Genomic DNA, 57,671 nt, shown 5'->3' with positions numbered 1-57,671 from the left:
TGGGAAGCTTTCCCAGCACGAGATGGCAGAACGACTTATCTATTTACTTACCTGGATGCTCACCCCAGTCGTCCCAGTTTAGAGTTCTTCTTTGAAGAATACCTGCGCCTGTTGCCCGAATATCAAGGCGTAGAAGTGTCCCAACTGCAATTTCAACGGGTGCTATTTGGCTTCTTTCCCTCTTACCGCAACTCATTAAAGATGCCTTGGAGTCGCATTCTGCCCGTAGGAGATAGCAGTGGCAACCAATCTCCCGTCAGCTTTGGCGGGTTTGGGGCGATGGTGCGACACCTGAAACGGTTAACAGAAGGCATTCATGAGGCTTTAGAAGTAGATGCTCTCGACAAGAATGCTTTGGCACTTTTGCAGCCTTATCAGCCGAATATTGCCGTAACCTGGCTGTTTCAAAGAACAATGGGCGTGGAAATCGAGCAAAAAGTTGACCCAAATCAAATCAACCAGTTGCTTTCTAGCGTATTTCAAGCGATGGAACAGCTAGGAGATGAGGTATTACGCCCATTTTTACAAGATGTCGTCCAGTTTCCCGCCTTATCAAAAACCCTGTTAAAAACAGCCGTCACTTACCCCGGATTAGTGGCTCGAATTATTCCCTTAGTGGGAATCCCGATGCTGCTAGATTGGATGGTTCACTACCTAAACTTGGGAATTTACACGGCTTTATATCCTCTAGCAACCGCCCTGCAACCGTGGACGAAGACGTTACCGCCACTGCCTCGATACTACTGCGATCGCTTCCTCCAAGCTTGGAAATATGGCTCCGGAGGCGATTACAGAAGCCTGAAGAATCTAGGGTGAAGCCCTTCGCTAAGGGTAAAAGAAACCATAGAGGCAAGCATGATGAAGCCTAAAAGAGGAAATTTTACACTTGATACTTCACGCTTGAGACTTCATCCTTTATCCTTAGGTAAACTCTGGCATCGCTTGAGCATTACCAGCAAGTTTACTTGGGCAGTTGTGGCGCTGCTGCTGCTGATTACACAAGTCGCGATGACGAGCTGGCTGTCGCTGAATGCAGTGGTGCGAGAGACAGAAGCGGCGATTCTCACCAGCATTGAGGTGCAGGCAAAAGTATTTCAGATGGATGCCGCCTTACAGGACGCCCGCCAACTGGAAAAAGACTTTTTTTTGAGCTGGCCTTCTATGGGATTTTCCAGCGCTAGCCAGGATTATGTCCAGGCGCATCGGGAGCAAATTGACAAAGCCCTAGATATTAGCAGCCAGTTGCAGGAGTTACTCAATGGTGGGAAGGTTAGCGATGCTTTGCGTCGGAGCAATCCGGACTTGGTGGCTTATGTAGAGCTTGTTGAGCGCTATGCTAGCAGCTTTAAAGAAGCTGTGGCGTTGGTGGGGACGCTGGGAATCGATGATGTGGGAGTGCTGGCGCGGTTAGAGCAAAATTCGCGGCTGTTGCACGACACGCTACAACTCTCTGCCAGTTCGGAGTTGATGATTTTATATCGGGAAATGCAGTCGGTAGAGAAAGAGTATCTCTCTAACCATCAGGAGGACAAAACCCAGGCGGTGTATGAGGCGGTGGAACGTTTGCGCCAGGGAATTCAACAATCACCCCAATTCAATGGAACTCAAAAGGCGGCGGCGTGGGAGTATCTGAATGCTTACGAGTTAGCGATCCGCGAAATTATCAACCTCGACGCCCAAATTAGAAGCAAAATCAGCACTTTTGAAGAGCAAGCGGCAAGTGTTTCCACTAAAGTGATTGGGTTGGCAAATGCTGACGTACAGCGATCGCGCCTTGAAATCGCCCGAACCAGCACGCTAGCTACGGTACTGCAAGCGATGACAGTATTGACGGCGGTGTTGCTATCTGGGGTGATTGCGAATATCTTCGCCACTGCTTTAAAAAATTTGCAAGCAGAACAGGAAAAATCTGAGCGTCTGCTGCTAAATATCTTTCCAGAAGCGATCGCTCATCGATTAAAACAGGAACAGCGCACGATTGCGGAAAACTTTGCCGATGTGACGGTATTGTTTGCTGACATTGTTGGTTTTACTGAGCTTTCGGCTCGGATTTCCCCAACTGATGTGGTTGAGTTGCTCAATCAGATTTTCTCAGCCTTCGATCGACTGGCAGATCGCCACGGTTTGGAGAAAATTAAGACAATTGGAGATGCTTATATGGTGGTAGGAGGACTGCCAATGCCTTCAGAAGATCACGCGGAAGCGATCGCGGAAATGGCACTGGATATGCTGGAGGAAATGACTTGCTTAAGTACCAAGATTGGCGAAGCGTTGTCTACCTCTCGCCCTCAACACTACACCATCCGAATTGGGATTAATACGGGTCCCGTCGTTGCAGGCGTTATTGGCACGAAAAAGTTTATCTATGACTTGTGGGGCGATACGGTGAATATTGCTAGCCGTATGGAATCCCAAGGCATTGCGGGTTGCATTCAAGTGACCGGAGCAACTTATGAACGCTTACGGCATAAGTACCAGTTTCAGGAACGGGGAACTATCCAGGTAAAAGGTAAAGGGGAGATGAAAAGCTTTCTCCTCAAAGGCAGACATCAAGACGATTCACGATAGATGAATGGTACTGATATATAAGAGCCTTGAGATAAATCTCTCACCTTAAAGCTAAAGCTTAAAACAGGTTGAAAGCCTTTGTTTCCCCAGTATTTGGGCCAATTTCAACTGATTTTAGCTCTTATCCCTAACTTTAGTTCAGGGCTGAAGTCAGCGCGATTCCACTATAGATTTTTGTAGAAGACTTGCGATTCTCACGTTTTTCAGGACTGCGAACAAGCCAATCTCTAAATATTTCCGGCTCAACTCGAAAAAGCGAGGTTAAGGAATGTAGATCATCCCCAGTTTATTATTGAACCTCTCTTGGCTCTGAGTCAAAAGATCGCACCATGATTAAACAAGAATTTCAAACCACCCACTACTTTACCGTTTTAATGGGGCTGCTACGCGATCGCCAAGGATTTATGGAAGAAATTCGTCAAGGCGTAAGACTTCCCAGTAAAATCACCTCTCTACTCGTTTGTAGTTCCCTCTTTTTTGCCGCCTATGGCGCAATTATCGGTTCATCTCATAGCCTTTTACAAGCATTGTCCTCTGCTGTTAAACTTCCCTGCTTCTACTTAATCACGCTGATTCTTTGCTTGCCAACTTTATATTTTTTCAGCATTCTTTTTGGCTCAAGCAAAAGTATTGGACAGTATTTTGCCATGCTTCTAACTTCTGTCGCCGTGATTAGCGTTCTAGAATTTAGCTTGGCACCCGTAGCGCTAGTTTTTCTGTTGACCGCCCACAACTACCAATTTTTTGTATTGTTAAATGTGGGTATTTTTGCTCTCACCGGATTGACTGGCGTCACTTTCCTCTATCAGGGAATACAGTTTATGTCCGTACAAGATAGCGAAGCAGCACAAGAAACTCGTACCAGAGTTCTGAAATTTTGGTTAATTCTTTATGCTTTAGTTGGCTGTCAATTAGGCTGGACACTCAGACCCTTTTTTGGAACTCCTGGACAATTTGTATTGTTTCGACCGATGGAAGGGAATTTTTATCTGAGTATTTTCAAAGCAATTGGACACCTTCTAGGTTTTAATTAAAGCTGCACTCAAATAGCACTTGTCTACGTTCAGGATTGTCCATCCTACTTAGCTCGGTCTTAGCTAAAATATCGGAATTCTTGTTTGGAAGCAGTACATAAACCCACCCCGGCTCCTCCTCACTTTCAGAGAAGAGGTCAGGGGTGAGGTTACGAGTAGATATCGAAACAAAGTGAGAACTGCTATATATATCGATAGATAGTTGATAGTTGTAATTTCTGTAGTAAATCGTTACTGTTTTTAAGGAAAAAACTTCGGCTAGATAATATTAACAAGTGATTCTGGCTCACGATTAATATCAGAAAATGATGCGATCGCTTGCAGGATCGCGCTTAATTCACAAAAACTTCATTTAAAGCCTCTAAATTATGAATTTAGGGTAAAGGATTCTTTCATCGGTGATAATACGGATAGCAATATCCTCAGATCAGCGGTGAAATCTACTCATTTCAGTGGCGAAGCTACAGTTCGTTGAATTTGGATATTTGAGTGTAGGGTAGGGAACACGGACATTTTGCACCTTACTCTGGGAACTGGGAAGGCAACAATCCATCTACCCCTCGTTTCTAAGCGTCAGCCTAGAGAACGAGAGGAATCAAGGCAGAGCTTTGATTTGGTAGGTGCAAGATGTAAAGTATCTGGAATCAGGATTGATTAGGAATTCAAGAGTTCCTAGCGTTATGCATCGACTTTATGAGATGTATGAGAGCGATCGCTTCCAGTTATGAAGTTTTTAGAAGCTTTGTCTCGCCCCTGTAAGGTGTTGCAGGTTTGTTAAGCGATGAACGTTTTTGGAAGTGGTAGGTAGGAGAAACAGGTAGCAATGACAATTAAAAATCCCGCAACTACTAATTTTTTCTGTCTTCTGTCTTAAGTACCATCCAAAATCTCCAGAGCCAATTTTGGCGTTAAAGCTCAAAGACAACCTGCATTCTCATGCTAGTCCAACCCGCAAAAAAATTATAAACATCGGCTTTTTACTTACGAGATGGTCATCAAAGGAAACAAACTCATGAAAAAAACTCTAGCCGCCCTTACTGTTGGCTTTACCTTAGCGATGGGAGCCACTTCTGCTAACGCCGTTCCTCTTTACGACGGCGTATCGCAGCCAAATCAAACGCCCGCTCAACAGGGATGGGAATATAAAGAAAATGCTTTTAAGTCTCCTGTACCGACCGCAACGCCTTCCACTGAAGGCACTATTTTGAATACGGGTAATACCAGTAATCAAGCAGGCTACTTCAAAGTATCGCCAGTGCTGCTTGACCGCAGTACCGGATATAGCATCAGTTTCAGCGTCAAGGTGAGTTCAGAAACTCACCTCAACAACAATCGTGCAGGCTTCAGTCTGATTGTGATGAGCAATGGCGTCTCTGGTGAAACGCAACCTTATGGGCTGGAATTAGGTTTCTGGCAAAATAGCATCTGGGCGCAAAACGTTGGTTTTACTCAAGGCGAGAAAGTAACTTTCAACGTCCAGAAAACGATGAATAACTATGTATTGTATGTAAAAGACAACCAGTATCAACTGTTTATGAACGGTTCTACCTTTCCTGTTTTGCAAGGCAATCTGCGTCAATATACCGGATTTACACCGCCTCCCGGATATCTCAACCCTTACACAACTTCCAACCTGATTTTCTTAGGCGACAACACGACATCCGCCACGGCGAACGTTACCATAAAAAGCCTCTCCGCATCCTCTGCCAGCAATGTTAACCTCACCAATGCCTCTGTAAAATAATCATTTCACTTTAGGGAATCAAAAAGTCCAAATGAGCGCCAGCTTGGGCTTGTAGATCCTCCAGAGAACCTTGCAATTTCAAGTGACCTTGCTCCAGAAAAACAATCCAATCAGCTCGATTAATTACTCTGGGGCGGTGGCTAATTAAAATGGTGGTTCTGCCTTGGCGGTGAGACAGCAACTGCTCTAAAACTTGCGCTTCGCTCACCGGATCGAGTCCCCCCGTGGATTCATCTAAAATCAGAACTGGCGGCTCGTTTACAATCGCTCTGGCAATTGCTAATCGTTGCCGCTGTCCGCCAGAAATATTTGCCCCGAATTCACCCAAAACGGTTTGATATTTGTCGGGTAGCTTGCTGATAAATTCATCTGCACCCGCAATCTGGCAAGCTCTCACAATGTGTTCAAATGCAACGTGAGGGGAACCTAAGCGGAAGTTTTCCACAATTGAGCGACTCCAAAAGTGAGGCTCTTGAGGAACGAGAATCACCTGTTGTCGCAAGCAATCAAGTGATAAATCTTGCAAATTATACATGCCAATGCGGAGATTTCCAGAATGTGGTGAATATAATCCAGCGATTAACTTCGCCAGGGTGCTTTTACCGCAGCCAGATTTACCAATGAGTGCAATAACTTTTCCTCCAGGAATTGTTAGCGAAAAATCTTCTAAAAGGTCAGTTCTGCCAGCGTGGTGGAAGTTAAGATTTGTGGAAATAATATCTGCATCTCCCGGAATTTTAGCAAAGGGTCTTTTGTCATCAACTGGATTTTCTGGTGTAGAGTCAATTACTTCCGTAAGACGTTGGGTGGCGGTTTGAACGCGAGTGAGTTCATCGACAAATCCCACGACTGCCCCAATAAACGCTAGAAAGTTTCCATTCATGCCGTTAAAAGCTAACAGTTGCCCAATAGTTAATTCTTTACTAATCACCAGGCTACTGCCAAACCAAAGTAAGATGACGCTACCGATACTAGAAACTAATCCAGAAAAGCTACTGTTAATAATAACAATCTGAATCGTGCGGAAGGTGATGTTGGCAAGGCGACCGAAGCGACTCTGAAATTCTTCCCAAAATTGCGGTGCAGATGTAGTCGTTTTGAGCGTCAGTGCCCCTTTAAAAGTCTCAACTAAAATGCCTTGATTTTCTGCTTCTAAGACTAATAAGCTCCGAGTTTTTTGTTGCAGTGTCGGTAGGAAAATAATTGTGGAAATTGTCATAACAACAGCAATGCACACAGCAACACTTGTTAGTTTGATGCTGTAGAACAACATCAAACTAAAAGAAACGATGGCAATAAATAGCTGACTCGGCAAGCTGACAACGACTTGAGAAACTAACTGATTAATTTCTTGAATATCTCGCAAGCGGCTGACAATTTCGCCACTGCGACGAGCTTCATAATAGGAAAGCGGCAAACGCAAAATTGCTCTGCCAAATTCTAAAACTAAGCCTAATTGGAGCCGTTGAGAAAAATGGGCGATTAGGTTAGATTGCACCAGTCTGAGGCTACTGGATACAACGTTCATCACCATAACAGCAGTCACGACACCCGTTAGTAGCTGGGTATCCCCCCGAACCAGCACATCATCGGTGAGGATTTGGATGAGGAAGGGGGATGTCAGAGAAAGCAACCCCAAGACAAGGTTAATGATAAATGCCTCAGCCAGAATCCCTCGGTAAGCCCAGACGGGTTTAAAGAAACGCCCAAAACCGCCAACTTTATCATCAACTTGGGCAAAAAAGCGGGCGGAGTCTGGCTCTAGTAACAGCATGATGCCATTTGTCCAGCCTGCCGCTAGCTCGTTTTTAGTGAGGTAACGGATGCCGACGGCGGGATCGGCGATCGCATATTTTTTGCGGTGTTGCCCGTATAAAACAACCCAGTGGTATCCCTTCCAGTGAATGACGGCTGGTAGTGGTGCTTGCTTCAATTTGTCAAGAATCTGTGGTGAAGCTTTTACTGCTCTGGCATTAAAACCGAGTGCTTCTGCACCCCGCCGGAGTCCTAGCAATGTGGTTCCTAGCTGTCCAGTGCCTACGGCTTCACGGATGCGGTTGAGCGTAAACGTCCGCCCGTGGTGTTTTGCGATCGCAGCAAGACACGCCGCTCCGCAGTCTTCTTCACTGTGTTGTAAGACATGCTCGTACTTCATGCTTAACTCATGCCATAGTGTCAGGATTTATGCGGTTCGGTAACTAACACACTATAGGCGCACTATAGACAAAATCTAATGGTCAACTTGAACGGTTGATAGAGTTAGGAGGCGCTCAAAAGCAGTCACTACAAGAATATCGTGGCTGCTTCCCTTTGACATTCGTGACCGCCTCAGTCAGTTTTCGCAACGAGCATCAATCACAAAGCAGTAGATGCATACTTGGGTTTTCATCAACCCAGCTCAACGATGGGAGCGATCGCTCCAAAGCGAAAATCTCAATCAAGACGCAAGTAACCACATTTACATAACTTGTCATGAATGTTTGATAACCCCTTAGTCAAACATTTCTGCAATTATGGCGTTTGGATCTAATATGAGGCGTCTGAGCAATACCAGCTTTTTTAAAAGTTTCCTGTCTAGTTACCTTAAATCAGATACTTTAAAGCAAAAAATTATTAATTATTTACAAGCCGATATTGCCTAGCTATAACTACTTTAGTCTACTATTAAGAATTTAACAAATAATCCCAATAATTTTTATCAGAATTAATACACAAAACTCAATGAAATTGCTTGTTTTAAATGTCTTGCCTCTATCTTGAGATTGATGCTAACTCAGTATTTAAGTCGCAATATATACAATATCGTGAGTTCAATAGAAGAAGACTCTGCAAGCCTTTAAACAAAACCTTTAGTGGCTTTTGCTAAAAAGTTTTCTCTAGCTTTGAAACCCTAGAATGCTTACACAAATTTTAATACTTTTTAGGAAAAACTAACTCTTCTTAAGAGGAAATAAGGAGGGTATTCCTGAAGATTTTTCTTTAAATAAGCCTTCTACCAAGCGGATCGAGAAAATTTTACTAGCAAAAAAGAAAAAAATGGTCTAACCCTAGACTTGGAGAGCTTTTTGCCTAAAACGTTAGGGATTAAAGCTTAGATCCGACAAGGATTGCTGTTGGGTTTGCAGGCTATTATTCGCGCGACTCTTTCCAAATGAGCATTCATTGGAGTTTAAGGTGAAACGAGTAGCGATCGCATTGAGTCTTTTTAGTCTAGCTAGTAGCGCTCTTGTGAGTTGCACGTCAGCTCCCCAGAACACTCAAAACAGCCAACAAAACAGTTCAGAACTTTCATCGGTTGCTGTCACAGTCCGCGATCTCGGCAACCCCTTCTTTGTACAAGTTGGTAAGGGTGCAGAGGCGGCAGCTAAGAGAATTGGCGGTGCGGACGTTAGCACAACCCTCGTCTCCAGCGGGGACGATTTAAATCAGCAATTTAATCAAATTGAAAATTTCATTGCCTCAGATGTCAGCATGATTATACTTAATGCTGCTGACAGTAAAGGAATTTTTGCAGCAGTTGAAAAAGCTAAACAAGCAGGAATTCCAATTATTGCAGTTGATACTGCCGCTGAAGGAGGTGTTGATGCCACTGTTACCTCCAATAACGTGCAAGCAGGTGAAGTAAGTTGTCAATACATTGCCGATCGATTGAAGGGTCAAGGCAATGTTGTAATTATCAACGGACCTCCTGTTGCTTCAGTTGTTGAGCGAGTCCAAGGATGTCTGAGCGTATTTTCCAAATATCCCAATATCAAGATCCTTTCAAAAGATCAGAATGCAGAAGGTAGCCGTGATGGTGGGTTGAGAGTCATGAGCGATTTGCTCACATCCTTCCCAAAAATTGATGCCGTTTTTGCAATTAATGACCCTTGTGGGATTGGTGCGGAGCTAGCTGCTACCCAAGCACAACGGAAAGAGTTCTTTATTGTTGGCGTCGATGGCGCACCCGAAGCTCTAGATGCGCTCAAGCAGGAAAATAGCTTATTTGTTGCGACTGCGGCTCAAGATCCCTTTCGCATGGCAGCCAAGGCAGTAGAGGTCGGGAATGACATTATCAAAGGGAACAAGCCTGCCAATCCAGACATTCTCATTCCAGTCACGTTGGTTACTCGTGAAAACGTGAATCAGCATAAAGGCTGGACAAGTGAATAACGAAATTTTTGTCGTTAATTGCACCAATTTATGACTTGATAATCCATCCATTTGAATCGTATTTTCACAAACATTACAGGGATTTCTGATGGCAGGTAGCACTCAACCCGCAATAAAAACTAAACCAGTACTCGAAATGCAAGGAATTACAAAAACCTTTAATGGTTTCACCGCCTTGCATGATGTAAATCTCACTATTTATCCTGGGGAAGTTCATGCCCTTATGGGTGAAAATGGTGCAGGCAAGAGTACGCTGATGAAAATCCTAGCTGGAGCCTATATAGCCGATGCAGGGGAAATCAGAATTGACGGTCAAGCTGTTAAGATGACAGACCCAGGTCAAGCCAGAGATTTGGGTATAGCCATTATTTATCAAGAGCTTAATCTCGCCCCAAATCTGACCGTTGCTGAAAACATTTTTATGGGGAGCGAGCTTAAGAAAGGAGGCACCTTCATTGACCGAGACGGAATGCGGCATCAAGCATCTGAGGTATTGAGAAACCTCGACGCGAGTTTTGATGCGAGCGACCTGGTTTCAACCCTTTCCATTGCAGAACAGCAGCAAGTTGAAATTGCTAGGGCGCTCAAACACAAGAGCCGCATTCTAGTAATGGATGAGCCGACAGCAGCGCTTTCAGACCGAGAGACAGAGAAACTTTTCGAGGTTGTTCGCCGCTTGCGGAATGAAGGGATTGCGATTATTTACATTAGCCATCGGATGGAAGAGATTTATGCGCTTGCTGACCGCGTTAGCGTGATTCGAGATGGCGGGTATATAGGCTCTCTGGAGAGGAGTGAAATTTCCGCCCCTCGCTTAGTAGAAATGATGGTGGGTCGTTCTTTACAGGATTTATACGAACATAAGCGTCAAACCCATCCTGGCTCAGTAGTCCTTGAGGTAAAGAATTTAAGTGATGGGCGCAAGGTAAAATCTGCGAGTTTTAAACTGCATGCTGGGGAAATTGTTGGTTTAGCAGGCTTGGTTGGCGCAGGCAGAACTGAAATTGCTCGTCTTATTTTTGGTGCTGACCGAAAGGCTAGCGGTGAAATAAAACTGGAAGGTCGTTCTCTCAATATCTCGACACCCGATGATGCAATTAAAGCGGGAATTGCCTATGTCCCAGAAGATCGTAAGGATCTCGGTCTATTTCTGGAGATAAGTTCTGGTGAAAATATCACTATGAATGTTCTTGGACGAGAGGCAACCTCTGGCATCATCAACTCAAAATCCCTTTTTAAAATTGTGGCTGATGCCGTTAGCAACTTAGGGATTCGTCTTGCCAGCCCAAGCATCAGGGCAATGGATTTATCTGGGGGAAATCAGCAGAAGTTATTGCTAGCCCGTTGGTTGGCAATTAATCCCAAGGTACTTTTGCTCGATGAACCTACGCGCGGCGTTGACATCGGCGCGAAAAGCGAAATTTATCGAATTATTAGCGATCTGGCAGCAAAAGGTGTAGCCATTTTGATGATTTCCAGCGAACTGCCGGAAATCGTGGGAATGAGCGATCGCGTCTTGGTGATGCGTGCGGGAAGCCTGGTTGGTGAAGTAGGCGGCTCAACTGGGGAAGCAATTACACAAGAGAACATCATGGGTTATGCCACAGGGGCAAGAGAGGTAGCAAAATCATGAGTCAAACAGAAGTAAGAACCACCAGAAATGGAACGAGCGATCGCTCTAAAGCGAGTAATCGTCAAGCTTGGAAAAATTTCATTCAGGTTGCTGGTATCCTACCGATTTTGGTTGCAATCTGTATAATTTTTTCAATTGTTACGCCGAGCTTTCTTTCGCCCGGAAATCTGATAAATGTCATTCGGCAAGCATCGATCAATATCGTACTAGCAACCGGGATGACATTTGTCATTTTGACCGGAGGAATTGACCTTTCTGTGGGGTCAATTTTGGGCGTGACAGCAGTTGTCGGGGTGCTTGTCTCGTTGATCCCAGGTCTTGGTTTACTTGCCATACCAGCCGCCCTATTAGCGGGATTAGGTCTAGGCTTACTAAATGGGTCGTTGATTGCCTATTTAGGTTTGCCACCTTTTATCGTCACGCTTGGTTCTTATACGGCTTTGCGGGGTGTTGCTTACTTAGTTGCTAATGGCACGACCGTTCTAAATCGAAATCTAAATTTTGCTTGGATAGGCAACAATTATCTTGGTCCCATTCCCTGGCTAGTTGTGATTGCTTTGCTTGCCGTTGTAGCGAGTTGGTTTGTCTTAAGACGGACAGTATTGGGAAGGCATATTTACGCCGTAGGCGGTAACATACGGGCAGCACGACTAACAGGAATTAAGGTGAGTCGGGTGCTGTTATTTGTTTATGGTGTGAGTGGGTTGCTTTCCGGTTTAGGCGGAGTGATGAGCGCCTCGCGCCTCTACAGTGCGACGGGTATGTTAGGGCAAGGCTACGAACTCGATGCGATCGCTGCCGTCATTTTAGGAGGAACCAGCTTCACGGGTGGCATTGGCACCATCTGGGGGACTTTACTGGGTGCTTTAATTATTGCCCTCCTCAACAATGGGTTAACCCTGATGAACGTGTCATTTTTCTGGCAGTTGGTTGTTAAAGGTCTTGTGATTATTATCGCCGTGACGATTGACAAACTCCGCACCCGCACTAGCGCTGCGTAAGTGTTGAGCTTCCGATGACAGACTGGTAGATCGCGCGTCAGGCAGAATTAGTCTAAAAAACAGGGAGTCGCGATCGCGACTCCCTGTTTTCCCTATTGGTCGATCCTCACCGAAGACTTAACTAACGACTCCGTTGAAGATACCCTTCTACATTGCTAATCGCTCGTGTCGCATACGAATCGCCAGGACGTAGACTAAGCGCCCTTCTAAAGTTAATCAAAGCAGTTTGGTAATCTCTTTGTTGGGTTGCAGCGTACCCAAGTCTCATGTACTGAGTATAATTCCCCTGCCGACCACTCCGTTGCGTAGCCCCTGGAGTATTACCTGCGGGATTCTGTTGGGTAGTGCCCGTTCCTGCTGGATTTTGTTGCCCAGTCCCAGTTCCGGCTGGATTCTGCTGAGTTGCACCCGCACCAGATGGAGTTTGTTGCCCAGTACCTGTACCTGTACCTGCCGGATTCTGCTGAGTTGTACCAGTTCCCGCACCTGCTGGAGTTTGTTGTCCAGTACCTGTACCGGCTGGATTTTGCTGAATTGTACCAGTTCCCGCACCTGCTGGAGTTTGTTGCCCAGTACCTGTACCTGTACCTGTGGGATTCTGCTGAGTTGTACCCGTGCCTGCTGGAGTTTGTTGCCCAGCGCCAGTTCCGGCTGGATTTTGTTGAGTTGTACCAGTTCCCGTGCCTGCTGGAGTTTGCTGGGTAGTACCCGCACCTGCTGGAGTTTGTTGCCCAGTGCCAGTTCCTGCTGGAGTTTGCTGAGTTGTACCAGTGCCAGTTCCTGCTGGAGTTTGCTGGGTAGTGCCCGCACCTGCCGGATTCTGTTGCACAACTCCTGGGCTAATTACCTCATAGTTAGGTTGCCCAGTACGAGTACCGGCAGGAGTTTGTTGGTTAGTACCCGTACCCGTACCAGCGGGAGTTTGTTGGTTAGCACCAGCGCCAGATGGATTTGTTTGTGTCCCACCTGGAGTACTCTGAGCTAATAATTGTTGGCTTCTCGTACTAGAGTTGGAATTGATGAGGGCTAATGCTGGAAAACTGAGGAAAACACTAGCGCCAGCAACGCTCATCAAGCTAACAAGCTTTTTAACCGAATGTTTCTGATTTTGCGTACTCATGGGAATATCCTGAACTTAGGCTAAAAAATACTGACTTTGGCAGCTTTCTTGCCAAAAGCGAACAAATGTTGGTTGTAAAAAAATTGACCTTCAATCAGTTACGTCAGTTAGCAGCCTAAAGACATATTTCTTGAAACTCTTTGTTAAAACCCTACCTCTATTATTTTCTTGGCTCGTCTATCTAAAGAGTTGTACTAATGTTAAATTAATCTGCCTAATTAGGTAGTAATATCCAATCTGATTGATTACTCGCAATTTCCCCAAATCCAAAGCAAGTCTAAGTCTCTGGCTCTATCTCTCCTCCCTGAAATGTGGGTAGATAGAGGAAGCGGTTTCCTCTTGCGGGAAATCTACCAGATTTGAAATGAGGCAGCTAATAGAAATCCACCGTACCTATACTTTGATATCGCAACCCTCAATGATTCGTGAAGGCGAGATCCCCGACTTCGAGAAAGAAGTCGGGGATCTGAACTACTAGCATCCACACTCAAATAGGATTGCCATAACAATTGAGTTAAAAAGGTTTAGAAAAAGACAAGCAGCAATTTTGGCTCAGGCGCACTGAGACAGAGTAGCGGATGAATTGTACTGCTGAATCGGAATCGCGATCGCAAACTCTGTTCCTTTCCCCGTTTCGGAAATATAGGTCAATTGACCGCTGTGTTTTTCTACCACGATTTGATAACTAATTGACAACCCTAAGCCAGTTCCTTTGCCAATAGGTTTAGTCGTAAAGAAAGGATCGAATAATCGTTGCTGTACCTCCGAGGTCATCCCAATGCCGTTGTCTGCAATCCGAATTACAACTTGATTGTTATCTCCGACTTCCGTGCGAATCCGAATTATCGGTGATGGGTAATGGGTATTTCCTTGTCTGTGACTAATTTCCTTTTCTAGTGCCTCAATTGCATTGCAGAAGATATTCATGAATGCTTGGTTGAGTTGCCCAGCATTGCATTCTACAAAAGGAAGGTCGCCATAGTCTTTATGAACCACAATATCAGGGCGTATACCTCTGCCTTTGAGCCGATTTTGTAGAAACAGGAGCGTGTTGTCGATGCCTTCGTGAATATTGACACACTTCACTTCTGCTTCGTCGAGCCGAGAGAAGTTCCGCAGGGAAAGAACAATCTCAGAGATCCGTTCTGCACCTACCTGCATTGAAGATAGAAGTTTCGGCAAATCTGACCTCAGAAAATCCAGGTCAATGTCTTCCATTTCTGCTTGTATCTCTGGCACTGGCTGAGGATAGTGCTGGATAAACAGGTGCAGCAAGTGCAGCAAGTCGTAGGCATACTCGCTGGCATGGGTGAGATTGCCATAAATAAAGCTGACAGAGTTATTAATTTCGTGGGCGATACCGGCAACGATTTGTCCCAACCCAGACATTTTTTCGGTCTGAATCAGTTGAGCTTGAGTACGCTGGAGTTCATGCAGGGTTTGCTCTAACTGGGTTGTTTTCTCTCTGGATTGAGCTTCTGATTGCCGCAGTGCTTCTGCTGCCTGTTGATGAATCTGCGATTGAGCAATGAGTAACTGATGTACGTCTAAGAGTCTGCAAATTCCCGATTGCAGTTGCACGACGAGCGGTTCGTAAATGAGTTCGGGCGATCGCTTTAAGGACTGCTGTACAGTTTCGACAATGGAACTGTTGCGATCGCATACTAAAATCTCACATCGGGCAATGCTGTAGAGTGCCTTCAGAGAAGGCGGGGAAGATAACTCTAAGCTGTAGAGACGGCGCATAGATTCAAAGAAGCGCCGTCGCGAAATCATTCCGACGAAATTACCTTGTTCGGTAATAATCATGCCAGGAAGCAATGGGTTCGCTTCAAAAATCTGGATTGCTTCCTCTACGGCACGTTCCGACTCGATACTAGCGTCGTAGAGCGTTAATTCTTCTAGCGTCGAATCTAAATGTAGGGGTGACGGTTGGGAAGTCGCCTCTTTTTGGCTTTGTTCAAAATCCTCAGTCCGGGTTACTGATGCTTGCTCAATCCATGCCCAGGGCGTTACTTGTTGTTGAGTCCTGCTTAGCATTTCTTGTGAGTAGTCCGTCCAGTGAGAAGTGTCTTCTGGAATTTTGTGCATCAGTCCCATCGCACCTCTGTTAATGCCCTGATTCAGTATGGCTACTATCAAGCTTTTGAAAAAGCTGCGTAGTGCTACCGATCTCTACACGTTTGCGATCGCAAATTCCGGATTAAGCGATCGCGATCGCTTACGTAAATTTACGTGTTGTTCGATACACTATACGGAAACTTTAAACGCAAAGCCTCTACCACGGGTGTGAATTAGCACTCTTCTTTTGTGTAGATGCCATTTTGTAGGCTTTTAGCCACTCTCCTAATCAAGCAATCAGCCAAGGTAGCCAAATTGCTAAACTCAAAAGCGTTATAAACAGCGCTGGCAAAGTCAGGATGAGACTCAGATGACGAGAGTGAGGGTGAGAAAGAAGAAAGCGATCGCTCCTGCTGAAAATCTCGTCAAGGCGATCGCTATTGGTGCAACATAGGCAGTTGCCGCTATGCTCATCTTAGTTACGATGCCATCGCGTACCATCCGGGCTATCAATTAAAGTAATGCCCTTGGCTTGTAGCTCGTTGCGAAGGCGATCGCTTTCAGCAAAATTTTTCGCAATCCTGGCTTCCTGGCGCTGCTGAATCATCGCCTCAATGTCTGCATCGCTGAAACCACCAGAAGCGGCAGTTTCAACCTGTAGCTTTGCGATCTCGTCAGCACTTACTTCCAAGCCCAACACACTTGACAAATCAACCAAATTATGCCAGTAAATTTCTAATTGTTCGGGTGGGATCTCAGTTTTACCCTGATGAACGAGGATATTTCCCTGCTTGCCTAACTCTTTGGCAAGTTCAAACAATATGGTTAACCCGCCAGGAAAATTCAAGTCATCATCCACTTCTGCCTGAAATCTTTCCACAGCGTTGTCATGTCCCCCCTCGCTGACGGGGAGATTAGCGGGGTTTCCCGTCCAACTCAGTTGGGAACCGTACTTATATCCAAACAACAGACCTTCTTTTAGCGTATTCCAACCGTTTGTCGCCGCTTGTATTGCTTCATCGGTAAAATCAATCGGCTTGCGATATTGGGCTGTAAGAACAAATAGCCGTACCGCCATCGGATCGACCCCTCGATCGAGTAACTCACGGATGGTGATAAAGTTGCCCAGAGACTTAGACATCTTCTCCCCATTTACCGTCACCATCCCGTTATGCAGCCAGTAGTTCGCTAACGGCTTGCCAGTTACCGCTTCCGATTGGGCAATTTCGTTCTCGTGGTGGGGGAAAATTAAGTCAGCACCGCCAGCGTGGATGTCGATTGTATCGCCTAAGCGATCGCGCACCATTGCCGAACATTCAATGTGCCACCCCGGACGACCCGCACCCCAAGACGATTCCCAGGCGGGTTCCCCCGGTTTTGCCGCCTTCCACAGCGCAAAATCAAACGGATCTCTTTTCTTGGACGCTTCCAGGTCTTCCACCTCCACCCGGTTACTCGCGCCCGCTTGCATATCTTCTAACTTGCGTCCCGACAGCTTACCGTACTCCGGAAATTGACGCACCGCATAGTAAACATCACCCCCAGCGGGATAGGCAAAATTTTTCTGTTCTAACTCGTGAATCAGCCGCTGAATCCCATTGATCGTGTGTGTAGCACGCGGATATTCATCGGCTTCTTTGATATTCAGCCGCGCCATATCCTCAAAATAAGCTTGGATGTAGCGTTCGGCGACTTCTTCCATTGACGAACCTTCTTGCCGTGCCCGGTTGAGGATTTTGTCATCAATATCGGTAAAATTCTGCACATAGCGCACGTCATAGCCGACAAATTGCAGATAACGGCGCGTCACATCCCAGACGATGCAAGCTCTTGCATGACCCAAGTGGCAATAGTCATACACCGTCACGCCGCAGTAGTACATCCCGGCTTTACCGGGTTCAACAGGTTCAAAGGCTTCCTTGCGACGAGTGAGGGTGTTGTAGAGTGTTAGGGCCATTCCTAGAACTTAAGAAATAAAGTGCATCTGTATCAGTATTTTAAATTCCCTGGTCAGCAAGCCATCCACTCATCCGAATTAAAATTTTACTTTGTCGCTAATTAAGTCTCAAAAAGTAGGTGCTTAAGAGAGTAACTAGGGAGCAATGCGGCTTCAACACAACATCATGCGCTTCAACATCGACTTAACGCGATAGCGTTAGCGAAGCGAGGCGTTAGCCTAGCGCTGACTTGTCAGTTCGCATCCGTTAACACTAACGCTAACAACATCGCTTTACTGATCGAAATTCGCTTCAAGATGAAAAATGCTTAGGCGATGCGAAAAGGATTGGAGAATGCCTTCTTCGGAGTTAGGTAAGCTGGAGGGAGAGAGCGATCGCTCTGTTAGCGCGTATGCGAAGCTGTTCGCTTGCTATAAAGTAAAAGGTTGGATCTCCATTTCAAGCCATCATCGGGATCTAAACCTACACTCTGCTTAGCGCTTAGCTCCTACAGTAATTTACGTATAGCTCTATCAACGTTTTTTGAGAAAATCTGAAAGTCGCACTATGCAACCAGCCACCACTCCCAGTCAATCTCCAGAGATAGATGCCCCCAAGCACGGCTTACCCGTGACGATCATTACAGGTTTCCTTGGCAGTGGCAAAACCACCCTCCTCAATCACATCTTGAGCAATCAGCAAGGCGTCAAAACCGCTGTTCTGGTTAATGAATTTGGTGAAATCGGCATTGATAATGAACTGATTGTCACCACCGGCGAGGACATGGTGGAGTTAAGTAACGGTTGTATCTGCTGCACCATTAATAACGATCTCGTCGAAGCAGTCTACAAAGTTCTGGAACGCGAAGAAAAGGTCGATTATCTGGTAGTCGAGACAACCGGACTCGCAGATCCCCTGCCAGTGGCACTTACCTTTTTAGGTACAGAACTGCGAGACATGACTCGTCTAGATTCCATCATTACGGTGGTAGATTCGGAAAACTTCAGTCTCGATTTATTCAACAGCGAAGCCGCCGCCAGCCAGATCGCATACGGTGATATCATCCTGCTCAACAAAGCAGACTTGGTGGATGAAGCCGACTTAGACTCCTTAGAAGTCAGAATTCGGGATATGAAAGGCGGTGCCCGGATTATGCGAACCACCAAAGGACAGGTGCCGCTACCGTTACTCCTCAGCGTCGGTTTATTTGAGACTGACAAATATTTCCAAAACGAAGAGGCAGAAAAGGGTCACGACCATCACCACCACGACCACGGTCATGACCACGATCATCACGATCATCACGACGATCATAGTAGTTGCGATCACGATCATGGCGTTTGCACTCACGACCATCACGACCACGATCATCACTCTCACCATTTGGAAAATGACGGGTTTACCTCAATTTCCTTTGAAAGCGACAAGCCTTTTGCGATCAAGAAGTTTCAAAATTTCTTAGATAATCAGTTGCCCTCGACCGTCTTCCGTGCCAAAGGGATTCTTTGGTTTGATGAAAGTCCTCGGCGTCATATCTTCCATCTGTGCGGCAAGCGCTTCTCCATTGATGATGAAGATTGGACAGGAAAACCAAAAAACCAGTTGGTACTGATTGGTCAGGATTTAGATAAAGAAACCCTGCAACAACAAATCAAAAATTGTGTTTGTCTGCCTTCTACTTCTCGCGGTAAAGGCTTTGGGAAATAGTTTTTAGGAATTAGCTAATTGCTAAATTCTTAATCGCTTTTCTCAGTTAGGTCAAATAGATCGCGGCTCTAATGTTTGGTCGGGACATGGCATTGTCATGTCCCGACAGATGTATCGAAGCTAATTATGCGCGTTGTCATTCAGCGAGTTAAATCCTCACAAGTTGAGGTATCAGATCGAGTAGTCGGCAAAATTGGGCGCGGACTTAATTTACTTGTAGGCATTGCCGAAACAGATACCGAAGCCGAACTGGAGTGGATGGCTCGTAAATGTCTGGAATTGCGCTTATTTCCAGATGAGCAGAATGGTAGCGGACGTTGGGAGAAATCAGTCCTAGAAAGTGAGGGTGAACTGCTGGTAGTCAGCCAATTCACCCTCTATGGAGATTGTCGCAAAGGACGCCGCCCCTCTTTTGATAAATCTGCTGCGCCTGCGATCGCTCAAAATCTTTACGAACAGTTTATCGCTAAGTTGCGCCAGAGCGGTTTGCGCGTGGAAACAGGCGAATTTGGGGCGATGATGCAGGTAGCAATTGAAAATGATGGCCCTGTTACTTTGCTGCTAGAGCGAGAAGCGATTTAACTTGAAGAAAACTGACTCAAAAGCTGGAAATTTCCCCCCTTCCTTTGCAGGAAAGAGGGTTAAAATGTTAGGTCCTTATTAAGGCCAGATGTTTTGCCACCAAGGTCTAGAATTGCTTTGTGCAACAGGCATTTTCTTCCGAATATCCTGAATATTCCACCCAGTCAGCTTGGCGAGAGTCTGCGCCTCTTGTTCAAATCGTCTAGTCAAAGACTGTTTATACTGTTGACCCGCTTGACACTTCACATCTCCTGTAAAGGGATGACGAAGGACATAACGACCTTGAAAACTTTGTTCATTTGATGTTTCTTGAAACACCAAATCTTCCGGGAATTTATCGCGGGTGTACCGGACGTGGAGACGGGTGATAAAAACATTATTAGAGGGAACAACGGCTCTACGGAAAGGTGCTGACTCGCGGGCATCCGAAGGATAATTCTCTAGCCAAAAAACACCGGCTTTTCGCAGTTCTTCTGGATTTAAAGGTTCGGCAGAACAGGGATCGCAGTTTCCCATGTTCCAGGCATATTCCAGAAAGGCAACCTTTTTGTCTTCACGAGTGTAAGAAGTTTGAAACATCGATTTGTAGAAATCGCCAAATTCATTTTTGACGAATACTGGAATTTCAGCATCCGAGGGGATTTTTACAGTTCGGTAATTGGTAACTTCAGCTTGTCCTTTAGGCGATAAAACGTAAACAATCAAATCTTGTTCGCTAGTAGAGTTAATCATCCCTAGACGAATCGGCAACATAAATTTAGGAGATTCGTAAGCCATCTGTAGAGGTCGCAGAAATTGAGAGCCAGAACTTTGAAATTCTTTAAGATTGACTTTTGCAACAAAGAATTTCATATTTTGCCGGATATAAGGTTGCAGCAGTTGTTTTGCACCCCGTGGAATCTTATATCCGTTACGATTTAGCCACGTTTCTAGACCGTTTGATTCCTTTGCACTGAGAATAACAATGTCATACTCTCCCACATTGAAACGAGCTTCTACAGTGACACCCAAGCTATTGTCTTCATCCCTGCTAGCTCTTGCACCGCCTGACGTTGGTGCGGATGCTGGTGCAGGGAGCCTCTCGTACATGACCGGATTACAAGGATCTTCGTCAAAATATTCCACCAGTCGCGGCGCACTAAAAGCATCCAATCGCTCGATAATTTTAGGGTCGCCAACGTGAACCTGTTCTTTCTGAAGCACTGTCGGAACGGGGACAACCAGAGCAAAGTCTTTGACATCGCCTTGATAGTCATTCGCCATCGTTAAAATAGTGCGATCGCGATCGCGAGCAATTACCACTTGTGACGTTTTATTGTAAAGCTTTGTATCCGCTTTCGCCACATAGAAACCACAAAACCCCCAGGCTGTCGGAGCAAAGCAAATAACAGCCAGAAGCGTTATCACTAAAGTTTTACAGATCCGAAATAACTTCATTGTTACCTCTGCTAGTAATTAATAAAAACTTACACTTGTAGATACGTCTCAGATTCAGTTTCCTCAGGTTTATCAATGACTGAAGTACTGAATGTCTGTGAAGAAGTCTCCGCCCAAGAAAATCGGGGTGCTGACCAGAGAAAATCTAACAGAACGGTCATAGGTGCAAGGGCGAATAAAGCCCAGAAAACAGCAGTAGAAATAAAAAATTGATTTCGCAAGAAAAAAGTTAAGCAGCCAATAGAAACTGCCCATACTAAACGCCCACTCCTAGCGTTAGGAATAGAACGAGGATCTGTAATCATAAATAGAGCGAATAACAACAAAGAACCGCTCATCAATCGATGTAAAAATACATCCCATGTCCAGCCAAGCCAAATATTGCGAGTAGCTTCCAACAAAGCGTAGGAACCTAAAAAAGCAGCAGTTGTATCCCAACGACCAACTCGTTTTAAAATCGTGCCCCCGGTGCCTGCAAATAACAGCGCATACCACCATTCATCTCCCCATTGTCCGGGCGAAACCCAGGCATCTTTTGTCAAGATAAGCGCGGCAATAATACCAAAATTAGCAGGGTTAAAAAAATGCTTATTCCGAAAATTAAAAATAAATTTACTGAGAATTGCGAAAGAACCAGCCAAAATCATTGTGCTGTAACTATCGGCTCTTAGCAGCAAACTGAGACCTAAAGCCGTAATAAAAGCACTCCGTAGTGAAAGCTTGACAGGAACATTTATTAAACCTGAATCAATTTCATTCGGACAATTATCTTGTACCGGAAGCAAATTGGATAAGTTTTGTTTAATCGATGCTGCTAGCCACTGAGTCACTAGACAAGTTATCATCACCACTAGAATTAGATCCGGTCTTAGCGTCCAGTCTCTTGTCCAAATACCTAAGAACAGGAACAAGGATAGAAACAGAATTTGATAGTCTCGGACATCTTTTAGCAGCATTGCCGATTAATAGTAAGATTAGCCGTATCTTTCTCCTGAATCTAGACGCAATAAGATGCGAACAGGGGTTCTGTTACAGAAATTGTTACAAAGATGCCGGTTAGTTAAGACGGTTTTTACCAGCGATTCAACTCCCAGACTTCTTGGAGAAGCGAGGGATCTTGCCAATGCTTTTCATGAATTTTAGAAAGCTTTTCAAAAGTAGTCTATATAGAAATCTTATTTGAGTTATGAGCCAGCGATTTAGATCCCCGACTGCTTCATGAATCAGCAACTCTCACTTGTGAAATTGAGAAGCCTCCAAGATTAATGGCTATGCTTTACCCATAAGTCCAAAAACCCTGTAGGGATTTTCGCATTTGAGCGATAACTTGAGGACAAAAACGGGCAACTCGCTATCCAAAGGCTTCGCCCTTTCCCGTAGCGTGACAGGGTTTTCAACAGATGTGGGTAAAGCATAGAGGTTATGGGGACGTTGTCACGACTTCAATCCCCCTGCGGATACTCCTCCCATAAGGTGGTTGTTTGCCGCAGACTCAGATAGTCACCATTGCCTAAAATCAAATGATCTAGCAGCGGAATACTTAAATATTGCGCTCCCATCAACAACTGACGGGTCAAATCAATATCTTCTTGACTGGGTTCAATGCTCCCTGACGGATGATTGTGTGCAATAATCAGCCGCGTCGCACCCTGGCGAAGGACTTCTCGGAAAATCTCGCGGGGAGGAGCCAACGTTTCAGTTGCAGTGCCAATGGTAATCACTTGAGTACCCACCAAGCGATTCTTCACATCCAACAGCACCACGGCAAATCGTTCTTGCATCTGCCACATCAACTCATGACTGAGCGCAGCAGCAGCGGCAGCAGGACTATCAATCATGGTGCTAACTCCGGGGCGAGATAGAAATGCCCGTTTTCCTAACTCAACCGCTGCTAGAATTGTGGTGGCTTTTGCTGGCCCTACACCGGGAATTTTTGTCAACTCTTGAACGCTGATATCTCGTAACATATCCAGCGGATCGCGTTGGTGTTGACTTAATTCCTGTAATATGTATTGCCCAAGACCGACAGCGGAAAGTTTTCCTGCCCCTTGACCCGTGCCCAGCAAAATCGCAATTAGCTCAGCGGTTGCAAGATTTTTGGCTCCCTGCGCCATTAATCGTTCGCGAGGACGTTCGCTAAGGGGTATATCTGCAATTCTGAGGCAATAGGTCATAAATGCACCGGGAAAGACTATATCTAGTTTTCCCGATAGTGCCGTGAGAGTTGCGATCGCGCCAAGAACAAAACAATTAAGAATTAAAAATTAAAAATTGAGAAATTCAACTTTTAATTTTGCATTTTTAATTTTTTAATTCTTTACTGTGTGGATATTTGCAGCTTTGAGCATATGATAGGCAACCAGTAGCTGAGTCAGTGCCAGAGGGTAACTTTGGAGCGTTTCCCCAGTTGTCCCGACGAGAGTACCCAGATTGGGGGTACCGTCCAAGCTACAGAAAGGCAGTAAGTCAGGGATGTCATTACACAGCATCCGCTCTAAATCTCTGACTTGTTCGCTGGTTGCTTGACCGTCAATTTCTAGCACATCAACCGGCTTACCCATATCCCGCTCAAGTTCCAGGCGAATTGCCGGTTTGTAACTAGGACTGCTTGGGTTCAAAATTTGGGTTAAGCTTGGATGTGGAATTGTTGGTCTGAGTACCAATTGCACATTCAGGTGTGAACTGTTCTCCTCTGGGGTGTCTGTAGGTGGATAGAAACTTACCACGATATCTGCCCATTGGCGCTGAGGACGGATGTATGCTTCTGAGTCTGGTTCGCGCTTTCTCAATTGTTCGCGAACCTGTTCTTCGTTATAGCCCCGTTTCATCGTATCTCGCTTGATCTTCCACTCAGCGCGTAGAGCTTCAGGCGGTGCTAAATAAACTTTTACATCGTGATAGTCACGGGTTTTCATGGTTGAATAACCGAGAAGCCCTTCAACAATCACAAACTTGCTCGGCTTGATATACTCAGGCGGATCGAACATCCCCGTGTCGTGGTTGTAAATCGGCTTCAGGATAGGCTGTCCGTTTTGAAGCAGGGACAGGTGTTGCTCCATAATATCCAAGTAGTTGCAGTCAGGATGCAGTGCTGAAATTCCCTTCTCTGCACGCTGAATTCGGTCGTACTTGTGATAATCATCGGTACAGATAATGGTGACATTGTCTTCACCTAATATCTGAGCAATTCCTCGTGTTAGTGTTGTTTTCCCAGCGGCACTGTCACCAACAATGCCTAGAATAATCGGACGATGGCTCATTTTCCCTCTCGCGCAAAAGCAAGTCCTGCTGGACATTCTGAATTGTTCAATTGTAGAGGGAATAGGGATCAACTCGATCGCAAGAATGCCTGCTGTTCGGGCGTTGGTTCTCTGTGCAGGTTGCGCCAAGCGTGTCCTTTTATCGGCACCCGCTAAGTAAATTATTGTAAATTAATCGCGATGCCAGATTGCGATCGCAATCTTCAGCAGTCTATAAAATTAGCTCTCCTCGCCCTCAACCGATGAATTCTGACGTTCCCATGCTGGGTTAAATGCGATCGCACTATCAGGAAAAATGCGATCGCCCACACAGCAGTTACAGCAACACATTGAGGCGTGGCAAGCGATGCGGTCAAAGTTGGGAGGGAGTGAATGAGCGATCGCACTCATGAAGCAAAAGGCGAGCGCCCACACAGCAGTTACAGCAGCAGATTGAAGCGTGGCAAGCGATGCGGTCAAAGTTGGGAGGGAGCGAATGAGCGATTCGCTAGCACGATAGCTCCGCTTCACACTTCTCCTGATGCCAAGGTATGAGCAGCATCAGCTGAGGTGGTTGGTCGTTGTGTCCCAGGTGTGGGACGAGGGTTTAGATTCCGGCGTTGTGGCAGGATGAGTGTTGTTATCAGTGTCAGTTGCTTTTTGTGGGAATGACCGTCTACCAGAAAGCTATCTGCTCGAAGTATTTTCATGGGTAAAATTGAAGAAAATGATTAATACTAATGTCTAGACGAGATAATTTACATTTTTCTCTACGTCGTACCCTAGAAAAGGATGGTTGGACAATTACTGATGATCCGCTAGTTTTGCTGTTAGAGAGAACATTGCTAAAAGCCGATATTGGAGCCGAAAAGTTTTTTAGTGCAGAGAAAGAAAACTGTATAATCGCAGTTGAAGTAAAAGACTTTGATACTCCTTCGGTGATTAGTGAGCTAGAAAAGACGATGGGGCAGCTTCAGCTTTATCAGTGGGCTTTAGAAGAATAAGAACCAGAGCGTCAGCTTTTTTTAGCTGTGAGTCAGTCGGTCTACTTAAAGCATTTTCAAAAACCAATTTTTCAGCTAGTTATTAGACGAAATAAAATCAATCTACTGATTTATGAACCTATAGATGAGGTCATTATCCAATGGAGCGCACACTAACCTATCCTGAAATTTTGACACAAGTATTACGGAAGGCATCAGCTGCACAACCCCGATTACAGACAGTTCAAATTCGTGCCGTGTGCGATCCTGAGTCAGGGCAGTTTCTAATTATTGCAACAGGTTGGGAAAAAAGTGTTTGGCTTAATACAATCTTGTTCCATGCGCGGCTCGTCGATGGCAAGGTTGTTATTGAGGATGATAATTTTCAGGAGGGACTGACTGAAGCATTAATTACAGCAGGAATTGCAGCAGAGGATATTGTGACGGGGCTTTCTCAGGAACAGCGACAGATGAGTCTACATCGTTAAGCACTCACATTCTTACTGTTTGCAACCATCCAAATAATGGGGATAAAAAACAAGCTTGAGGCGTGAGAAGCGATGCGATCGCACTCATCAGGCAAAAAGCGATCGCCCGAACAGCAATTACACCAGCAGATTGAGGCGTGGGAAGTGTTGATGCCAACATTAAGAGTTATTAGAGTTGTAAAATTGTGTTCACTACCAGATGCGGATTGCAGGACACTTCTGATTTATTATCCACAGATGAGAACTTACTAAACACTTGAGTAGTCCAAATCTAAGCAGGAAGAGGGACACAGGTAAAATACAATATAGGTAAAAGCGCTCGCTAGTTGCACCTAGCAAGCGCTGGAATAGGAAGAAGAAGTTATGTTAAATTACTTCTTCTTTGGAGCGCGTTGGGAAAGAGCCGAGCCAGCAGCACGTTTTGCTATCTGGCTGTAGTTCTTTCCACGCAATACTTTGGAAGCTGCGCTTGCGGCAGCTTTACTGGTACGTCGCTGTGTCATAAAATCACCTCCTGTTTAATGGGTTACTGCCATCCTAGCAAATGTATTCAGTTTTTTGATTTTGAATATATCTCATGAATATCATTGACCAATTCACTAGGCGAGAGACTATGGAGCTGGCTGGAGCAACTTCCAACCAGCTACAGTATCTTGAGCGCTCTGGGTTGGTTATTCCGACACGGGTTTTGAAGGAAGGCAAGAAAAAACCTGAAGTTTACTACACCTGGGAGCAGGTGCTGGAGATTCGGGCTATCCGGAATTTAAGGGAGGCAACGTCTCTACAGGTGATTCGGAGGGTTATCGATTTTTTTGAGAAATGCCAGTACAACAAAGCTCTTAGGGATAAGCAAATCGTCGTTATTGATGACGAAGTTTTTTGGGTAAACCAAGACTGGTCAGATTTTGGTAAACAAATTTCAGTCCTAAAAGTTGACGACAAGCGCAGAAAAGGCATTGGTCAATACACGCTGATAGTCATTCCAGCACTTTGGGACATTGTAAAGGAGGTTTGGGACGCAGCAGCAGCCTCCAAGGTCATTAGCATGCAGGAGTTTCGACGACGAGCTAAAGACGAACCTGGTAAAGCTGCATAACTCGCTTGCAGTGGAATTCTCCTAATTGCCAGCAGCCATGAGGAGGAAGAGAGCAACCTCATGTACGTTTACTGCCTCTAACCGACCGATTATCTCAAATGTAAAACTCAAGCAACAGGTACAAGTCAACGCCGATAAAGCCCAAACAACGTTTAATGGAACGCCTCAAAAGCCAAACGACCGACTTATCTACCGCTCAAAGTTTGGTGAGGTTCTCAAGGCAAACGTTGATGAGGAGCATCGCTCGAAGATAGCACAACAGGCGACCCCAATCGTTCGGTGCCTTAATGTGCTATTTTAGTGACAAGATTCTCGCATCGCTTAGCTTCTCCAAACAAATTTGGATGGAGCTGAATTTGGATCAATGACATTCATCTGTCACGAATGACAGGTAATTAATCACTATACAATTTTTAATGGGCAGTACTGGACTCGAACCAGTGACATCCTGCTTGTAAGGCAGGCGCTCTACCAACTGAGCTAACCGCCCAAATTCAGACACTTTTTAGATAATAGCAGATTACGCGGCTACTGCTACTATTCAAACAGAATAAATTTAAAAAAATCTCAAATTTTAACGGATGCCCTCTGGTCGGACGCACGATCGCATTACTTTATGGTGCCTGCCTTGGGTGGCGGGCATGACGTTCGGGCTGACTCGCAGTGGCGATCTGACGTTAATTGTTTCCGGAGGATTTTTATTCAGCGGGCTAATGTTTAGCCCAGACTTGGATTTAAACTCCCGTCCTTATCAGCGTTGGGGCTGGTTGCGGTGGATTTGGATACCTTACCAGAAGAGTTTACGTCACCGCTCGGTTTTTTCCCACGGGTTGGCAATTGGGACAATCGTGCGATCGCTTTATCTCTCCTGCTGGCTCTTTCTCGTGGGATTGTTGATATTGGGGATGCTACAGCTAGTCTGGGGTGTCGGGTGGACTTGGCAGATGATAGCGAATCAGGTGCAGCGATCGCTTACTCAATATCCGGCTGAATGGATGGCGCTGTTTGTGGGTTTGGAATTGGGTGCAATGAGTCACTCGTTCAGTGACTGGGGGGGTTCTGCCTACAAGCGGTTTAAAAAAAGTGGATTGAAGGCGGTGATGCCTAAGCGAGTGAAGACTCGGAAGCGAACCGGCAAAGTGAGTCAGCGTAGAGTCAAGAAACCAACCGCCAAGACGCAGAGGACGCAAAGGTAAGATCGAAAGGCAAACTGAATTTTCGTTTATGTCAAATTCCCCAGAATCTGCTCATCCCATGCCTCAAACTGCACTAGAAGCGCTGCAACAGTTGATTGAGATTGTTGCCCAGTTGCGATCGCCCAATGGAGGTTGTCCGTGGGATTTAGCGCAGACTCCCCAAACCCTCACCCCGTATGTCATCGAAGAAGCTTATGAAGTCGTAGATGCGATTCGCACTGGGGATAAAGATGCGATCGCTGAAGAACTGGGGGACTTATTGCTACAAGTGATGCTGCAAGCGCAGATTGCTAGCGAATCCGGGCAATTTAGCTTAACCGATGTCGTTCAGGGGCTGACTCAAAAGCTGATCCGCCGTCATCCTCATGTCTTTGGAGAGGTTGAAGTCGAAACTGCTGAGGAAGTCCACGAAAATTGGCAGAAAATCAAAGCCGCAGAAAAAGGAGAAACGACTCAAGACGCGCAACAGCTAAGTCGCAAACTGACTCGTTATTCCCGCACATTGCCGCCACTGATGGCGGGGATGAAAATCTCTCAAAAGGCGGCTGCGGCTGGGTTTGAGTGGGAAAATATTGAGGGCGTGTGGGCGAAGTTTCACGAAGAGTTAGCAGAATTTGAAGAGGCACTGCAACAGGAAGACGAAGCCCATCAGCAAGCGGAACTGGGAGATTTATTATTTACAGTGATTAATCTTGCCCGTTGGTACGATCTCGATCCTTCGGAAGCTTTACAGGGAACGAATCAGCGATTTATTCAGCGTCTGAAAAAAATGGAGGCTTTTGCCGACCGTCCCCTCTCTGATTACAGATTAGATGAGTTGGAAACGCTTTGGCAACAAGCGAAAGCTCAGTTAGCAGCTTCGGGCGAATTAAACCAGGAACGCTAAATTTTTAAGCTGCGATTTGGGAATCCTGAATCAGGATGCGATACAGTTCTTCTTCCAGCCAGCACTCATCTTCTTCTGCTAGCACCAACCGTGCCTGCCGCCATATCCCAGCCATCTCTGAATCTGTGTACTTTGAAGTCAGTTTCTCCGATAGCTGTTCCAATGCTCTTGAATTCCGAGCGATCGCGATTGATGCCATTCTCCAGGAATCCCACCCATTTTTTGAAACTGCACTCATTTTCTGAAGCCCACTTCCTGACTGTTCTTTACCTAACTTAGAGGTCATTGGATTCGATTATCTTCCGTCAAAATACTGAATCTATGTAACTTCATATACTCTTCATAGGAAAACAATACTTATATAAATTTGCGATGAAATTTTCTAGCACCTGGTTTGCTGCTTTGAGTTCCTCAGCACCAAGAAGAAGGCGAACCGTGCGCTTGCAGTGTTCGCCCTTTTTGAAACTACAGGTTGGATGAAGAAAATTTCCGAAATTTAGAACAGGGAGGGGAGGAAAAAACCAAGGGCGATCGCTTTTTGCGTCTGTCTGCTCCCTTGATAGGCTTTCGCTAGCCCCATCAAACCTCTCAGGTAGTCTTGGCGTGAGCATCGGAACAATGGCAGTATTGCTTGAGCAACCGAACTGCCTCTTGATATCGTCCTTGTTTGAGCGCGTCAAATCCGGCTTCGAGTGACATAATGCATCTCCCTGAAGAAGGAGCAGCGGTATTTGTTGACCAAATACTCGCTAGATACACGGTTTGTCACAGTAGTTTCGGAAAGTTTCAGAAATTCATCTACCAAAAGATAGAACCATTGAAATGAAAAACCCGCTTTCTCGAAGAAACCGGGTTTATGGGGATGAAACTAAATAAAAAATTTCATCGCCGCCAGCGATACTCAAAGAGTATCGCTGGCGGTAGATTCATCATCTTCTGAGTAATCTCCGCTTAAATATTGAGCAAGAAATTTGTCAATAACTTTTACAATTTCTCCGCACTCAGGGCTATCGGAAGACTCTTGGAGGATATCTCTATCTAAGACATCTAGCTGCTGATTTTCTATCAACAGCTCTTCTTTCAGCAGAGATTTACCTAAATCAAGTGGAAATTGCTGAAGGGAGTCCTCAAGCGATCGCAAACTTTCTACTAAGTCTAACTGCAATCGATCTACCATTTGGAGACGAGTCTCTACGTCAGACTGCGATTGCACAAGCGCGTCGAAATACTCTAATGAATCTAAGGGCAAGTCTATCGCGGGGAGGCGTTCATCTAAATCAATGTCTAAATCAATGTCTAACAGCTCGACCGGAACACTTCTAGTTGAACTAGCCCGTAACTGCTGCGACTTTTGGCACTCTTCAGCACTATTAGCCAACAATTGCTGTAATTTTTGACAGGTTTTAGGCAAATTAGCTAGCAACTGCTGGGATTTTTGGCGCTTTTTAACGCCATCAGCTCGTAACTGCTGGGATTTTTGGCACTCTTGAGCCAAATCAATCCGTAACTGTTGTCTAGATTGCAACTGTTTATCTGCGGGTGGGCTAGCAGAAACTAACAGTTTTTTTTGATGTATACTCATTTAAGTTATATTTTGTAATTTTTCTGAAAATTTTATTTTCATACTACTTATATATTTTACAAACAACAATTAAGAATTTATTAAAATGAGCTAAAATCGAGCTAATAAATTTAATTGATAAATCAATTAAAAAGTAGTAAACCTATCTCTAGCCTTAGGTTCATCCGATTTAAACTCAGGCATCCTACCCATTAGAATTTAAACAGAAGCCACATTTTGCTAAACTTTGGCTTGAACGTAGGCGTTTGATTCAGAGCCATGACTTCCCAGATTGCTTCCATGTCCTTAAGTGCGATCGCTCAAAAAACTCGTCAAGCAGCGCGAAGCTTGGCAGTGTTGTCCGCAGAGGCGAAAAACCAAGCGATTGAAGCGATCGCGCAAGCGCTAGAATCCTCAGCATCAGAGATTGTGGCGGCGAATGCGGCAGATTGCAAGGCAGCCGAGACGGCAGGAATCCCTAAACCGCTTTACGCCCGCTTGAAGTTAGATGAAACAAAGCTAAAAGCAGCGATCGCGGGAGTGAGAGATGTGGGGCGTCTGCCCGATCCCGTGGGCGCAGTGCAGGTTCACCGGGAACTGGATGAGGGATTAATTCTCAAGCGCGTTACCTGTCCTCTAGGCGTTCTGGGAGTGATTTTTGAAGCGCGTCCCGATGCAGTGATGCAAATTTCCACTCTTGCCATCAAATCTGGCAACGGTGTTATCCTCAAATGCGGACAGGAAGCGGTGCGTTCTTGTGAAGCGCTGGTGAAAGCGATTCGCCAGGGATTAGCGAAGACTGAAGTAAATCCAGATGTAGTGCAATTGCTGACAACGAGAGAGGAAACCTTAGAACTGCTGAAATTAGATCAATTTGTAGATTTAATTATTCCTAGAGGTTCTAACTCTTTTGTCCGTTTTGTGCAAGAAAATACTCGGATTCCTGTTTTGGGTCATGCGGAAGGGATTTGTCACGTCTATGTGGACAAAGCGGCGGATCTGCAAAAAGCTATCTCGATTACCGTAGATGCCAAAACCCATTACCCAGCCGCCTGCAACGCTGTGGAGACTCTGCTAGTGCATCGTGCGATCGCATCGGAATTGTTACCGCAAGTTGCGAATACTTTGCAATCAAAAAATGTAGAATTGCGAGGAGATGAAAGCACTTGCGAAATCCTGAACATTACACAGGCGACTGAAGCCGACTGGGCGACAGAATACAGCGATTTAATTCTCTCAATCAAAATTGTGGATTCTCTCTCAGAAGCGATTGACCATATTAATACCTACGGTTCTCGGCATACTGATGCCATCGTGACAGAAGATACTGCTGCTGCAACTAATTTTCTGGCACAAGTCAATGCTGCTGGAGTCTTTCATAACTGTTCAACTCGCTTTGCCGATGGCTTCCGTTACGGATTGGGTGCAGAAGTGGGAATCAGTACTCAAATGATGCCTCCTCGCGGCCCTGTAGGCTTAGAAGGACTGGTGACATACAAATATCAAATCGCAGGCGATGGGCATATTGCTGCCACCTACAGCGGTGCAGATGCCAAACTCTTTACTCATCGAGATTTGTAGACACCGAATCTAGGTGTAGTAGAAATACTCGGCGGAGAATCTCCCTAAATTTTCTCACCCCCGAAAGCAGCCCAGTGAAGGTCGAAGATAAATTTTTCCAACAGAAGCCCAGGAAAAATTTTATTCGCGAGTGCTGGGGTGTACTTTAAAGTAGGATTGAGGTTTTTTAAAACCTTAAAATGCTTACCGAGCGATCGCTAACCTTGCCACTTGCCAAGGAGAATTTAGGAATTATTTAATTCAAGAAGAAGCCATTATGAACTCACAACTATCACTTTATGAGCGCCTGGGCGGTGTTTACAATATTGCAGCCGTAGTCGATGATTTCATTGACAGAATCATGGTTGACCCGAAATTGAATGCAAATCCTCTCGTAGATGAAGCACATCACCGAGTGTCAAAAGCAGGTTTCAAGTATCTGGTTACAGAAATGGTTTGCTGGGCGACAGGTGGCCCGCAACAATATACGGGTCGTTCAATGCACGATTCTCATGCTCACCTAAAAATTTCTCCTGAAGAGTGGGAAGTATTTCTGGCGGATTTTCAACAAAGTTTAGATAAGTTTGAAGTTCCTCTGACAGAACAGAAAGAGCTATTTGATATCGTTGCCAGCACTCGGCAAGATATTGTTGAATGAAGGCGATAACGATGATTTAATCTTTTTCTGCTTCAGTGAATAAACAGCAGCATGACGATTGAGAATAAAAACTGGTTTGCAATGGCTTTACAGTTGAGGGGATCGGTCGCACCGACTATTTTTCCCCGCGTTCTTTTGTGTGGAGGGTTTGGTTTTTTCGTTTCTATTCTCGATTATTTTAAATTACCGATCGCTGGAAACCTTTTAGATAATCTGGTTACTAATGTTGTTTATAATCTGGTTTTAGGCTTATTATTGGTTTTCCGGACAAATACGGCTTACGAGCGGTTTTGGGAAGGGCGCAAATCCTGGGGGCTTTTGGTGGTGAACGTCCGCAATTTAGCGCGGCAAATTCAAGTATCGGTTGCGGAACGAGAATCAACAGATAGAGAGGATAAAGCAACAGCGATGCGGTTATTAGGAGCCTTTGCGATCGCAACTAAGTTACAGTTGCGACAAGAGGCTTTAAACGACGAGTTAGAAGAGATAGTAACTCCATCGCAATTTCTTCAGCTCAAAAGCTTTAAAAACCCTCCGCTAAAGATAGCATTTTGGATTGGGGATTACCTACAGCAGCAACACGATCGGAACTCCTTAAATAATAATCAGTTAGCTGCAATGAATGCATTGCTAGATAATATGGTAGAAGCTTTAACTGGCTGCGAACGCATTTTGAAAACCCCCATTCCTTTAGCTTATGCGATTTACCTAAAGCGACTGTTGCTGATCTATGGCTTCGCACTACCTTTTCAACTTGTCGATACTTCCGGCTGGTGGACAGGGCTAGGTGTCGGTATAATTAGTTTTATTTTATTTGGGATTGAAGAAATCGGTAATGAAATTGAAAATCCTTTTGGACGAGATCCGAATGATTTACCATTAGATGATATTTGCACCACAATTATTGAGAATCTTGAAGATTTAACGAAGATACCGGAGCAAAGTTTAGGAGAAATTTTGGCTCCTCAGGTTTGAAGTAGCAAGGAAATTAAAGTTTTTGAGAAAATGGATAGCATTCAGCTAACAGGAATTCGCTGCTACGGCTACACTGGTTACTTACCAGAAGAACAGGTATTGGGGCAATGGTTTGAAGTAGACGTAACTTTGTGGCTAGATTTGGCACCAGCAGGCATCAGCGATGCCATAGAAGACACTCTGGATTACCGCGCGGTGATTTCGACAGTGAAGGATTTGGTAAAAACCGCTAAGTTTGCCCTCGTAGAAAAGTTAATCAGCGCGATCGCAGATGCCATCTTAGAATTCAAGCAAGTGTCACAAGTCCAAGTGCGGTTAACGAAACCGGGCGCACCGATTCCAGACTTTGGCGGCAAAATTACGATTGACATTACGAGGGCGAATCAAAAGGGGAATGGGTAGAAGACCCCTAAACAAGGAAGAATGACCAATTAGTTATTGGATTTGACAGCAATCTTTTGTGGGGAAAAAAGCGTGACTTTTCGCATTTTGAGCTTTGACGGAGGTGGTATCCGGGGTGTCATTTCAGCAACGATGCTGACAGAGATCGAGAAAATTATCGGTCAGCCCTTAAGCCAATACTTCCACTTAATTGCAGGAACCTCTACCGGGTCAATTTTGGCGGCGTCGATTGCTAGCGATCGCACAGCCCAGGACATCGTGGATGTGTACCAGAACAAAGGGACTCGAATCTTTCCCTACCGAAACCTTTGGTCGGCGCAACGGGTAGGGTTGCTTCTTCAGTACGGCCCTTCTGCCCCTAAATACTCAAACAAAGGTTTGATTGAATCTCTTAAAGAAGAATTTAAATACAAAAAACTGTCGGATATCACTTCAACAAAACTCTTAATTACTGCCTACGACACAATTAAGCGAGAACCGATTATTTTTAAAAGCTGGCGCAAAATATTTGCTGAACTTCCCTTATGGGAAGCGTGCCTCTGTTCTGCTTCTGCCCCAACTTTTTTTCCTGCCTATAGACTGGATAAAAAAGAAGAAGGGATTGCCCAAGCCGGAGATACAAACTCGATTACGTTAGGGCAAGAAGCCGCAGAAGACAATGGTGATTACAATCAAATGCAAATTGAAATCATCGGCGGGGCGGGACGCGGTCAGATTCGTAGCATCATTGGTTACAGAGGCGGGACTCGGATGGCGCTTGTGGATGAGCCGTGGAACGTAGTGCCTAATAATACCTCTGCTTACCGAATTACTAACGTATACTCGGTGATTGACGGTGGTGTTGGGGCAAATAATCCTACAGCTTGCGCGATCGCTGAAGCCCTGCGGTTAGGTTATAAACCCCACGAAATTTCAGTTTTATCCCTCGGTACGGGAAGTCTTACCCGCGCAATTCCGCTTGAAAGTGCCCAACAATGGGGTGCGATTCAGTGGGCACTCCCGATTCTTGATGTAATTTTTGATGCTTCGTCAGATATTAATAGTTACATTGCTAAACAGGTGATTGATGAGGATAGTCGTTACTTGCGCTTGCAATTTAAACTCGATAGCAAGTTGACTGGGAAACGATTGAGTGACGATATCGATGATGCGAGTCCGGCAAATGTCATGAATCTAATTGAAGCCGCCAAAGTCTACATCAACCTACCACAAGTGCAAAGATCGTTGAGGGATTTTATAAATAGTTAGCAGACTCAGAAAAATTAAAAATAAGATGATTTTGAATGGTCTTACCATTGGGGCATTGCGGCGATTAATGCTCTAGCAGATTCGCTATCTAGTGGCTTGGAAAAGAAGAATCCTTGCCCAGCTTCGCAGCGTAGCGATCGCAGTTGTTCCATCTGAGCCGCCGTTTCTACACCTTCTGCGATCACATCTAATCCCAGATGATGAGCCAGCGTAACAATCGTTTTTACAATCTCAGAATTTTCGCCTGCATCCATCCGGCTAACAAAGGAGCGGTCAATCTTCAGAGTATTGAGCGGAAAGCGGTGCAAATAGCTCAAAGAAGAATAGCCGGTTCCGAAGTCATCAATACTAAGTTGAATTCCGGAGTTGCTTAGTTGCTCTAAACTAGCCGTAGCGGCGGCAGCATTTTCCATCACCACACTTTCGGTAATTTCCAGTTTTAGACTTGGTGCTGGTAACTCGGTTTCTTGGAGAATTTGCTGAATTTGCTCGACTAAATTAGGTTTGGAAAACTGTCTGCCGGAAAGATTAACGCTGATGGTTAATGGTGCTAAGTCAGAAAATTCTTGTTGCCAAAGCCGCATTTGACGGCAGGCTTCGCGCAGAACCCACGCTCCCAAAGGGATGATTAAACCTGTTTCTTCTGCGATCGGGATAAAATCAACTGGGGAAATCAAGCCGCGAAACGGGTGAGACAAGCGTACCAGTGCCTCGAAACCAGTAATTCTGCCAGTCATGAAGCAGACAATGGGCTGATAGTGAAGCAGGAAAGAATGACTGAAGGATGCGGACTCACGACTGAGTGAAGAGTAACCAGAAGAATTGACAGTTTTTGTTTGAAGCCGGTCTTTTACCTCAGTTCTGGCTAGGGCTTGTCTGAGATCGTTTTCTAGTTGCAAGCGAGCCACCGCATGAGTGTGCATAGCGGTGGTAAAAACTTCGTAACGGGCTTTGCCTAGTGCCTTGGCTTGATATAAGGCGATGTCGGCGTCACGCAGAATGTCTCCGGGGTAGGGGCAAGTTTTGTAAGTGCCTGATGAACCTCGTTGCTCGATTGCACTTAAGGTAATGCCAATGCTGGCTGTCACAACGACCTCGTGTCTGTCTAGGTTGAAAGGATGCTGGAGGTCTTTTTGGATGCTTTTGGCGATCGCTTCTACAACGTCGATATCTTGAATTTCTTCTAAGAGGATGACGAATTCATCGCCCCCAAGCCGTGCCACAGTATTGCTGCCACACACAGAGGCTTGCAGGCAAGAAGCGACGCTACTTTGCAGTCGCTTTGCTAACGCAATCAGCAGCTGGTCTCCGATGACATGACCGAGGCTATCATTGACGACTTTGAAGCGATCGAGATCTAGAAATAAGACGGCAAACAGATATTCTGGCTGTCTTCTGGTTCGCGCGATCGCCTGGGACAGTCGCTCCATAAATAAGGCTCGATTGGGCAAACCTGTCAGCGGATCGTGAAATGCATCATAGATGAGATGTTCCTCAGCCACCTTGCGGTCGGTAATATCCGTCTGCGATCCTGCCATCCGGTAGGCTTTGTCATTGGCATCTCGAATCGCCATTCCTCGACAAAGCATCCATCGATAGGTTTGATCCTTATGTAACATCCGATATTCTTTCTCGAAGTGGTGAGTCAACCCTTCTAGATGGGCAGCGATCGCGCTTTTGACTCGCTCCAAGTCTTCTGGATGTACGCGGTTAAACCACTCCTCCGGGCTGTCGCAAATTTCATCCTCCTGGCAACCCAACATCGATTTCCAGCGCGGCGAAAAATAGAAGGTTTCCGCTTTCAGGTTCCAATCCCACAAACCTTCATTACTCCCGCGAACCGCCAGCGCATACCGCTCTTCGCTTTCCCGCAGCGCCTCTTCCGCCAGCTGGCGTTCGTTCGCCGTTGCCAAGACATTCGCAACCGCTTGCAAAAAATGAACTTCGTCTTCCGTAAACCTTCGGTAGTCAGGGGTGTGAACGCTCAAAACACCGAACGGGTTCCCCTGACTATGAATAATCACACTCATGCCAGCGATCGCGCGGTGGTTGTGCAGCAGTGGCGTTCCAGAAAAGCGCGTTTCGATCCGGAGGTCTTCCACAATCACCGGCTTCCCCGTTAGCAAGGTATATCCTGCCTGGGAACGATCGTGGGCACCGATGATTGCAGAACCCACCAACCCTTCCTGCCAACCAACGCCCGCTCGCATGAACAAAGCATTGCCTCCCGGCATCAGTTCCAGAACCTGGCAATAGAGCACTTCCAGAGTTTGAGCAACCAGCTTTACCGCTTCTTGCATTAGCGCATCTAGATTGGTGCCAGAGAGCGCCCCTTGCCCCAGTTGAGCCACGACTGCTGAAGCCCGCGCATGGGATTTTAGTTCGTACTCAGCAGCTTTGCGTTCGGTAATATCTCGTTGCACCGCTAGCAGATGGGTAAACCAACCCGTACTATCTGCCAAGGGTAAGATATTCAGTTCTACCCAAAAATCGGAACCATCTTTGCGGTAGTTAATCAACTCGACTCTGACCGGCTCCCATCGTGACAAAGCTTGACGAATTTTATCGAGTTGCGATCGCTCAGTTTTCGGTCCTTGCAACAACCGGGGAGTCTTACCGATTACCTCTTCCGGTTGATAGCCGGTCATTTGGGTAAAGGTCTGATTTACATAGACAATTCTGGGGCCAAGCGGCTCTTCCAATGGCTCGGCTTCTGTAATGACAATCGCGTCATTGGCATTGATAACAATGGATTCTAGTAGGCGCAGGCGCTCCTCAGAGAGCGTAAAGAAACGCTCCTGCTGTTCTTCCCCTCGTGAGTGCGATTGGGGGGCACGGGTTAAGCGGTTCAAACCACGGCGTAGTTCTTGTTGAGCCGCAACCTGACGAGCGATGATTCGCAGTGCTTCGGATTGTTTTGGGCTAATCTGACGCGGCACGAAGCTTATATTCTTATCAAAGATACGAGGGTGATAATTCGTATCCAGCTTAACTGCTTGATTCGCAGGCCGTTTTGGTTCGATCATTCATAAATGCTTTCGACAGGTTGGACACAGTAGGATGCAAACCCGTTTTATTAACCTTTGTTTTCTTATTTTGCCTTTTTTTTAAGGATCATTTTAATTTCTTAATGCTTCTCAATCCTCTAGGGAGGGATAACCGTGTTATAGGCAAGTTGTTGGCAAGCAGATCCCCTAAAAACGGCAAAAGGCAAGGGATGATTCCCTTACCCTTTTTGCCCTTCTAAACTGAGCCTCTTTCCAGAAAATTTGTCTTTTACCTTGGAGCCGGTTCAGCTTTCCTTTTAAAACTCGGTTTCGATGGGAAAAAACAGCATGCTGTCGGGTTCAAATCTCCAGGATATTCCTTCTGGATCTCGACCCTGGCTCCAATCTGCGAAGTATGGCTCACTTCTGCGTTTGTAAATGGTACTGGAATGAACATCCAGCCGCCTTGCCAGTTCAGATTGAATCAGCGCTTTAGAAGCCCTCTGTTCGTCAGTGGGTTCGTTTTCAGGTTCCTCAAACTCCTCGTCATCAGCTAATTCCTGTGGTTGCTGCTCTTTGCGGGCAGGTGCCACAGCTTCTGGAGCATCATTGACATAAGATTGGCTGGAAGGTTCGCTGTCATCAAAGATGCTACCTAAAGTGTTGGCAGTGATAAAGTAATACACTTTGCCTTTGTCTTGATAGTCAAGGGCACTTGCTCCAAATTCTTGGGCTTTTGTATCCAAGTACCGCTGCGCTGCTGCTCCAGAGAGATTCGCTTTCATTGCCAAGTCGAGTGCTGTAACGCGCCCTTGGGTTTCCTGAATCAGCTGATGAAAAAAGGGATTGACTTGCTGGCTCCACTTTTGCCATTGATAGTTTTGCCAAAGCCTTAAACAGATACCCACCAACACCAGTGCCAGCACTACAGGCCATGCTACAAACAGGAAGGCGATCGCAAACGCCAATGGCAAGAGGACAACAAGAAAACCACTGGCACTACTATTTATTGTTTTTCCAGCCATGTTGCTTCCCTTATGAATTTACTTAGTCTTGATATCGCCATAACTGCCGTTGTGGCATAACAATCTAACTAATCTTTGCAAAGAAAGGGCGATCGCGGCAAAACTAATCGGCAAACAAGCAAAAGTTAAAAGGCAAAAGTTACACAAAAGGCAAAACTAGGCAAAAATCTGGCTTGGAGAGTAGTGTCTTGGAACCCCACCCCCAACCCCTCCCCGCTTGCGGGGAGGGGAGCCGGAGCCAGCCGCAGGCGAGCGCAGGGTGGGGTTTCAGGGTATTTTGGGTAATTAGGCGGATTTAGATAAGAGCCAGGAGAGAGAACATAATGTCAATTTCCGAACTACTCTAATCCGACACTTTCAAAGTAGAAGAAGCTGAGCGTCCAAACTCTTCTGGGGCAGACTGTAGATGAGCTTCTGCACCAGGCCATAGAAAGGTACCTGGAGTGACAGAACGGACGAGGTAGTGCAGGGAGTAAACTCCAGCTTCCAGGCGATCGCTATAGGCAACAATGCGATCGCGATAAATCGTCTTGAAGCCAAAGTTATCCTCTTTTGCCTGTAATGCAGCCGTAGAAGTTTGGAAACTCGCATCGACTGCCTCAAACCCGGCTGGGAGCGGATCGCTAATGACCACACGATTCACGGGACGATCGGTAATAATCTCCAAACCGATATCAAACACCTGACCGCTTTTCACCGTCAACGGCTCATCAGAAGCATAGAGGCTGAGCTTTCGCAACACCTTTTCTTCATTAGCGGGACGGATTTCGCGTGTCACCCGTAAGCCGTTAAATCTTCCCGGTTGATTTCCCTGTAGGCGATAGCGGTAGGCAACCAAGTAGTGCAACGTGCCTTGACCAGATTTTTGCACAATCAGATCGTGGCGATCGCGTGGCAACTGGGTCATCGGCACCTTAAGATCCTGGCTGGGGTTGGTGTATCCCTTAAACTGCGCCGATGTCAATTTTTTGCCAGCGAGTTTCACCGTTGCGGCAAAGTTAGGCGGTGTTGGCTGCGTCTGACTATATTCCACCAAAGCCGTGAGTGCTTGAGCGTTGTCATAGGTATTCTGCCAAGTGCCATTTCGTCGCAGTGCGAGGAGACTTTGCAACAACCGATCTAAGATTTCTGGGTTACTCTTTTGCGCGATCGCAAGGCGCAAAGCTTGAGCTTGCGCTGTTGTTGGCGAGTTGAGCCAAGATAAACCTTGGGGTAAATTTACCGTAGCAGTGCGACCCGTTTGATAAATATTCTGCTGAAATTGTTTCGACATTTGAGATTCTTCTTGCCACTCTGGGAACTGAGACAGGTAATGCGCCAGCTTAATCTGCGTAACCGGATCGAATTGACTGCGCTGTGCGTAAATGTCTGCAAGAAAGTCATTGCGCTTTTCTCCCAGTTCCGCCAAAGCAGAGAGTGCTTCTAGTCGCACCTGATTCTTGCAGAGTGGTTGCTTACAAAAATCGTATTGACCGGGATCTGCAAGAATTTTCTTCAAGTAAGTCGTCAAGCGAGACACCATTCTCGGTTCTACCGTCAGTCCCGCTTTCGAGGCTCTTGCTAAAGCTTGAGCTGCGTAAGGAGATACTAACGGATCGGACTTCTGTTGACCAGGCCAAGCGGCGAATCCACCATCCGGTTGCTGGAGTTTTTGTAGGTGTTCTAGAGATTGGTTCGCTTGTTGAGTCGGATTGAATTGTGCAAAGGTTTGACCGTATTTTTGAGAAAGCGTTTGCAAGCTGGATGCGATCGCTAATTGACTCGCCGCCGGTTCCAAAAATGGCAATTGCTCATCCTGCAATACTTGACGCGCTGGTGCGGTAATTTCTGGTATTAGCGTACTGGCAAGGGAAATCTCCAAACCTCCCGCATCAGGGACAACCTTTTTATCCACATTCAGGGGAATTTTTACCTGATTCGTAGTTGTACCGCTTTCTACGACTTGTTCGGTAATCTCTAGCGCTTTCACCTCCAAAGGCACTTCAAACGCATCAGCGGTTCCATTCAACTGAGTGGTAAACTTCACCTGAGATTTACCCGCACTACCCGCCACGATAGGAAAGCGATACGCACGAGTGCCAGATTCTGCTTTGGTTTGCAGATTAGCGGGTTTATTTGCAAACTGAAGAGAACCATTCGCCACACCATTGATTGCCAAATTTCCGGTTTGTTGGGTATTGTTCGTGACAGATAAGCCAGCTTCCAAGCGATCGCCCGGACGTGCAAACTGCGGCAATATAGGGTTAGACAGCAGGGGTTTCGTGGTGATAAATGTCGCTTCGCCGTTGCCAAAGTGCAGATTACCATCGGTAGCAACTGCCATCACCCGCCACGTTGTCAAGTCATCCGGCAACTTAAATGTCACCTCTGCCTTCCCTGTCGCGTCTGTGAGAACAGAACCGTTGTAGTAAGCTAAGGCTTGGAAATCCTTGCGGGTGCGGGTATTCGCTGCGCCTGCTGATTGTCCCCCGCCATAACCCCAACCTTTCGGTTTCGTCATTGAGGTTGGTTGCACCACCACATTAGGACGATTATCGCTAAATCGAGTTGAAATCGGCTGCTCTGCATAAACAGTCTGCACCAAATCCGGCGGACGATAACCGCTCAGTTGCAGCACCGCTTCATTTACCGCCATGACGGTAAACTGTCCTTGGGCTGGGTTGCCTTGTGCATCCTTGAGTTCTAGCTGTACGGTTTCTGGGACACCCGGTTCTAGTTGCGTTTGAATGGGGGTAACTTGGACTTTTAAATACTTATCATCCAAGTTAGTTTTAAAAGGAGCAAACCCAATCCGCACCAAGTTTTCTAAGCTTCCAGGTTCCACTTGACTTAGGGGAACGCCTTGGCGAACTAATACCGCTTCTACTGCGGCATTTGGCAACATTTCCGGTGTCACCTGAAATTGAATTTGCGGCGCACCCCCTTTCACTTTGGTAATTGTCTTGTACAGGGGTTTGTCGCGGACAACGGCAAAATATAACTCGGCTTCCGGATAAGGAGATTGAATTAAAGCGGTAGCCGTTTCACCCGGTTTATAGGTGTCTTTATCGAGTTTGACTTCTAAGCGATCGCGATCGCTTTCTCCCCAACTCACCGCATTGCCACCCGTCGCCCAAATCTGCAAATCGGTTGCGGTAACTTCATCCTTTGTGTTGGCAAAGTTTGCTCGGATGCGGTAAGAACCCGATTCCGGAGGTGTGAGAGAGACAGATTGAGGACTGGTTCCAGATTTTACTTCGGTCTGTGCAACTGTCTTATATTCAACCTGATTTTTAGCAGTATTACTGCCTTCTACCACCCGCGTGACGCTGCTAAATTTCATCTGTTGCAGTTCCACGCGCACCCGTTGTCCTTCTATCGCCTTGCCTGTAGGATCGGTAACGATAACTTGGACGGGGAAAGCTTGAAGCGCATCCGCGACGAAATTGGATTGTAAACCGATTAAGCGATCGCTTGGCAATACCGTAAATGTCTTAGAATCCGATACTGACAAATTCGACACATCGGAGACTTGCACATCCACCCGATAAGTCATCGGGTAAGGCACATCCTTCGCTATCTTGACAATTTGGCTGTTCCCCCTACCATCTAATACCTGGTTTGATTGCAACACATCACTAGAAACAGTCGGGCTTTCCTCAGGCCAAAACCACTGTCGCCCAAAGGAAAATTGCTCCCACCCTTTCGGTTTAAAATCAGATTGCGATCGCGTGACGTAATATTCCGCCTTCCCGCCTTCTACAGGCGCACCAAATAAGTAATTACTCGTGGATTTCGCTTCAACTTGCTGGTCTTTTAGAGCAAATTCTTTATCTAGATTTAGCTCTACTTTAAAATTAGGCGGTTTAAACTCGGCAACCCGAAAGTCACCCAAAACCTCTACGCCACTTTTGCCTTTCGCTTGAATCGAATAGTAGCCAAGCGGTTGATTAGTCTTAAACGGCACTTCTAGAGAAAAGCTGCCAAATTCATTGGTTGTTTGAGTACCTAAATCCGTTTTTTCACCATCTGGATTTAAGAGAGTGACTTTATAGCTAGCATTTTTGTCCTGCTGGATATTTCCATTTTGTAAGTAGTAGGCAAAACCCGTAAACGATGCTTTTTCCCCTGGCTGGTAAAGCTGTCTATCCGAGAAGATTACCCCCCGTGAGACTGGCTTCCCATCATCCCATCCAGCATCAACACCATACCCATAAGCACCGCTATATTCTTCCGTGCGGACAAATGCCCAATCTTGATTTTCGCGGGCAATTACGAGCAATTTAGGCCCTTGTTCAAATCCATTTCTGGATTTTGTGCATTGCTGCATATCCTCACGAAGCAACAGTAATGTCCCCGCTTCATCCGTTTTCCCTGATGCACAAGGTACGGGTTGAGGGCGAGATTTCGCCTCCAATTTCGACTCATAAATCTCTACAGGTGCATCTGCTGCGGGAGAACCATCTGAGAGATGATGCACGCGAATCAATCCCGAATCAGGGAACCACTGTGCAAACACTCCCAAATTAGTCAATTCCACCATTCCATAAGTCGTCGGTTCGCGCCATTGTTGCTTACCATTTTCTTCATAACGATTAGTTCGCGCCTGAACCCCATAAGCTAACATTCCCGTACCAGTACCCAGTTTTTCTCGGATAGGAACAGCTACATCGATTAACTGATTTTTCTTACTCGATACCTTGACACTTTGCCAAGAATTGGGATTCGGTAATAAATCATTCCCATCGCCTTTGGGATAAGCGGAATCTACATAAACTAAATCTGTCGGCTGCAATACTCGATAAGCCGCTTTATACTTTGATTCCGGCAAGTTCACAGTAGAAACATTTAACTGTAAATCTTTACCAGATGGGAAAATATTTAGATTTGATGGTACCCAAATATCTCCAGCTACATCGCCTGTCTCATATTTGAGCGTAACTGGCTTTTCCAATGTTTGACCAAACTTATCCTTAAGTTTTTTACCGATAGTAATTGTATAAGTAGTGGCAGGTTCTAATGCCCAAGGGTTGAGACTAACAAGACTTTCTCCATCAGGAACTTGAACCAATTTAGGAGTTTCTTTTGGCGCAGGAGTTACAGTAATATTCTCAATCGCTGAATTTGCATCAAGCCCGTTATTAAATTGCAGTTGAGGACTTCCTTTGACAAACCGACCATAAGTACCTCCAGCATCGGGTACTCCGTAATATTTAATTATGAGTAATTTCAAAGGCGAATAAGTGGCTAGCTGACTAACATAAGACATCTCGCTGGGCAGATTACCCCGAATAGGATGCAAACCCGGAGAAAATTCTAAGCGGTAACGAGTCGCTTTTTCTAAAGTCTGCTGCGGTACTAAATCATATGTCCAGTTGCGGGTTGAAGGGTCAAGTTTCTCCTGTGGCTGTTCATTCTCTAACGGTGTCTCTTTTTTTTCTAAGTCAACTTTCAGCCGTATATCCTTCTGTTTTCCTTCCGGAATTAGCTTCAAATGCTCTTGGACTGAAGCGATATCCAGTTCTACATTTGAGTTAAATTTTAGAGTTGGCTTTAAATCAATAGCTTGATTATCAGGATTTTCAGGATTAGTAGTCGGTAAATTAGTTAGTTTAATCGGTTCGGTATTAAAAGTCCACGCCAAATCCTTCTCTAAACGATGATTTTTTAGATCCGCCAAACCAGCTTTCAGAGTGACTCTGACTCGCGTCGCTTTCGGCAATGCTTTGTTGGCTTGAAATCCCACCATTCGCGGCGTCAAAAATCGAAATTGTCCCGGTAGCGGCGGCAAAATCTCAAATTGTTTTAGCTTTTGCTGTTGATCGGGGCTATCAAGACTCTCAACAGGAATCAAAGCATCTTTAAATCGGATGCGAATCTGCGCTAAAGGTTCAACCTCCCCAGATGGACTAATTTCCTCAATCCAGTCTGGGAGTTGCGGCGTCGCTAGAGAAGGAACTGCTGGAAGTGGTTCATTTCCAGAGAGATTAATCACGCCACATCCGGCTATTCCCAGTACAAATGCTACGACAACCAGAAACCGCATCCAAATTCTCACGATTGTGCCTATCTGTTGAAAGGATTTATCTGTACTATCCTGTGCATGAAGGGAAGACAGCGAATCTGTATCAGGAATTGAAACTGGCATGACTTTTTCCCTCATTGCAGGTAATTCATCGGAGGGTAAACCACAAGAGTTACCCCTACATGACTCACTAACAAGAGGTCTACATCTCAACTACTCAACCTTCCGGGTAGCTGAATCATTACGCTTAAAATCTTTACTTTATGCTGAGCTAACGCTACTCACACTTGGTTGAGCGCATTAAATGATTCCTAAAGGCGAGATCCCGGACTTCTTGAAGAAGTTCGGGATCTGAACTACTGGCATCTCACAACTTTAATAGGATTGCTATTCACCTTTTGATTAGATAGCGGTGACGGGCGCACTATGAAGCGTAGCGTTCTTATCTTTTTTCAATTGTGCTTCGATTGCATCGCAGGCAACTTTAACCCCGTTTTCTGCTCGTACCTTATTGCCAACTTCTGCGGCTTTAGCCTGGTAGCGAGGTTCGCGTAATAGGCGATCGAGTTCCTTAGCCGCACGAGAAGCAGTGTAGCGATCGCGATCAATAGTCCGTCCGACTCCTAAACGAGTAATCCGTGCAGCATTGTCTGGTTGGTCGTTACTAAAGGGTACGACCAACATCGGGCGACCGGAACGCAATACCTGCGCGGTTGTGCCCACGCCTCCTTGATGCACAATAGCAGCAGCCCGATGAAACAGTTCCGAGTAGGGAGCGTAGTCAAAAATAGCAATATCTTTAGATTGCAACTCTTTTGGCAGAGAGGGGTTATTGTTGCCAACCAGCAATACAGCCCGATGACCCAACTTTAAGGCAGCTTTGGCACTTTCGAGGTAAAACTTGTCAGCAACCCACACGGCGGAACTTCCCAAAGTAAACACAATTGGCGGATCTCCCGCATCCAAAAATGATGCCAGTTCCGGAGATAGACCAGTATCGCCATTGCGATCGTAGAAAGTAAATCCGGTAACGCAAGTCTGTTTTGGCCAGTCGGGTTGAGGAGTTGCGAGAGCTTCTGAAAATAAAGCCAGCACTAAGTCGGGGGAGTTCATCCCTTCAAACATAGAATCGGCAAGGGGAGATAAACCAAGCTGTGTCCGTAACTGTCGCAGGGGTTCATCCCACGAGCTGAAACGATTTTTGGCGAGGCGGATGAGCGCTCCATTAAACCCAGGGCCAAGTATGCGTAGATTCAGCCAACTGGGGAAAGTCGCCACCACTGGGGGATCGTAGGCGGAGAGGAACGACATCGGAGACAGTACGCTGGAAACCCAACGAATTCCCGTTTTCTCAACAACGGGCGTTGCTGCGAAGCTGAGGGGGTGTGTCACCAACAGGTCTGCATCGCGCACTGCCGACATCAGATCCTCATAAGTTTCTTGGACATAGGGTAAGATTGCTTGGCGAAAGACGTATTCTGTACCGTTTTGCTTGTCCATGATCAGACGCACAAGTTCTCGTTGCTGTTCAACGTCTGTGGGAAAATCGGGACGGACTGGGTGGAACTCAAGACCAGCCGCTTCGATTTTGTTACGGTAGAACCCAGCTGTGGCAATTACTGCTTGATGCCCGCGTGCCTTTAATTCTAGGGCGATCGCTATATAAGGATGCAAATCGCCTAACGAACCATAAGTGTGCAGAACAATCTTCATAATGGCTACCGTATCTTTTTATAGATGAGTTACTTGTATTACTACAAAACTACGGCGGTTTAAGGGTACTTGCTTCATCCGATTGGCTGACCCTAGTGGATGATTAGGAAGAATTACTCATCATTCTCTTGAGGTGGAAGCGTACCATCTGCCAGTTTCAAGCGCTTAGAGGGAAGATGCGATCGCGCATCCCCTAAAAACACCCTCATCCGGTAAAGGCGATCGCCACAATGAAGATAAGGGGGTAAGTCTTCGTTGGCGAAAGGGTTAAGCGATGAGACAACCCAAGCAGTGGCAAATCCAAATGCAGGAACTCTTTTGGCGTTGGGGGAGAAACAAGAAATTTCGCGGATTCTTGGCTTTAGTGTTGCTGGGTTTAACCGTGCGATCGCTTCCTTATCTGGCACCCGTTCGTGCCAAAGATATTGCCCAGGATACGCAAGCGATTGAATTTAGCGATCGCAATGGACTTCCTTTAGGAAGATTGCTGACCCGCGACCAAGAGCATACCGCTGTGGTGCCGCTGAATCAAGTTTCGCCCCACTTTATCAACGCGATTCTAGCTGCTGAAGATGGCTCATATTATCATCACGGGGCGCTGGATCTGAAGGCTGTAGCGCGATCGCTTAAAGATTCACTTCAGGCGAAAAGGATTACCTCCGGTGCATCCACGATTACGATGCAACTAGCGCGGATGTTAGATCCCGTTCCCCGCACCTTACCGGGCAAGTTGCGCGAAATTTGGCTATCTTGGCGCATCGCCGCCGGGATGAATAAAGATGCAATCCTCTCTGCTTACATCAATCGCCTGCCAATGGGGGGGAATATCTATGGGTTAGAAGCTGCATCCCGTAACTATTTCGATATTCCAGCAAGCGAACTTAATCTTGCCCAAGCAAGTCTTCTCGCTGCTGTTCCGAATAATCCCACTTACTTCAATCCCTACGACCATTGGAAACGCCTTAAAAAGCGGCAGATTTATGTTCTGAATCGCATGGTTGAAGACGGTTATATTACTCGCGCACAAGCAGATCGAGCTTACAAAGAAGAGATTTCCCTAGCACCGAGACAACAGGGAATTATTGCCGCCCCTCATTTTTTATTTTGGGTATCTAATCAACTATCTAATTCTTCAATTCAAAATCAAAAATCTTCGAGCAAAGCCCCAGAAAGCGCTATCCCCAATCGGATGTCCCAGATCCGCACCAGCATCGATCGCCCTTTGCAGCAATTTGTGGAAGCGCAAGTGCAGCAAGTGATTCGTACCCTCACCCCCAATAATGTTCATCATGCTGCTGCCTTAGTCATTGACAACCACACGGGGGAAGTTTTGGCTTATGTGGGTTCTCCCGATTACTTTAATGAAGCACAACTCGGTCGCAACGACGGGGTACAGGCATTACGTCAACCCGGTTCTACTTTGAAGCCTTTTTTATATGAATATGCCCTACAAAACCGCACGATTCGCCCGAATACTATCTTGGCGGATGTGCCAACACATTACGCGATTCCCGGCGCGAAACTCTACAGTCCTACAGATTATGATGAAACTTTTTTAGGGCCAGTACGAGTTCGCGTAGCTTTGGCAAATTCCCTGAATGTTCCGGCGGTGCGGGTATTAGAAAAAGTTGGCGTGCAAAATTTTCTAAATCATCTGCATCAATTAGGGTTTGAGCATTTAAATCGGTCGCCCGAACATTACGGATTGGGACTAATTTTGGGTAGCGGTGAAGTCAGTTTATGGGAGTTAACGAGGGCGTATGTTACTTTAGCAAGACGTGGAGAAGCCACCCCGCTAGTCACAACATTCTCCAACCTGCCATATAGCAACCGAAGACCTTCCAGGCTGCCATCTGCTAACCCTTCAACCTGGGGATTAATTGCGGATATGTTAAGCGATCGCCATGCTCGTGCAAGTGCCTTTGGGGTAGACTCGGTGCTAGCTTTACCATTCCCCGCAGCAGTTAAAACAGGCACTTCCTCGGATTTTCGAGATACTTGGACGGTTGGGTTTACCACCGACTACACCGTAGCCGTGTGGGTGGGCAATTTTAACGGCGATCCCATGCGACAAGTTTCGGGGGTGACAGGTGCAGCACCCCTCTGGAATCGCATCATGTTACACCTCCATCAGAATCGAGAACCTGCCATCTTTCCCCCTCCAGAAAATCTGGTGCAACGCCCAATCTGTGCAATTTCTGGCTTACGCCCTACCCCAGATTGTCCCTCAGTAGTGCAAGAATATTTTTACGCAGAAGATATTAGCGATTATGAGCGTCAGTCAGGGACTGCAAAGTTGCCTCCAGAGTACGATGAGTGGTTAGCAAGGCAGCATCAACCAAGTTTTGTCTCTAGTGGCGTCAAGATTTTGTCTCCTCACAATGGCGATGTTTTCTTATTGCACCCAGGTGAAAAAACGAATCCCAAAGGTACAGAGAATGTACAGACAGAAATGCAACAACTAGAGTTTAAAGTCGCTGGAACGCGCAGCCAGTCAGTAGAGTGGTGGTTGAATGGGGAAAAACTGGCAACGCAGCCATCGAATTCCCTATTTTGGCAGCTTCGTCCCGGTCAGTGGATTTTGGAAGCAAGAAGTGGGGAAAAGACTGATACGGTAAGTTTCCAAGTGCAGTTAGGTAAATATCGGCAGACACGCCGGGGTTTCTCGCTCAAGTCAAATTAAACCGTAGTATTAACTGGGTGGTTCGGATGCCTTGCCCTCAAACACATCGTTAATGATTGCCAGTCCTTGTATTACACGCAGTAGCTGATCCTCTGACAAATTGACAAACATTTGAGCAATTTTGGCATGAGTTGTCTGGCGGAGTTGCTGAAGATATTCAAATCTAGCCTGAGTCAGTTTCAGGTAGGGCTTACGCACGTCAACACGCTGTAGGGGCTTTTTGATTGCCATGCCCCTACGATAAAATTATGCATTCACTAATTAACTGCGTAAGTCCTGTTAGGGAAAGGCTCTAGTGCTAAATTACCCGCAGGGCATTAGTCATAGCAAGTTTGATTGATTAGTCGTAATCTCAATCGACTTTGAAGAATACAAAATTTTTTGGTGCAATCTTGCCAAATTATGCAATACCCGCATTGACACCCTTGTTGTAACAGGTAGAAGATAGGGGCGATCGCTTCCCCCAGATTAACTATGCGCTTAAGTTTTTCTTTATAACAGTTTGTAACTGTGATAGCATCTATTCTGTCTTTTCCCTAAACAATTAGTGGAATCAAAATCCAGCGCTTTTACACTTAGGAGGATCGAAATGGCACTTAGCGACCAGCTCTTGAACCCAAGCAAAAAGGCTGAAGTTGTAGATGACTTCTGCAAATTGCTCGATGAGGAGGTCGCTTCCAAGTCAGGTATATCTGGTCTTGCCATAAAGGCAGGCTACAACGCCGTCAAGGGTATAAAGCCAGGGTACATTGGCTACGCTGTCGAGCAGTTCCTGCCAGGATGGTGTACAGCACTCGATCCCATTTGGAGCGAGAGTGTCCAGAAAGGAGATCCAGTCGCGCACTTCATTGCCAGCCGCTCTCCCGCAGCAGATGCTATCCTGAGCGTTACCGATGCCAGGATGGAGAGCGTCAGAAGCAGCCTCGTATTGGGTACCTATAAAAAATTGCGCGGCTCGGCTAAGAAAAACGTGGAGGAAGGGATACCGGGATTGGCTAAGCTTCTCGAAAAACACACCTTGGTCTGAACGAGAAGGGAACGGTCACACTCTGGTGCGGGTCGCTGTCCAAACAAGAGTGTAGAGTACGGTAGAGCTGTTCAACCCGATGCCTCTACTTACAAAAAAAGCCGTTCTCTTGGTATCAGCCTAATTCAATCAGCATTTCTATCGTACTGACGCGAAAGCCGCAGGAAGAAAATAATCGCCGCGCCGCCTCGTTAGCAACAGTCGTATCGAGGCGAATTTGTTTGACTCCAATCGAGTTAAAGCGTTCAATCGCCTGCATCACCATCGCCTTCGCAATTCCAGCTTGGCGATATTCCTCTTCAACCCAGAGGTCGTGAATAAAAGCATATTCTTGTAAACGGTAAATCGGGATTTCCCGTTCAACCGTCGCCACCAGAAACGCCACCACTTGCTTATTTTCAGCCTCAGCGACTATGAAGATATTGCGATCGCGTTGCGGTGACGCATCCAGCGATGCACTAGACGCTATCCGACTCAACCACTTCTCATAACGCAACTCTGGATTCGGCAAGAATCCATACTTTGCCGAATCCCAAGCTTCATGCAAGGCACAAATCTTGGCAACCATCGGGAGGACAGATGGCACGTCAGCAGGTGTAGCAGGACGAATAAGCATATTTCAGTCTTTTGATGCTGAAACTGTATACTTGCTTATCCGTAGCATAGAAATGAAACATCTGGCAAAGGTGCGCGCACTTCGTGCCGCTTCGCTAACAGACTAAAGTCTGGCGCTATACAAACAAAGACTGCCTACGCAGTCTTTATAATGTTTGTTTCAGTCCGTATGTTTGTATAGGCACGAATTACATTCATTGGGTATTTTAGTAACTTATGACTCCTGAAAAGTTTTCCAATCCTTTTGTAAATCTCAATTATGAGTCTGCCTTAGAAGCTTTAGGCGATGATTATTTTGATCGAGTAGCAGCGGCAGACTTTCCTAAATATATTCTGCGCTTTCGCAACGATGAATTATTACCAATATTGGGACTGAAACCAGACACGGTGACAGACGATGATTTTATCGAAGCATTTGGGATGTTTCAAGGAGTCAAACCGTTCTTAGCTTTGCGTTATCACGGCTATCAATTTGGAGAATATAACTCTCGCTTAGGCGATGGCAGAGGATTTCTCTACGGACAAGTGCGCGGTACGGATGGCGAACTTTATGACTTTGGAACGAAAGGGTCTGGTACGACTCCGTATTCTAGAGGCGGCGATGGTAGACTCACGCTTAAAGGTGGCGTTAGAGAAGTTTTAGCTGCTGAAGCGCTTCACTATTTAGGAGTGCGTACTTCCCGCTGCTTATCGATGATTGAAACGGGAGAAGGACTCTGGCGAGGCGATGAACCTTCTCCAACAAGATCCTCGGTAATGATTCGTTTCAGCCGTTCCCACATTCGTTTTGGTACATTTGAACGGTTGCACTTTTTTGGACGCAAGGATTTAATCGAAAAGCTTTTAGACCATGTAATTGAGCAATACTATTTTCACCTCAAAGATAAGCAAGACCGCTACATTCTGTTTTATGCAGAATTAGTCAAGCGGGTTGCAGAACTTGTTGCTCAATGGATGTCCGTTGGGTTTTGTCATGCGGTTTTAAACACCGATAATATGTCTATTACTGGGGAAAGTTTCGACTATGGTCCCTACGCTTTTATTAACACCTACGATCCCAAATTTACTGCTGCCTACTTTGACTATTACGGACGCTACAGCTACAGCAATCAACCAGGGATTTGCCAGCTCAATTTAGAAATGCTCCAACAACCCCTATCTGCGGTTATTCCTATGGCAGAGATGGAAGTTGCCCTATCCCAATTTGCCGAGCATTATAACCGAACTTACACCGCGCGGATGATCGGTAAATTGGGATTCGAGAATCTGCCCGATTTAGCCGCAGAAGAATTAGTGATGCAAACTCTGAAACTCCTGGTAGAAACACAAGTAAGCTATCACAGTTTCTTTTGGGAAGTAACAAATCAGTTTGACCGCAATTGGCGTGATGATGCGACAAACATTCTGAAAGCAGATGGATTTTTGAATGCGCCTGAGGCTACAGCATTATTGGAAGACTGGAGAAATTTATACCTGCAAACTTTACTCAGTTTCCCAGATAGCGAACTGGATAATATAGCAGCACGGCTGGGTCGTCATAATCCTAAAACTGCGTTAGTTAGACCAGAAATAGAAGCGATTTGGGAGAAAATTGACCAAGAAGATAACTGGACACCGTTTTATGAATTGATTGAGCGACTGAGATTTCACAAGAATGCGATCGCTTAATTTTCATTACTTGTTTTTCCTGTGGTGATAAATGGCGTTAATGTATTGACAAAAACGAGATACAGCCGTTTTTAAATCCTTCAAAAAAGATAAAGGGAGAGATATTCACAATATCTCTCCCTTTATCTTTTTATCAGCGAATCCTATTGCACAACAACTGATTTAACTTCTTCATTTGGGGCGAGAAATGTTCCACCTACTTCTATCGTATGGGGACTCTTGAAGGTTAATTGAGCATCAGGCTTCTGGCAAGCTATCATTGTCTTGACGTGTTCCGCTTCATCATCTCGAATGTTTACAAACACATCGTAGAGGTTGTTAATGACGGGACGGCGTTCTTCTGGAACTCCTCCAGTCTGAAACTCATCGAACATATACAAGTCGCCGTCTCGATAGTAATTGATGGCAATTTGTGGGGCAGATGTAGCTTTTAATTCTGATTCATTTTCTTGCAAAAATGTATCGTAAGTATGATAAGCGTGTCCTTCAACTAATTCCATGAAATTGTAGGCAGAACGAGGCGAGAGAATGTAAAGAACAACGATCACCCAATAATAAAGTAAAGCAGTATGTTGTGCTAAAAATCTATCGAACCACTGCTGATTACCCCCTAAAGATTCCATAATCAGGAGGTGATGGAGTTCGTTCCAAGATTCCGCAAAGTGAACTTTTAACCAATCTGCTCTGCGCCACATTCCAACTGTTTCGTAAAGGTGCAAAACTGATAAATAGGCAAAGTAAGGAACACGAGCAACTGTTTCTAGGACGTAAAAACGGGGATAAGGGCGATCGCGGTAAATTGTGTTGATAACAAAGACTAATACACCGACAAGTAATCGAATCATTTGAAAAACCCCAAATATTTTGATTTATTGAAGAAGTTGAGCGGAAAGGAAGGCTGTTCGTTCTTTCTATTTGCATCCTACTCAACTTCTAAAAATAGAAAATCCGTAAATCTGACAGTGGCTGGAAGGACACTATAGTTACCAAAAGTAAAAGATTGACTCGCTGCAACTTGTCCAGAGCTTTATTAAGAAAGATTAAAATATTTGGCGGGAGCTAACTTCAGCGTCCCTCTGTTCAGAAGATTGGTCAGAATAAGCAAAGAAAAGAGCGATATCTAGAGGCATCAATGCTTAACAGCAGCCAGTGCATAGAGACAAAATGCCCAATCCAGTTCACCGTGGACTTAATCGGCAGTAAATGGTCTATTCTGATTCTCAGAGAGTTGTTTACAAGCGATCGCCGTACCCACGAGTTCCTAGAAGCATTGCCTGGAATTAGCACCAAAACGTTGATGATACGGCTCAGAGAACTAGAAGAGTATGGTTTAGTGGAACGCCGAGTCTACGCAGAAATTCCTCCCCGCGTAGAGTATTCGCTCACCCAGAAGGGGCGAGAAATTCAACCCGTGATGACAGCGCTAAAGCAGGTGGGAGAACGATGGCTCAACCGAGATGCTTGTGTTTGTCCTCTTGATGGGATAGCTTTCTAGGAAAGGTCGCCTGCGTGACGCCGATTCCTAATAACAACAATCTATGGGCAAAAGATGGGCAAAAGATATCGTTCGCCCTCATTAACGCGCTTTGTGAGCCGGGATGGGCAGTTGAACATCGTGCGGCGAGGGGTATCGGGATTTCATCGGGGCGATCTATATCATTTGCTGCTTACCCTTTCCTGGGGATGGTTCTTAGCGCTGTTCAGTCTGTTGTATTTAGTCTCCAACACGGTATTTGCCCTCATCTATCTAGCTGGAGGAGATTGCATCCAGAACGCTCAACCGGGTTCCTTCCTTGACGCCTTCTTTTTCAGCGTCCAGACGATGGCGACTATCGGCTACGGTGCGATGTATCCGCGTACGCCTTACGCGAATGCGGTGGTGACAGTCGAAGCGCTGGCGGGTCTTTTCGGAGTGGCAATGGCGACGGGACTGGCATTTGCGCGGTTCTCCGTGCCAACGGCGAGAGTGCTTTTCAGTCGCGTGGCAGCGATCGCTCCCTATGATGGGGTGCCGACTCTGATGTTTCGGACGGCTAACCAGCGGCGCGACGTAATTGTAGAAGCGCAGATCCGGGTGACTTTAGTTCGCAACGAAGTCAATCGGGAGGGAGAATTCATGCGTCGGTTTTACGATCTCAAATTAGTTCGCAGTCATACATCCATGTTTGCATTGAGCTGGACGGTGATGCATCAGATTGACGAGACGAGTCCGCTTTATGGGGTTACGGTAGACTCCCTGGCTGAGTCGGAAAGCGAGATCGTCGTGATGCTGACTGGGTTAGACGAAATCGTTTCACAGACGATCCATGCCCGTCACTCCTTTGCCACGTCCGATATCCTGTGGAATATGCGTTTTGTGGACATCTTATCTAGGATGCCGGACGGGCGGCGCTCGATCGACTATACCCGCTTTCATGATGTGATGCCGATAGAATCTGTCAGGGCTAATAAGTAGCTGGAAAAAGATAGTTTTCCCTTCGCCTAAGTTCAGCAAACCCTATTGGAGACAGAGACTCAGGTAGTTTAACAATGGTTTTTTTCCTGAGACTTAATATCATTTTCTTTCAATTGTCACCTGCCAAGTTTCCAGTGTGGTACCGACAGATTGATCGAGATTTGTCAAGGCATTGAGATAATCAATCGTTGCATCTAGTTCTCGGTTTCTTGCCTCTACTAAATTATTCTGAAAACTCACAACCTGAAAAATTGACCCTCTTCCCAATCTCAGTTTTTCTTGTTCTATTTGTAGTGTTCTCTCAGCCAATTGCCTTGCTTGCTGGGCAAGTTGCACCTGTCGAAGACTTAGATTTACATTTCTAACTCTATCTGTTACTTCAATATCGATACTTTGACGCAGACTTTCTAAAGTATTTTCTGCTTTCTGGAAGTTTACTTGACTTCGTTGATAATCTCGTTCCACAGTGAGATCGCCGAAGGTACGGGACAAGATTAACCCAGCTGTTAGTTGGGTTGTGTCATCTAAGGAATCGCCGTAACCTGCATCTAAGTCTAAGTTCCAGCGCCGGTTATTATCTGCAATTAATCTTTCAAATTTTGTTCTTTCCAAGCTGAACTGTGCTTGCAAATAATCCGGTCTGTTTTGAAAGGCAATTTGTTTTAGATTATTTAAATCTAAAGACTTCGATTGCAATACTATTTTTTCTACAGGTTCAATATTAAGAGTTTGCTCGATATCTAGAATATCTAACAAAGTTAATTTGACAGACTCCAGATTATTCCGAGCCTCTAACAAGCTGACTTCTCTATTTGCAATGTCTGTCTGGCTTTGAACAATTTCAACTGGCGCGAGTCGCCCAGCCTCAATCAAGGCTTGGTTAAATTCTAAAATTTGGCGGGCGCTTTCTAGAGAAATCTGCTCAATATTCAGTCTTTCCTGCGCTCTAAGTAAATTGCGGTAGACTAAGATAGCTTCAGTAATGGTATTAATGAGAGTTGATTTTAAACCTTGAATATTTGCTCTTTCATCGAGTCGAGCAATTTCAATAGGAGCTTGATTAACTGCAACACCAGCACCTCGTAATAGAGGTTGAGTTAAACGTAGCTGAAGATTTGAGCCAAATAGATTGTTATCTCTATCAACATTGAAATTATTTATATTTGACGTTTGACCGTTCGTTTCCCAACCAAAACTCAGCCTACCTCCCGTAGGAACCGTGACCTCAACAGTGGCACCAACACCAAGATCGCTATTCGTGCTAGTGTTTCCACCCGAACCAAAGCGATCGAGATTAAATGATAATCTAGGCGTAAAATCAGGGACAAATCTATCTTCTGCCACTGCTAAGTCTTGTCTTTGGGCGATTCTTTCTAAATAAGCGTTTTTGATATCTTTATTGTTTTGCAATACCAAGATAACAACATCAGCTAGGGTTAATTGAATCCCTCGCCCAGTTGTTACGGTTTCTTGTTGGTTGGGTTTTGGTTGCGCTTGAGCTAATAAAGCGGCTGGTTTCCTGGCTCCAGAGAACACCTTTAAAATTGACCGGGATGCGGCAACGGGAGGCGAAGATTGGGGGTGAATACTTTTTGCCGATGGGGGGATACTAGATCCCTCCAACTCTCCTTGTAAAGGCGGGCTAGTAGTTGGAGAGGGTGGGAATTGTCTTGGCTGGGCGTTAAGCGTAAAAGTTGGACTGGTTTTAGTTGCGAGTGGGGAAAGAGAAGAAGGAGCGATCGCATTCTTTACACCAGTTCCCCCTAAAACTATTGCTTTGCCTATGTTCACCCCCGGACTTTCTGAGACTGGAGCCGTTTTGAGCTTTGCTCTATCCGTTGGCGGAACCATAATCGGGCGTGCGAGTTCCGGCGTCTGTGTCTGAGCCGCTGTCCGAGCATTAGCAGTCGTCGCTCTTACCGCCGTTGAATGAAGCTTAAGAAGGACGGCTAACGTTAATGTCGTGCCTAAAGTTGCAGTCACAAGCAGAACCACACCCCCAAAAGAAGAGCGGATAGGGGGTAAAAACCTACCGCTAGAAACTGGAGGTTGGGCATTTGGGTTGTCGTGCTTGTGCATGATCGCGGGTAGCTTTTAGCTGGTTGATTTTAGATCAGGACTTACGCAAAGGCGCTAGATATAGCGTACAAGTTACACAAGTTGCATGGGAATAGAAGGATGTTTCAGTTCCTCAATCAAGGAATCAGAAAGCCACTGGTATTTCAC

Annotated in this window: 47 protein-coding genes, 1 tRNA gene and 1 pseudogene (1 of these 49 running past the window's edge); 26 read left to right on the top strand and 23 right to left on the bottom strand. The window is 45.8% G+C overall.

All coding sequences use genetic code 11. The annotated features are described in order from the left end of the window. From NC994_RS20375 to NC994_RS20360, 4 genes are all read left to right on the top strand, one after another. On the top strand, positions 1-816 hold the 3' portion of the coding sequence (locus NC994_RS20375; RefSeq protein WP_190440535.1) for an FAD-dependent oxidoreductase. The gene continues 744 nt to the left of window position 1, outside the view; the window shows 816 of its 1,560 coding nt (coding positions 745-1,560); the start codon falls outside the window, past its left edge; its stop codon occupies positions 814-816. 39 nt (positions 817-855) lie between these two features. Continuing rightward, positions 856-2,568, top strand: coding sequence for an adenylate/guanylate cyclase domain-containing protein (locus tag NC994_RS20370; RefSeq protein WP_242030412.1), 1,713 nt, complete (start codon positions 856-858; stop codon positions 2,566-2,568). Positions 2,569-2,897: 329 nt separating this feature from the next. Continuing rightward, positions 2,898-3,602 (top strand): actin-binding WH2 domain-containing protein, encoded by a 705-nt coding sequence (locus tag NC994_RS20365; protein WP_190440532.1) that lies wholly within the window; start codon positions 2,898-2,900, stop codon positions 3,600-3,602. 1,012 nt (positions 3,603-4,614) lie between these two features. After that, positions 4,615-5,346 (top strand): hypothetical protein, encoded by a 732-nt coding sequence (locus tag NC994_RS20360; protein ID WP_190410011.1) that lies wholly within the window; start codon positions 4,615-4,617, stop codon positions 5,344-5,346. Between the two features lie 10 nt (positions 5,347-5,356). Here NC994_RS20360 and NC994_RS20355 read toward each other — a convergent pair whose 3' ends face one another. Continuing rightward, positions 5,357-7,501, bottom strand: a complete 2,145-nt coding sequence (locus NC994_RS20355) for a peptidase domain-containing ABC transporter (RefSeq protein WP_190440529.1) — start codon at positions 7,499-7,501, stop codon at positions 5,357-5,359. Between the two features lie 1,019 nt (positions 7,502-8,520). Between NC994_RS20355 and NC994_RS20350 the strand changes: the two genes are divergently transcribed. The 3 genes from NC994_RS20350 to NC994_RS20340 all read left to right on the top strand — a co-directional run bounded on the left by NC994_RS20350 (position 8,521) and on the right by NC994_RS20340 (position 12,132). Continuing rightward, the gene (locus NC994_RS20350; RefSeq protein ID WP_190440527.1) at positions 8,521-9,498 is read left to right on the top strand and encodes a substrate-binding domain-containing protein; all 978 of its coding nucleotides are present in this window, start codon (positions 8,521-8,523) and stop codon (positions 9,496-9,498) included. 88 nt (positions 9,499-9,586) lie between these two features. Continuing rightward, the gene (locus tag NC994_RS20345) at positions 9,587-11,131 is read left to right on the top strand and encodes a sugar ABC transporter ATP-binding protein (RefSeq protein ID WP_190440525.1); all 1,545 of its coding nucleotides are present in this window, start codon (positions 9,587-9,589) and stop codon (positions 11,129-11,131) included. Further along, entirely contained in the window at positions 11,128-12,132 is a 1,005-nt protein-coding gene (locus tag NC994_RS20340) for a ribose ABC transporter permease (RefSeq protein ID WP_190440522.1), read from the top strand. The genes NC994_RS20345 and NC994_RS20340 overlap by 4 nt, the downstream gene beginning before the upstream one ends. Positions 12,133-12,253: 121 nt before the next feature. On the opposite strand, the gene NC994_RS20335 is transcribed toward NC994_RS20340, so the two are convergent. Next, positions 12,254-13,252: a tetratricopeptide repeat protein gene (locus tag NC994_RS20335; protein ID WP_190440517.1), complete on the bottom strand. Its 999-nt coding sequence runs from the start codon at positions 13,250-13,252 to the stop codon at positions 12,254-12,256. 552 nt (positions 13,253-13,804) lie between these two features. Further along, positions 13,805-15,352 carry an ATP-binding protein gene (locus NC994_RS20330; protein WP_199299802.1) on the bottom strand — a complete coding sequence of 516 codons (1,548 nt, stop codon included), beginning with the start codon at positions 15,350-15,352 and terminating at the stop codon, positions 13,805-13,807. 28 nt (positions 15,353-15,380) lie between these two features. Here NC994_RS20330 and NC994_RS20325 point away from each other — a divergent pair, with 28 nt between their 5' ends. After that, positions 15,381-15,545 (top strand): hypothetical protein, encoded by a 165-nt coding sequence (locus NC994_RS20325; RefSeq protein ID WP_190430055.1) that lies wholly within the window; start codon positions 15,381-15,383, stop codon positions 15,543-15,545. 243 nt (positions 15,546-15,788) lie between these two features. Here NC994_RS20325 and cysS read toward each other — a convergent pair whose 3' ends face one another. Continuing rightward, positions 15,789-17,270: a cysteine--tRNA ligase gene (cysS, locus tag NC994_RS20320; protein WP_190440514.1), complete on the bottom strand. Its 1,482-nt coding sequence runs from the start codon at positions 17,268-17,270 to the stop codon at positions 15,789-15,791. A 547-nt stretch (positions 17,271-17,817) separates the two neighbouring features. Between cysS and NC994_RS20315 the strand changes: the two genes are divergently transcribed. Further along, positions 17,818-18,957: a GTP-binding protein gene (locus NC994_RS20315; RefSeq protein WP_190440511.1), complete on the top strand. Its 1,140-nt coding sequence runs from the start codon at positions 17,818-17,820 to the stop codon at positions 18,955-18,957. A 126-nt stretch (positions 18,958-19,083) separates the two neighbouring features. Next, positions 19,084-19,539 carry a D-aminoacyl-tRNA deacylase gene (dtd, locus tag NC994_RS20310; protein ID WP_190440507.1) on the top strand — a complete coding sequence of 152 codons (456 nt, stop codon included), beginning with the start codon at positions 19,084-19,086 and terminating at the stop codon, positions 19,537-19,539. A gap of 78 nt (positions 19,540-19,617) precedes the next feature. Here the strand turns inward: dtd and NC994_RS20305 are convergent, their stop codons facing one another. From NC994_RS20305 to NC994_RS20280, 6 genes are all read right to left on the bottom strand, one after another. Continuing rightward, positions 19,618-20,976: a DUF2330 domain-containing protein gene (locus NC994_RS20305; RefSeq protein ID WP_190440504.1), complete on the bottom strand. Its 1,359-nt coding sequence runs from the start codon at positions 20,974-20,976 to the stop codon at positions 19,618-19,620. A gap of 29 nt (positions 20,977-21,005) precedes the next feature. Continuing rightward, positions 21,006-21,932, bottom strand: a complete 927-nt coding sequence (locus NC994_RS20300) for an RnfABCDGE type electron transport complex subunit D (RefSeq protein ID WP_190440501.1) — start codon at positions 21,930-21,932, stop codon at positions 21,006-21,008. A gap of 486 nt (positions 21,933-22,418) precedes the next feature. Beyond that, entirely contained in the window at positions 22,419-23,150 is a 732-nt protein-coding gene (gene radC, locus NC994_RS20295; RefSeq protein WP_190430057.1) for a DNA repair protein RadC, read from the bottom strand. Positions 23,151-23,285: 135 nt separating this feature from the next. Further along, positions 23,286-24,236: a phosphoribulokinase gene (locus tag NC994_RS20290; protein ID WP_190440498.1), complete on the bottom strand. Its 951-nt coding sequence runs from the start codon at positions 24,234-24,236 to the stop codon at positions 23,286-23,288. A 219-nt stretch (positions 24,237-24,455) separates the two neighbouring features. After that, entirely contained in the window at positions 24,456-24,746 is a 291-nt protein-coding gene (locus NC994_RS20285; RefSeq protein ID WP_190440495.1) for a hypothetical protein, read from the bottom strand. After that, on the bottom strand, positions 24,743-24,925 hold the full coding sequence (locus tag NC994_RS20280) for a hypothetical protein (RefSeq protein ID WP_190440492.1): 183 nt from the start codon (positions 24,923-24,925) through the stop codon (positions 24,743-24,745). Before NC994_RS20280 ends, NC994_RS20285 begins: the two co-directional genes overlap by 4 nt. Positions 24,926-24,955: 30 nt before the next feature. Here NC994_RS20280 and NC994_RS20275 point away from each other — a divergent pair. Together NC994_RS20275 and NC994_RS20270 are read left to right on the top strand one after the other, a co-directional pair. After that, positions 24,956-25,375 (top strand): annotated as a pseudogene (locus tag NC994_RS20275) (element excision factor XisH family protein). Next, on the top strand, positions 25,360-25,686 hold the full coding sequence (locus tag NC994_RS20270) for an element excision factor XisI family protein (RefSeq protein WP_190440489.1): 327 nt from the start codon (positions 25,360-25,362) through the stop codon (positions 25,684-25,686). The pseudogene NC994_RS20275 and the gene NC994_RS20270 overlap by 16 nt, the downstream one beginning before the upstream one ends. Before the next feature lie 4 nt (positions 25,687-25,690). Here the strand turns inward: NC994_RS20270 and NC994_RS20265 are convergent, their stop codons facing one another. Both NC994_RS20265 and NC994_RS20260 read right to left on the bottom strand, forming a co-directional pair. Then, entirely contained in the window at positions 25,691-25,846 is a 156-nt protein-coding gene (locus NC994_RS20265) for a hypothetical protein (protein ID WP_190440486.1), read from the bottom strand. Positions 25,847-26,057: 211 nt separating this feature from the next. Beyond that, on the bottom strand, positions 26,058-26,189 hold the full coding sequence (locus NC994_RS20260; protein WP_277879675.1) for a hypothetical protein: 132 nt from the start codon (positions 26,187-26,189) through the stop codon (positions 26,058-26,060). Positions 26,190-26,299: 110 nt separating this feature from the next. Here NC994_RS20260 and NC994_RS20255 point away from each other — a divergent pair, with 110 nt between their 5' ends. Beyond that, positions 26,300-26,782, top strand: coding sequence for a MerR family transcriptional regulator (locus NC994_RS20255; RefSeq protein WP_242030414.1), 483 nt, complete (start codon positions 26,300-26,302; stop codon positions 26,780-26,782). 37 nt (positions 26,783-26,819) lie between these two features. Then, a complete protein-coding gene (locus tag NC994_RS20250; RefSeq protein ID WP_190440480.1) occupies positions 26,820-27,083 on the top strand; it encodes a hypothetical protein in 264 nt (87 codons plus the stop codon). A 116-nt stretch (positions 27,084-27,199) separates the two neighbouring features. Here NC994_RS20250 and NC994_RS20245 read toward each other — a convergent pair. Then, positions 27,200-27,272 (bottom strand) — tRNA-Val (locus NC994_RS20245). A 91-nt stretch (positions 27,273-27,363) separates the two neighbouring features. Here NC994_RS20245 and NC994_RS20240 point away from each other — a divergent pair. Together NC994_RS20240 and mazG are read left to right on the top strand one after the other, a co-directional pair. After that, the gene (locus NC994_RS20240) at positions 27,364-27,978 is read left to right on the top strand and encodes a metal-binding protein (RefSeq protein ID WP_190440476.1); all 615 of its coding nucleotides are present in this window, start codon (positions 27,364-27,366) and stop codon (positions 27,976-27,978) included. Positions 27,979-28,006: 28 nt separating this feature from the next. After that, positions 28,007-28,864, top strand: a complete 858-nt coding sequence (gene mazG / locus NC994_RS20235; RefSeq protein ID WP_190440472.1) for a nucleoside triphosphate pyrophosphohydrolase — start codon at positions 28,007-28,009, stop codon at positions 28,862-28,864. Between the two features lie 4 nt (positions 28,865-28,868). On the opposite strand, the gene NC994_RS20230 is transcribed toward mazG, so the two are convergent. Together NC994_RS20230 and NC994_RS20225 are read right to left on the bottom strand one after the other, a co-directional pair. Then, positions 28,869-29,150 carry a hypothetical protein gene (locus NC994_RS20230; RefSeq protein WP_190430758.1) on the bottom strand — a complete coding sequence of 94 codons (282 nt, stop codon included), beginning with the start codon at positions 29,148-29,150 and terminating at the stop codon, positions 28,869-28,871. A gap of 615 nt (positions 29,151-29,765) precedes the next feature. Then, the gene (locus tag NC994_RS20225; protein WP_190440469.1) at positions 29,766-30,446 is read right to left on the bottom strand and encodes a hypothetical protein; all 681 of its coding nucleotides are present in this window, start codon (positions 30,444-30,446) and stop codon (positions 29,766-29,768) included. Positions 30,447-30,704: 258 nt separating this feature from the next. Between NC994_RS20225 and NC994_RS20220 the strand changes: the two genes are divergently transcribed. The 5 genes from NC994_RS20220 to NC994_RS20200 all read left to right on the top strand — a co-directional run bounded on the left by NC994_RS20220 (position 30,705) and on the right by NC994_RS20200 (position 35,268). Further along, positions 30,705-32,006, top strand: a complete 1,302-nt coding sequence (locus NC994_RS20220; RefSeq protein ID WP_190440466.1) for a glutamate-5-semialdehyde dehydrogenase — start codon at positions 30,705-30,707, stop codon at positions 32,004-32,006. A gap of 256 nt (positions 32,007-32,262) precedes the next feature. Next, the gene (locus tag NC994_RS20215) at positions 32,263-32,643 is read left to right on the top strand and encodes a group 1 truncated hemoglobin (RefSeq protein WP_190440463.1); all 381 of its coding nucleotides are present in this window, start codon (positions 32,263-32,265) and stop codon (positions 32,641-32,643) included. Positions 32,644-32,694: 51 nt separating this feature from the next. Next, on the top strand, positions 32,695-33,618 hold the full coding sequence (locus NC994_RS20210; RefSeq protein ID WP_190440461.1) for a bestrophin family ion channel: 924 nt from the start codon (positions 32,695-32,697) through the stop codon (positions 33,616-33,618). A 30-nt stretch (positions 33,619-33,648) separates the two neighbouring features. Then, positions 33,649-34,020 (top strand): dihydroneopterin aldolase, encoded by a 372-nt coding sequence (gene folB, locus NC994_RS20205; RefSeq protein WP_190410036.1) that lies wholly within the window; start codon positions 33,649-33,651, stop codon positions 34,018-34,020. A gap of 72 nt (positions 34,021-34,092) precedes the next feature. Continuing rightward, positions 34,093-35,268 carry a patatin-like phospholipase family protein gene (locus NC994_RS20200; RefSeq protein WP_190440458.1) on the top strand — a complete coding sequence of 392 codons (1,176 nt, stop codon included), beginning with the start codon at positions 34,093-34,095 and terminating at the stop codon, positions 35,266-35,268. A 41-nt stretch (positions 35,269-35,309) separates the two neighbouring features. Here the strand turns inward: NC994_RS20200 and NC994_RS20195 are convergent, their stop codons facing one another. From NC994_RS20195 to NC994_RS20180, 4 genes are all read right to left on the bottom strand, one after another. Continuing rightward, the gene (locus tag NC994_RS20195; protein WP_190440455.1) at positions 35,310-38,294 is read right to left on the bottom strand and encodes an EAL domain-containing protein; all 2,985 of its coding nucleotides are present in this window, start codon (positions 38,292-38,294) and stop codon (positions 35,310-35,312) included. 278 nt (positions 38,295-38,572) lie between these two features. Next, a complete protein-coding gene (locus tag NC994_RS20190; RefSeq protein WP_190440453.1) occupies positions 38,573-39,280 on the bottom strand; it encodes a hypothetical protein in 708 nt (235 codons plus the stop codon). Between the two features lie 343 nt (positions 39,281-39,623). Further along, the gene (locus tag NC994_RS20185) at positions 39,624-45,305 is read right to left on the bottom strand and encodes an alpha-2-macroglobulin (RefSeq protein ID WP_190440579.1); all 5,682 of its coding nucleotides are present in this window, start codon (positions 45,303-45,305) and stop codon (positions 39,624-39,626) included. A gap of 381 nt (positions 45,306-45,686) precedes the next feature. Further along, positions 45,687-46,997, bottom strand: a complete 1,311-nt coding sequence (locus NC994_RS20180) for a glycosyltransferase (protein ID WP_190440451.1) — start codon at positions 46,995-46,997, stop codon at positions 45,687-45,689. A gap of 274 nt (positions 46,998-47,271) precedes the next feature. On the opposite strand from NC994_RS20180, the gene pbpC reads away from it, so the two are divergent. After that, the gene (gene pbpC, locus NC994_RS20175) at positions 47,272-49,680 is read left to right on the top strand and encodes a penicillin-binding protein 1C (protein ID WP_190440450.1); all 2,409 of its coding nucleotides are present in this window, start codon (positions 47,272-47,274) and stop codon (positions 49,678-49,680) included. A gap of 9 nt (positions 49,681-49,689) precedes the next feature. Here the strand turns inward: pbpC and NC994_RS20170 are convergent, their stop codons facing one another. Next, entirely contained in the window at positions 49,690-49,911 is a 222-nt protein-coding gene (locus NC994_RS20170) for a hypothetical protein (RefSeq protein WP_190440448.1), read from the bottom strand. A 358-nt stretch (positions 49,912-50,269) separates the two neighbouring features. Here NC994_RS20170 and NC994_RS20165 point away from each other — a divergent pair, with 358 nt between their 5' ends. Continuing rightward, positions 50,270-50,707 (top strand): hypothetical protein, encoded by a 438-nt coding sequence (locus NC994_RS20165; RefSeq protein WP_190410046.1) that lies wholly within the window; start codon positions 50,270-50,272, stop codon positions 50,705-50,707. Between the two features lie 115 nt (positions 50,708-50,822). Here NC994_RS20165 and NC994_RS20160 read toward each other — a convergent pair whose 3' ends face one another. Then, a complete protein-coding gene (locus NC994_RS20160) occupies positions 50,823-51,323 on the bottom strand; it encodes a GNAT family N-acetyltransferase (protein WP_190440446.1) in 501 nt (166 codons plus the stop codon). Positions 51,324-51,538: 215 nt separating this feature from the next. Between NC994_RS20160 and NC994_RS20155 the strand changes: the two genes are divergently transcribed. Continuing rightward, on the top strand, positions 51,539-52,990 hold the full coding sequence (locus tag NC994_RS20155; RefSeq protein WP_190428463.1) for a YdiU family protein: 1,452 nt from the start codon (positions 51,539-51,541) through the stop codon (positions 52,988-52,990). Positions 52,991-53,133: 143 nt separating this feature from the next. Here NC994_RS20155 and NC994_RS20150 read toward each other — a convergent pair whose 3' ends face one another. Then, the gene (locus NC994_RS20150) at positions 53,134-53,835 is read right to left on the bottom strand and encodes an alternative oxidase (RefSeq protein WP_190410049.1); all 702 of its coding nucleotides are present in this window, start codon (positions 53,833-53,835) and stop codon (positions 53,134-53,136) included. A gap of 287 nt (positions 53,836-54,122) precedes the next feature. Between NC994_RS20150 and NC994_RS20145 the strand changes: the two genes are divergently transcribed. Further along, a complete protein-coding gene (locus tag NC994_RS20145; RefSeq protein WP_190410050.1) occupies positions 54,123-54,485 on the top strand; it encodes a helix-turn-helix domain-containing protein in 363 nt (120 codons plus the stop codon). 54 nt (positions 54,486-54,539) lie between these two features. Beyond that, entirely contained in the window at positions 54,540-55,445 is a 906-nt protein-coding gene (locus NC994_RS20140; RefSeq protein ID WP_190428462.1) for an ion channel, read from the top strand. A gap of 99 nt (positions 55,446-55,544) precedes the next feature. Here the strand turns inward: NC994_RS20140 and NC994_RS20135 are convergent, their stop codons facing one another. Further along, positions 55,545-57,524, bottom strand: coding sequence for a TolC family protein (locus NC994_RS20135; RefSeq protein ID WP_190428461.1), 1,980 nt, complete (start codon positions 57,522-57,524; stop codon positions 55,545-55,547). Positions 57,525-57,671: the final 147 nt, after the last annotated feature.

The organism is Trichocoleus sp. AS-A1 (genome assembly GCF_039962015.1).
GTDB lineage: Bacteria > Cyanobacteriota > Cyanobacteriia > Cyanobacteriales > FACHB-T130 > FACHB-T130.
Note: the sequence above shows the minus strand (reverse complement) of the source record. Positions and strands in the feature narration are given on the sequence as shown.

Excerpts from the sequence above, each read along its gene's own strand:
- NC994_RS20370 (WP_242030412.1), top strand. The coding sequence starts at position 856 with ATGATGAAGCCTAAAAGAGGAAATTTTACACTTGATACTTCACGCTTG.
- NC994_RS20365 (WP_190440532.1), top strand. The coding sequence starts at position 2,898 with ATGATTAAACAAGAATTTCAAACCACCCACTACTTTACCGTTTTAATG.
- NC994_RS20360 (WP_190410011.1), top strand. The coding sequence starts at position 4,615 with ATGAAAAAAACTCTAGCCGCCCTTACTGTTGGCTTTACCTTAGCGATG.
- NC994_RS20355 (WP_190440529.1), bottom strand. The coding sequence starts at position 7,501 with ATGAAGTACGAGCATGTCTTACAACACAGTGAAGAAGACTGCGGAGCG.
- NC994_RS20345 (WP_190440525.1), top strand. The coding sequence starts at position 9,587 with ATGGCAGGTAGCACTCAACCCGCAATAAAAACTAAACCAGTACTCGAA.
- NC994_RS20340 (WP_190440522.1), top strand. The coding sequence starts at position 11,128 with ATGAGTCAAACAGAAGTAAGAACCACCAGAAATGGAACGAGCGATCGC.
- NC994_RS20335 (WP_190440517.1), bottom strand. The coding sequence starts at position 13,252 with ATGAGTACGCAAAATCAGAAACATTCGGTTAAAAAGCTTGTTAGCTTG.
- NC994_RS20330 (WP_199299802.1), bottom strand. The coding sequence starts at position 15,352 with ATGGGACTGATGCACAAAATTCCAGAAGACACTTCTCACTGGACGGAC.
- NC994_RS20325 (WP_190430055.1), top strand. The coding sequence starts at position 15,381 with ATGGCTACTATCAAGCTTTTGAAAAAGCTGCGTAGTGCTACCGATCTC.
- cysS (WP_190440514.1), bottom strand. The coding sequence starts at position 17,270 with ATGGCCCTAACACTCTACAACACCCTCACTCGTCGCAAGGAAGCCTTT.
- NC994_RS20315 (WP_190440511.1), top strand. The coding sequence starts at position 17,818 with ATGCAACCAGCCACCACTCCCAGTCAATCTCCAGAGATAGATGCCCCC.
- dtd (WP_190440507.1), top strand. The coding sequence starts at position 19,084 with ATGCGCGTTGTCATTCAGCGAGTTAAATCCTCACAAGTTGAGGTATCA.
- NC994_RS20305 (WP_190440504.1), bottom strand. The coding sequence starts at position 20,976 with ATGAAGTTATTTCGGATCTGTAAAACTTTAGTGATAACGCTTCTGGCT.
- NC994_RS20300 (WP_190440501.1), bottom strand. The coding sequence starts at position 21,932 with ATGCTGCTAAAAGATGTCCGAGACTATCAAATTCTGTTTCTATCCTTG.
- radC (WP_190430057.1), bottom strand. The coding sequence starts at position 23,150 with ATGACCTATTGCCTCAGAATTGCAGATATACCCCTTAGCGAACGTCCT.
- NC994_RS20290 (WP_190440498.1), bottom strand. The coding sequence starts at position 24,236 with ATGAGCCATCGTCCGATTATTCTAGGCATTGTTGGTGACAGTGCCGCT.
- NC994_RS20280 (WP_190440492.1), bottom strand. The coding sequence starts at position 24,925 with ATGAAAATACTTCGAGCAGATAGCTTTCTGGTAGACGGTCATTCCCAC.
- NC994_RS20270 (WP_190440489.1), top strand. The coding sequence starts at position 25,360 with ATGGAGCGCACACTAACCTATCCTGAAATTTTGACACAAGTATTACGG.
- NC994_RS20265 (WP_190440486.1), bottom strand. The coding sequence starts at position 25,846 with ATGTTGGCATCAACACTTCCCACGCCTCAATCTGCTGGTGTAATTGCT.
- NC994_RS20260 (WP_277879675.1), bottom strand. The coding sequence starts at position 26,189 with ATGACACAGCGACGTACCAGTAAAGCTGCCGCAAGCGCAGCTTCCAAA.
- NC994_RS20255 (WP_242030414.1), top strand. The coding sequence starts at position 26,300 with ATGGAGCTGGCTGGAGCAACTTCCAACCAGCTACAGTATCTTGAGCGC.
- NC994_RS20250 (WP_190440480.1), top strand. The coding sequence starts at position 26,820 with ATGAGGAGGAAGAGAGCAACCTCATGTACGTTTACTGCCTCTAACCGA.
- NC994_RS20240 (WP_190440476.1), top strand. The coding sequence starts at position 27,364 with ATGCCCTCTGGTCGGACGCACGATCGCATTACTTTATGGTGCCTGCCT.
- mazG (WP_190440472.1), top strand. The coding sequence starts at position 28,007 with ATGTCAAATTCCCCAGAATCTGCTCATCCCATGCCTCAAACTGCACTA.
- NC994_RS20230 (WP_190430758.1), bottom strand. The coding sequence starts at position 29,150 with ATGACCTCTAAGTTAGGTAAAGAACAGTCAGGAAGTGGGCTTCAGAAA.
- NC994_RS20225 (WP_190440469.1), bottom strand. The coding sequence starts at position 30,446 with ATGAGTATACATCAAAAAAAACTGTTAGTTTCTGCTAGCCCACCCGCA.
- NC994_RS20220 (WP_190440466.1), top strand. The coding sequence starts at position 30,705 with ATGACTTCCCAGATTGCTTCCATGTCCTTAAGTGCGATCGCTCAAAAA.
- NC994_RS20215 (WP_190440463.1), top strand. The coding sequence starts at position 32,263 with ATGAACTCACAACTATCACTTTATGAGCGCCTGGGCGGTGTTTACAAT.
- NC994_RS20210 (WP_190440461.1), top strand. The coding sequence starts at position 32,695 with ATGACGATTGAGAATAAAAACTGGTTTGCAATGGCTTTACAGTTGAGG.
- folB (WP_190410036.1), top strand. The coding sequence starts at position 33,649 with ATGGATAGCATTCAGCTAACAGGAATTCGCTGCTACGGCTACACTGGT.
- NC994_RS20195 (WP_190440455.1), bottom strand. The coding sequence starts at position 38,294 with ATGATCGAACCAAAACGGCCTGCGAATCAAGCAGTTAAGCTGGATACG.
- NC994_RS20190 (WP_190440453.1), bottom strand. The coding sequence starts at position 39,280 with ATGGCTGGAAAAACAATAAATAGTAGTGCCAGTGGTTTTCTTGTTGTC.
- NC994_RS20185 (WP_190440579.1), bottom strand. The coding sequence starts at position 45,305 with ATGCGGTTTCTGGTTGTCGTAGCATTTGTACTGGGAATAGCCGGATGT.
- NC994_RS20180 (WP_190440451.1), bottom strand. The coding sequence starts at position 46,997 with ATGAAGATTGTTCTGCACACTTATGGTTCGTTAGGCGATTTGCATCCT.
- pbpC (WP_190440450.1), top strand. The coding sequence starts at position 47,272 with ATGAGACAACCCAAGCAGTGGCAAATCCAAATGCAGGAACTCTTTTGG.
- NC994_RS20170 (WP_190440448.1), bottom strand. The coding sequence starts at position 49,911 with ATGGCAATCAAAAAGCCCCTACAGCGTGTTGACGTGCGTAAGCCCTAC.
- NC994_RS20165 (WP_190410046.1), top strand. The coding sequence starts at position 50,270 with ATGGCACTTAGCGACCAGCTCTTGAACCCAAGCAAAAAGGCTGAAGTT.
- NC994_RS20160 (WP_190440446.1), bottom strand. The coding sequence starts at position 51,323 with ATGCTTATTCGTCCTGCTACACCTGCTGACGTGCCATCTGTCCTCCCG.
- NC994_RS20155 (WP_190428463.1), top strand. The coding sequence starts at position 51,539 with ATGACTCCTGAAAAGTTTTCCAATCCTTTTGTAAATCTCAATTATGAG.
- NC994_RS20150 (WP_190410049.1), bottom strand. The coding sequence starts at position 53,835 with ATGATTCGATTACTTGTCGGTGTATTAGTCTTTGTTATCAACACAATT.
- NC994_RS20145 (WP_190410050.1), top strand. The coding sequence starts at position 54,123 with ATGCTTAACAGCAGCCAGTGCATAGAGACAAAATGCCCAATCCAGTTC.
- NC994_RS20140 (WP_190428462.1), top strand. The coding sequence starts at position 54,540 with ATGGGCAAAAGATATCGTTCGCCCTCATTAACGCGCTTTGTGAGCCGG.
- NC994_RS20135 (WP_190428461.1), bottom strand. The coding sequence starts at position 57,524 with ATGCACAAGCACGACAACCCAAATGCCCAACCTCCAGTTTCTAGCGGT.